Source organism: Planococcus sp. SE5232 (assembly GCF_050686535.1).
GTDB lineage: Bacteria > Bacillota > Bacilli > Bacillales_A > Planococcaceae > Planococcus.
In genome coordinates this window covers 1-55,880 of record NZ_JBOGCP010000008.1, presented here as the reverse complement: position 1 = coordinate 55,880, position 55,880 = coordinate 1, and the positions used below count along the sequence as shown (strand labels likewise).

General features: G+C 44.3%; 66 protein-coding genes, 2 rRNA genes and 2 other annotated features (1 of these 70 running past the window's edge). All 68 genes read right to left on the bottom strand.

Features of this window, described 5'->3' with window-relative positions; translation table 11 throughout:
* Window positions 1–305: the 5' portion of a 30S ribosomal protein S13 gene (rpsM, locus tag ACRC6Q_RS18540; RefSeq protein ID WP_006828952.1), read on the bottom strand. Its footprint begins 61 nt before the window's first position; 305 of the gene's 366 nt are visible here — the first part of the coding sequence; it begins with the start codon at window positions 303–305; its stop codon lies off the left edge, out of view.
* Between the two features lie 24 nt (window positions 306–329).
* The gene (gene rpmJ, locus ACRC6Q_RS18535) at window positions 330–443 is read right to left on the bottom strand and encodes a 50S ribosomal protein L36 (protein WP_006828951.1); all 114 of its coding nucleotides are present in this window, start codon (window positions 441–443) and stop codon (window positions 330–332) included.
* Window positions 444–479: 36 nt separating this feature from the next.
* Complete coding sequence (infA, locus tag ACRC6Q_RS18530) at window positions 480–698, bottom strand: translation initiation factor IF-1 (protein ID WP_006828950.1); 219 nt, start codon at window positions 696–698, stop codon at window positions 480–482.
* Window positions 699–1,097: 399 nt separating this feature from the next.
* Window positions 1,098–1,751, bottom strand: a complete 654-nt coding sequence (locus tag ACRC6Q_RS18525; RefSeq protein ID WP_223643203.1) for an adenylate kinase — start codon at window positions 1,749–1,751, stop codon at window positions 1,098–1,100.
* Window positions 1,752–1,813: 62 nt separating this feature from the next.
* Window positions 1,814–3,109, bottom strand: coding sequence for a preprotein translocase subunit SecY (secY, locus tag ACRC6Q_RS18520; protein ID WP_223643201.1), 1,296 nt, complete (start codon window positions 3,107–3,109; stop codon window positions 1,814–1,816).
* The gene (rplO, locus tag ACRC6Q_RS18515; RefSeq protein WP_008432523.1) at window positions 3,109–3,549 is read right to left on the bottom strand and encodes a 50S ribosomal protein L15; all 441 of its coding nucleotides are present in this window, start codon (window positions 3,547–3,549) and stop codon (window positions 3,109–3,111) included. Before rplO ends, secY begins: the two co-directional genes overlap by 1 nt.
* Before the next feature lie 33 nt (window positions 3,550–3,582).
* The gene (gene rpmD, locus ACRC6Q_RS18510) at window positions 3,583–3,765 is read right to left on the bottom strand and encodes a 50S ribosomal protein L30 (RefSeq protein ID WP_223643199.1); all 183 of its coding nucleotides are present in this window, start codon (window positions 3,763–3,765) and stop codon (window positions 3,583–3,585) included.
* 14 nt (window positions 3,766–3,779) lie between these two features.
* A complete protein-coding gene (gene rpsE, locus ACRC6Q_RS18505; protein ID WP_223643197.1) occupies window positions 3,780–4,280 on the bottom strand; it encodes a 30S ribosomal protein S5 in 501 nt (166 codons plus the stop codon).
* A 20-nt stretch (window positions 4,281–4,300) separates the two neighbouring features.
* Window positions 4,301–4,663 (bottom strand): 50S ribosomal protein L18, encoded by a 363-nt coding sequence (gene rplR, locus ACRC6Q_RS18500; protein ID WP_431467197.1) that lies wholly within the window; start codon window positions 4,661–4,663, stop codon window positions 4,301–4,303.
* Between the two features lie 33 nt (window positions 4,664–4,696).
* Window positions 4,697–5,236 (bottom strand): 50S ribosomal protein L6, encoded by a 540-nt coding sequence (rplF, locus tag ACRC6Q_RS18495; protein ID WP_223643195.1) that lies wholly within the window; start codon window positions 5,234–5,236, stop codon window positions 4,697–4,699.
* Between the two features lie 30 nt (window positions 5,237–5,266).
* Complete coding sequence (rpsH, locus tag ACRC6Q_RS18490) at window positions 5,267–5,665, bottom strand: 30S ribosomal protein S8 (RefSeq protein ID WP_006828942.1); 399 nt, start codon at window positions 5,663–5,665, stop codon at window positions 5,267–5,269.
* 29 nt (window positions 5,666–5,694) lie between these two features.
* Complete coding sequence (gene rpsN / locus ACRC6Q_RS18485) at window positions 5,695–5,880, bottom strand: 30S ribosomal protein S14 (protein WP_006828941.1); 186 nt, start codon at window positions 5,878–5,880, stop codon at window positions 5,695–5,697.
* Window positions 5,881–5,899: 19 nt separating this feature from the next.
* Window positions 5,900–6,439, bottom strand: coding sequence for a 50S ribosomal protein L5 (gene rplE, locus ACRC6Q_RS18480; protein ID WP_223643193.1), 540 nt, complete (start codon window positions 6,437–6,439; stop codon window positions 5,900–5,902).
* A 27-nt stretch (window positions 6,440–6,466) separates the two neighbouring features.
* Window positions 6,467–6,778 carry a 50S ribosomal protein L24 gene (rplX, locus tag ACRC6Q_RS18475; RefSeq protein WP_058386721.1) on the bottom strand — a complete coding sequence of 104 codons (312 nt, stop codon included), beginning with the start codon at window positions 6,776–6,778 and terminating at the stop codon, window positions 6,467–6,469.
* A 35-nt stretch (window positions 6,779–6,813) separates the two neighbouring features.
* Window positions 6,814–7,182 (bottom strand): 50S ribosomal protein L14, encoded by a 369-nt coding sequence (gene rplN, locus ACRC6Q_RS18470; protein WP_006828938.1) that lies wholly within the window; start codon window positions 7,180–7,182, stop codon window positions 6,814–6,816.
* Window positions 7,183–7,229: 47 nt separating this feature from the next.
* A complete protein-coding gene (gene rpsQ, locus ACRC6Q_RS18465) occupies window positions 7,230–7,493 on the bottom strand; it encodes a 30S ribosomal protein S17 (protein ID WP_008432511.1) in 264 nt (87 codons plus the stop codon).
* Between the two features lie 24 nt (window positions 7,494–7,517).
* Window positions 7,518–7,718: a 50S ribosomal protein L29 gene (gene rpmC, locus ACRC6Q_RS18460; protein ID WP_006828936.1), complete on the bottom strand. Its 201-nt coding sequence runs from the start codon at window positions 7,716–7,718 to the stop codon at window positions 7,518–7,520.
* Window positions 7,708–8,142 (bottom strand): 50S ribosomal protein L16, encoded by a 435-nt coding sequence (gene rplP / locus ACRC6Q_RS18455; RefSeq protein WP_223643191.1) that lies wholly within the window; start codon window positions 8,140–8,142, stop codon window positions 7,708–7,710. The genes rpmC and rplP overlap by 11 nt, the downstream gene beginning before the upstream one ends.
* Window position 8,143: 1 nt before the next feature.
* Window positions 8,144–8,800 (bottom strand): 30S ribosomal protein S3, encoded by a 657-nt coding sequence (gene rpsC, locus ACRC6Q_RS18450; RefSeq protein WP_006828934.1) that lies wholly within the window; start codon window positions 8,798–8,800, stop codon window positions 8,144–8,146.
* Between the two features lie 3 nt (window positions 8,801–8,803).
* The gene (gene rplV, locus ACRC6Q_RS18445) at window positions 8,804–9,145 is read right to left on the bottom strand and encodes a 50S ribosomal protein L22 (RefSeq protein ID WP_223643189.1); all 342 of its coding nucleotides are present in this window, start codon (window positions 9,143–9,145) and stop codon (window positions 8,804–8,806) included.
* Between the two features lie 19 nt (window positions 9,146–9,164).
* Entirely contained in the window at window positions 9,165–9,443 is a 279-nt protein-coding gene (rpsS, locus tag ACRC6Q_RS18440; protein WP_006828932.1) for a 30S ribosomal protein S19, read from the bottom strand.
* 60 nt (window positions 9,444–9,503) lie between these two features.
* Window positions 9,504–10,334 (bottom strand): 50S ribosomal protein L2, encoded by an 831-nt coding sequence (rplB, locus tag ACRC6Q_RS18435; protein ID WP_142830547.1) that lies wholly within the window; start codon window positions 10,332–10,334, stop codon window positions 9,504–9,506.
* 45 nt (window positions 10,335–10,379) lie between these two features.
* Window positions 10,380–10,664 (bottom strand): 50S ribosomal protein L23, encoded by a 285-nt coding sequence (rplW, locus tag ACRC6Q_RS18430; protein ID WP_006828930.1) that lies wholly within the window; start codon window positions 10,662–10,664, stop codon window positions 10,380–10,382.
* Window positions 10,664–11,287: a 50S ribosomal protein L4 gene (gene rplD / locus ACRC6Q_RS18425; RefSeq protein ID WP_223643187.1), complete on the bottom strand. Its 624-nt coding sequence runs from the start codon at window positions 11,285–11,287 to the stop codon at window positions 10,664–10,666. Before rplD ends, rplW begins: the two co-directional genes overlap by 1 nt.
* A 28-nt stretch (window positions 11,288–11,315) precedes the next feature.
* A complete protein-coding gene (gene rplC, locus ACRC6Q_RS18420) occupies window positions 11,316–11,945 on the bottom strand; it encodes a 50S ribosomal protein L3 (RefSeq protein ID WP_223643185.1) in 630 nt (209 codons plus the stop codon).
* A 49-nt stretch (window positions 11,946–11,994) separates the two neighbouring features.
* Window positions 11,995–12,303 (bottom strand): 30S ribosomal protein S10, encoded by a 309-nt coding sequence (gene rpsJ / locus ACRC6Q_RS18415; protein WP_006828927.1) that lies wholly within the window; start codon window positions 12,301–12,303, stop codon window positions 11,995–11,997.
* Between the two features lie 254 nt (window positions 12,304–12,557).
* The gene (locus ACRC6Q_RS18410; RefSeq protein WP_431467196.1) at window positions 12,558–13,880 is read right to left on the bottom strand and encodes a Na+/H+ antiporter family protein; all 1,323 of its coding nucleotides are present in this window, start codon (window positions 13,878–13,880) and stop codon (window positions 12,558–12,560) included.
* A 184-nt stretch (window positions 13,881–14,064) separates the two neighbouring features.
* Entirely contained in the window at window positions 14,065–14,655 is a 591-nt protein-coding gene (gene leuD / locus ACRC6Q_RS18405) for a 3-isopropylmalate dehydratase small subunit (RefSeq protein ID WP_223643181.1), read from the bottom strand.
* 25 nt (window positions 14,656–14,680) lie between these two features.
* The gene (gene leuC / locus ACRC6Q_RS18400) at window positions 14,681–16,099 is read right to left on the bottom strand and encodes a 3-isopropylmalate dehydratase large subunit (protein ID WP_298833541.1); all 1,419 of its coding nucleotides are present in this window, start codon (window positions 16,097–16,099) and stop codon (window positions 14,681–14,683) included.
* Window positions 16,100–16,117: 18 nt separating this feature from the next.
* Window positions 16,118–17,218 carry a 3-isopropylmalate dehydrogenase gene (gene leuB, locus ACRC6Q_RS18395; protein WP_223643177.1) on the bottom strand — a complete coding sequence of 367 codons (1,101 nt, stop codon included), beginning with the start codon at window positions 17,216–17,218 and terminating at the stop codon, window positions 16,118–16,120.
* 31 nt (window positions 17,219–17,249) lie between these two features.
* The gene (locus ACRC6Q_RS18390) at window positions 17,250–18,791 is read right to left on the bottom strand and encodes a 2-isopropylmalate synthase (protein ID WP_223643175.1); all 1,542 of its coding nucleotides are present in this window, start codon (window positions 18,789–18,791) and stop codon (window positions 17,250–17,252) included.
* Complete coding sequence (gene ilvC / locus ACRC6Q_RS18385) at window positions 18,778–19,812, bottom strand: ketol-acid reductoisomerase (RefSeq protein WP_223643173.1); 1,035 nt, start codon at window positions 19,810–19,812, stop codon at window positions 18,778–18,780. The genes ACRC6Q_RS18390 and ilvC overlap by 14 nt, the downstream gene beginning before the upstream one ends.
* 28 nt (window positions 19,813–19,840) lie before the next feature.
* Entirely contained in the window at window positions 19,841–20,353 is a 513-nt protein-coding gene (gene ilvN, locus ACRC6Q_RS18380) for an acetolactate synthase small subunit (RefSeq protein ID WP_223643171.1), read from the bottom strand.
* Window positions 20,350–22,077 (bottom strand): biosynthetic-type acetolactate synthase large subunit, encoded by a 1,728-nt coding sequence (gene ilvB, locus ACRC6Q_RS18375; protein WP_223643169.1) that lies wholly within the window; start codon window positions 22,075–22,077, stop codon window positions 20,350–20,352. Before ilvB ends, ilvN begins: the two co-directional genes overlap by 4 nt.
* Window positions 22,078–22,420: 343 nt before the next feature.
* The gene (gene ilvE, locus ACRC6Q_RS18370; RefSeq protein WP_223643166.1) at window positions 22,421–23,320 is read right to left on the bottom strand and encodes a branched-chain-amino-acid transaminase; all 900 of its coding nucleotides are present in this window, start codon (window positions 23,318–23,320) and stop codon (window positions 22,421–22,423) included.
* 326 nt (window positions 23,321–23,646) lie between these two features.
* Window positions 23,647–24,834: an elongation factor Tu gene (gene tuf / locus ACRC6Q_RS18365; protein ID WP_431467195.1), complete on the bottom strand. Its 1,188-nt coding sequence runs from the start codon at window positions 24,832–24,834 to the stop codon at window positions 23,647–23,649.
* Between the two features lie 114 nt (window positions 24,835–24,948).
* Window positions 24,949–27,027: an elongation factor G gene (gene fusA / locus ACRC6Q_RS18360; protein ID WP_223643164.1), complete on the bottom strand. Its 2,079-nt coding sequence runs from the start codon at window positions 27,025–27,027 to the stop codon at window positions 24,949–24,951.
* Between the two features lie 51 nt (window positions 27,028–27,078).
* Window positions 27,079–27,549: a 30S ribosomal protein S7 gene (rpsG, locus tag ACRC6Q_RS18355; RefSeq protein WP_223643162.1), complete on the bottom strand. Its 471-nt coding sequence runs from the start codon at window positions 27,547–27,549 to the stop codon at window positions 27,079–27,081.
* Window positions 27,550–27,593: 44 nt separating this feature from the next.
* Entirely contained in the window at window positions 27,594–28,013 is a 420-nt protein-coding gene (gene rpsL, locus ACRC6Q_RS18350; protein ID WP_049694534.1) for a 30S ribosomal protein S12, read from the bottom strand.
* Window positions 28,014–28,110: 97 nt separating this feature from the next.
* Window positions 28,111–28,359, bottom strand: coding sequence for a ribosomal L7Ae/L30e/S12e/Gadd45 family protein (locus ACRC6Q_RS18345; protein ID WP_223643160.1), 249 nt, complete (start codon window positions 28,357–28,359; stop codon window positions 28,111–28,113).
* Window positions 28,360–28,494: 135 nt separating this feature from the next.
* The gene (gene rpoC, locus ACRC6Q_RS18340; protein WP_223643158.1) at window positions 28,495–32,100 is read right to left on the bottom strand and encodes a DNA-directed RNA polymerase subunit beta'; all 3,606 of its coding nucleotides are present in this window, start codon (window positions 32,098–32,100) and stop codon (window positions 28,495–28,497) included.
* Window positions 32,101–32,207: 107 nt separating this feature from the next.
* Window positions 32,208–35,762: a DNA-directed RNA polymerase subunit beta gene (gene rpoB / locus ACRC6Q_RS18335; RefSeq protein ID WP_223643156.1), complete on the bottom strand. Its 3,555-nt coding sequence runs from the start codon at window positions 35,760–35,762 to the stop codon at window positions 32,208–32,210.
* 216 nt (window positions 35,763–35,978) lie between these two features.
* Window positions 35,979–36,581 carry a class I SAM-dependent methyltransferase gene (locus ACRC6Q_RS18330; protein ID WP_223643154.1) on the bottom strand — a complete coding sequence of 201 codons (603 nt, stop codon included), beginning with the start codon at window positions 36,579–36,581 and terminating at the stop codon, window positions 35,979–35,981.
* A 126-nt stretch (window positions 36,582–36,707) separates the two neighbouring features.
* Entirely contained in the window at window positions 36,708–37,067 is a 360-nt protein-coding gene (rplL, locus tag ACRC6Q_RS18325; protein ID WP_142830507.1) for a 50S ribosomal protein L7/L12, read from the bottom strand.
* Between the two features lie 57 nt (window positions 37,068–37,124).
* Entirely contained in the window at window positions 37,125–37,625 is a 501-nt protein-coding gene (gene rplJ / locus ACRC6Q_RS18320; RefSeq protein WP_223643150.1) for a 50S ribosomal protein L10, read from the bottom strand.
* Window positions 37,626–37,656: 31 nt separating this feature from the next.
* Window positions 37,657–37,805 (bottom strand) — a sequence feature (ribosomal protein L10 leader region).
* A gap of 42 nt (window positions 37,806–37,847) precedes the next feature.
* Window positions 37,848–38,546: a 50S ribosomal protein L1 gene (gene rplA, locus ACRC6Q_RS18315; RefSeq protein WP_223643148.1), complete on the bottom strand. Its 699-nt coding sequence runs from the start codon at window positions 38,544–38,546 to the stop codon at window positions 37,848–37,850.
* 105 nt (window positions 38,547–38,651) lie between these two features.
* Window positions 38,652–39,077 carry a 50S ribosomal protein L11 gene (gene rplK / locus ACRC6Q_RS18310; RefSeq protein ID WP_006828906.1) on the bottom strand — a complete coding sequence of 142 codons (426 nt, stop codon included), beginning with the start codon at window positions 39,075–39,077 and terminating at the stop codon, window positions 38,652–38,654.
* 164 nt (window positions 39,078–39,241) lie between these two features.
* Window positions 39,242–39,775 carry a transcription termination/antitermination protein NusG gene (gene nusG, locus ACRC6Q_RS18305; RefSeq protein WP_142830501.1) on the bottom strand — a complete coding sequence of 178 codons (534 nt, stop codon included), beginning with the start codon at window positions 39,773–39,775 and terminating at the stop codon, window positions 39,242–39,244.
* A gap of 103 nt (window positions 39,776–39,878) precedes the next feature.
* Window positions 39,879–40,064: a preprotein translocase subunit SecE gene (secE, locus tag ACRC6Q_RS18300; protein WP_223643146.1), complete on the bottom strand. Its 186-nt coding sequence runs from the start codon at window positions 40,062–40,064 to the stop codon at window positions 39,879–39,881.
* A 59-nt stretch (window positions 40,065–40,123) separates the two neighbouring features.
* Window positions 40,124–40,270, bottom strand: a complete 147-nt coding sequence (rpmG, locus tag ACRC6Q_RS18295; protein ID WP_223643144.1) for a 50S ribosomal protein L33 — start codon at window positions 40,268–40,270, stop codon at window positions 40,124–40,126.
* A 69-nt stretch (window positions 40,271–40,339) separates the two neighbouring features.
* Window positions 40,340–40,990: an RNA polymerase sporulation sigma factor SigH gene (gene sigH / locus ACRC6Q_RS18290; RefSeq protein ID WP_223643142.1), complete on the bottom strand. Its 651-nt coding sequence runs from the start codon at window positions 40,988–40,990 to the stop codon at window positions 40,340–40,342.
* A 71-nt stretch (window positions 40,991–41,061) separates the two neighbouring features.
* Complete coding sequence (locus ACRC6Q_RS18285; RefSeq protein WP_223643140.1) at window positions 41,062–41,571, bottom strand: NYN domain-containing protein; 510 nt, start codon at window positions 41,569–41,571, stop codon at window positions 41,062–41,064.
* Window positions 41,572–41,575: 4 nt separating this feature from the next.
* The gene (gene rlmB, locus ACRC6Q_RS18280; RefSeq protein WP_223643138.1) at window positions 41,576–42,331 is read right to left on the bottom strand and encodes a 23S rRNA (guanosine(2251)-2'-O)-methyltransferase RlmB; all 756 of its coding nucleotides are present in this window, start codon (window positions 42,329–42,331) and stop codon (window positions 41,576–41,578) included.
* Window positions 42,328–42,747, bottom strand: coding sequence for a Mini-ribonuclease 3 (locus ACRC6Q_RS18275; RefSeq protein WP_223643136.1), 420 nt, complete (start codon window positions 42,745–42,747; stop codon window positions 42,328–42,330). The genes rlmB and ACRC6Q_RS18275 overlap by 4 nt, the downstream gene beginning before the upstream one ends.
* Window positions 42,748–42,752: 5 nt before the next feature.
* On the bottom strand, window positions 42,753–44,153 hold the full coding sequence (gene cysS / locus ACRC6Q_RS18270; RefSeq protein WP_223643134.1) for a cysteine--tRNA ligase: 1,401 nt from the start codon (window positions 44,151–44,153) through the stop codon (window positions 42,753–42,755).
* Complete coding sequence (gene epsC / locus ACRC6Q_RS18265) at window positions 44,150–44,812, bottom strand: serine O-acetyltransferase EpsC (protein ID WP_223643132.1); 663 nt, start codon at window positions 44,810–44,812, stop codon at window positions 44,150–44,152. Before epsC ends, cysS begins: the two co-directional genes overlap by 4 nt.
* A 52-nt stretch (window positions 44,813–44,864) precedes the next feature.
* Window positions 44,865–45,082 (bottom strand) — a binding site (T-box leader).
* 42 nt (window positions 45,083–45,124) lie between these two features.
* On the bottom strand, window positions 45,125–46,588 hold the full coding sequence (gene gltX, locus ACRC6Q_RS18260; protein ID WP_223643129.1) for a glutamate--tRNA ligase: 1,464 nt from the start codon (window positions 46,586–46,588) through the stop codon (window positions 45,125–45,127).
* Between the two features lie 40 nt (window positions 46,589–46,628).
* A complete protein-coding gene (gene ispF, locus ACRC6Q_RS18255) occupies window positions 46,629–47,129 on the bottom strand; it encodes a 2-C-methyl-D-erythritol 2,4-cyclodiphosphate synthase (protein WP_223643127.1) in 501 nt (166 codons plus the stop codon).
* Window positions 47,126–47,821 carry a 2-C-methyl-D-erythritol 4-phosphate cytidylyltransferase gene (gene ispD / locus ACRC6Q_RS18250; RefSeq protein WP_223643125.1) on the bottom strand — a complete coding sequence of 232 codons (696 nt, stop codon included), beginning with the start codon at window positions 47,819–47,821 and terminating at the stop codon, window positions 47,126–47,128. Before ispD ends, ispF begins: the two co-directional genes overlap by 4 nt.
* Window positions 47,822–47,837: 16 nt before the next feature.
* Window positions 47,838–48,932, bottom strand: a complete 1,095-nt coding sequence (locus tag ACRC6Q_RS18245; protein WP_223643123.1) for a PIN/TRAM domain-containing protein — start codon at window positions 48,930–48,932, stop codon at window positions 47,838–47,840.
* Between the two features lie 92 nt (window positions 48,933–49,024).
* Entirely contained in the window at window positions 49,025–50,401 is a 1,377-nt protein-coding gene (radA, locus tag ACRC6Q_RS18240; RefSeq protein ID WP_223643121.1) for a DNA repair protein RadA, read from the bottom strand.
* Window positions 50,402–50,464: 63 nt separating this feature from the next.
* Window positions 50,465–52,927: an ATP-dependent Clp protease ATP-binding subunit gene (locus tag ACRC6Q_RS18235; protein WP_223643118.1), complete on the bottom strand. Its 2,463-nt coding sequence runs from the start codon at window positions 52,925–52,927 to the stop codon at window positions 50,465–50,467.
* The gene (locus ACRC6Q_RS18230) at window positions 52,924–54,015 is read right to left on the bottom strand and encodes a protein arginine kinase (protein ID WP_223643116.1); all 1,092 of its coding nucleotides are present in this window, start codon (window positions 54,013–54,015) and stop codon (window positions 52,924–52,926) included. Before ACRC6Q_RS18230 ends, ACRC6Q_RS18235 begins: the two co-directional genes overlap by 4 nt.
* Complete coding sequence (locus ACRC6Q_RS18225) at window positions 54,005–54,538, bottom strand: UvrB/UvrC motif-containing protein (RefSeq protein WP_431467194.1); 534 nt, start codon at window positions 54,536–54,538, stop codon at window positions 54,005–54,007. Before ACRC6Q_RS18225 ends, ACRC6Q_RS18230 begins: the two co-directional genes overlap by 11 nt.
* 12 nt (window positions 54,539–54,550) lie before the next feature.
* A complete protein-coding gene (locus tag ACRC6Q_RS18220; RefSeq protein WP_223643112.1) occupies window positions 54,551–55,021 on the bottom strand; it encodes a CtsR family transcriptional regulator in 471 nt (156 codons plus the stop codon).
* 159 nt (window positions 55,022–55,180) lie between these two features.
* Window positions 55,181–55,426 (bottom strand): hypothetical protein, encoded by a 246-nt coding sequence (locus ACRC6Q_RS18215; protein ID WP_223643110.1) that lies wholly within the window; start codon window positions 55,424–55,426, stop codon window positions 55,181–55,183.
* A gap of 139 nt (window positions 55,427–55,565) precedes the next feature.
* A 5S ribosomal RNA gene (gene rrf / locus ACRC6Q_RS18210) occupies window positions 55,566–55,681 on the bottom strand.
* A gap of 72 nt (window positions 55,682–55,753) precedes the next feature.
* Window positions 55,754–55,880: ribosomal RNA gene (locus tag ACRC6Q_RS18205) — 23S ribosomal RNA — on the bottom strand; the annotation flags it as partial.

Below are 55,880 nucleotides of genomic sequence, written 5' to 3'. Positions count from 1 at the left end.
GTATTTTGACCGCGGACAGGTAGTCCACGACGATGACGGATTCCTCGGAAGCTAGCAATTTCCATCAAGCGTTTGATGTTCATTGAAACTTCACGGCGAAGGTCACCTTCGATTTTGTATTGATCTAATTGTTCACGGATATTGTTCAACTCGTCTTCTGTAAGATCACGAACGCGTGTCTCTTCAGAGATACCAGCAGCAGAAAGAACTTTCTGTGCAGTTGTTTTACCAACACCGAAAATGTATGTTAATGAAATAACAACGCGTTTGTCGCGCGGAATGTCAACACCAGCAATACGTGCCATGTGTGCGATGCACCTCCTTCAAAATTAGCCTTGTCTTTGTTTGTGTTTCGGATTTTCACAGATTACCATTACTTTACCGTTTCTGCGAATAACTTTACATTTTTCACAGATCGGTTTTACAGATGGTCTCACTTTCATCTAACCCAACCTCCTTATAGTCCGGAGTGCAAAAGATTATTTAAAACGGTATGTGATACGACCGCGTGTTAAATCATAAGGAGAAAGTTCCACTGTCACTTTATCTCCTGGCAGAATGCGGATGAAATGCATGCGAATCTTGCCTGATACGTGCGCAAGAATCGTATGGCCGTTTTCCAATTCCACTTTAAACATCGCGTTAGGCAAAGTCTCAACGACAGTTCCTTCGATTTCAATTACATCGTCTTTCGCCATCGACCCAGTCTCCCTTCTGTATACAAATCAGGTTCTCATCTTCAAACAGTATTTGCTGATTGAATAGTAGTAGTACATTCATTCACAAGAAATGCATGAGTGACATTCGAAAGACATTCTCCGAGTCCCGCAGATATGCGGGCCGGGGTTAATCCGGCAAAGCCAGTCTGTCTCATGTATCCTCGACTGCCCGGACTGCTTTGGATGAGTTCCAAACCCGTTACACAGATGCTTCCACGAAACCCATTATACTCGTTTCAATGCTCAATTGCACTAAAGCGCATTTTGCATCAACTTTCATATCCTGAGCCTTGTTTGCTTTTGCAGCTCTCGAAAATTCATATCTCCGGTGCCCCTTAAAGCCACATGGAGGCAACTAACTGCGCCCGGCGCCGGGGATTAGCCTCGGTCGCCCTTTAGAAGAGCATCAATGTCAGCAAATACTTTTTGAATGTCCTGCTGTCCATCTATATTTTGCAGCACGTTCTTGCTTTCATAGAAATCAAGAAGCGGCTGTGTTTGTTGCATATTTACTTCTAAACGTTTAGTGACGGTTTCAGGCTTATCATCTTCACGCTGGTAGAGTTCTCCGCCATCTTTGTCGCACACACCAGCTATTGCCGGCGGGTTAAACACAGTATGGTAAGCAGTTCCACAAACTTTACAGATCCATCGGCCTGTTAAACGTGCAATTAGTTCGTCTTGTTCAACTTGGATATTTACGACATGCTCGATTCGCTTATCAAGATCGGCCAAAAGAGATTCCAACGCTTCAGCTTGAGGAACCGTGCGTGGAAAGCCATCTAATAAGAAGCCTTCTTCACAGTCCTTTTCGCTTAATCGTTCCCGGACAATGCCGATTGTCACTTCATCAGGCACTAGAGCACCTTGATCCATGAATGATTTTGCTTTCAAGCCCAGTTCCGTTCCGCCTTTAATAGCAGCTCGAAACATATCACCTGTAGAAATATGAGGGATGTCGTACTTCTTAACAATTTCGTCTGCTTGAGTACCTTTTCCGGCACCCGGTAGACCCATTAATACGATATTCATACGTTTTCCCCCTCAGACAATTGGATAAGAGACGCTTTCACGCCCCTTTTAAATCCTACTGATTATTTCATAAAGCCTTTATAATGACGTTTTACAAGCTGAGATTCCAATTGCTTCATCGTTTCAAGTGCTACCCCAACAACAATCAGAAGACTCGTTCCGCCGATTTGCGCCGATTGCGGTAAATTCGCAATGTTGATGAAGAAAATCGGTAGAATGGCAATGACTGCAAGGAAAATGGCACCAACGAATGTCAATCGGTATAACACGCTTGTTAAATAATCCTGTGTATTTTTACCCGGACGGATCCCCGGAATATATGCACCTTGCTTTTTCAGGTTATCCGACACGTTCTCAGGATTAACCTGAATAAATGCGTAGAAGTACGTGAATGCTACGATCAAAGCGACATAAATGATCATGCCGACAGGGCGCGTATAATCGAACGTATTCTGAATCGCTTCTGTAAACGCGTTGGCACCAAAGAAAGAAGCAATGGTTTGCGGCGTTATGATAAACGCTACTGCAAAGATTACCGGGATAACTCCGGCCGCGTTCACTTTCAAAGGTAAGTGTGTTTGCTGCCCGCTTGTTGTCTGGCCACGGCCAGCAACTCGCTTCGCATACTGAATCGGTATTTTACGCAACGCTTGTTGAACGTAAATGACCAAAACTGTAATGGCAACAACAGCTAATGCAAGCAATGCCATAATGGCAATATTGATCGGCAGCTGATCTCCAGCTCCTTGGATCTGCTGTGCATATAATTGGTTGACAGCACCTGGTACTGCAGCGACAATCCCTGCGAAGATGATAATCGAAATACCGTTCCCCACACCTTTTGCCGTAATCTGCTCACCAAGCCACAGTAGAAATGCCGTACCCGCAGTCAATACAATAGCGATGACAACATAAGTTGAAATCGTGTCATTCTGAATTAAAGAACCGCCGTACATTTGGTTAAATCCATAAGACATACCGATTGCTTGAATAAAGGCAAGAACGATTGTGAAATAGCGAGTGAATTGAGCAAGTTTCCGTCTTCCGACTTCACCTTGTTTCGCCCACTCTGCAAATTTCGGTACAACATCCATCTGCAATAATTGCACAATGATTGATGCTGTAATGTATGGCATAATTCCCATCGCTAAAATCGAAAAGTTAGCAAGGGCACCTCCACCGAAAGTATTTAAGAATCCAACCAGACCCATCTGGTCAGTAGCTTGCAAAACCGAAGCGTCAACATTCGGTACTGGAACAAAAGTTCCAATACGGAAAATGATGAGCATCAGTAATGTAAAGAATATTTTATTTCGAATATCAGTCACGCGCATAAAATTAGAGATTGTCTGAAACATTAAACCACCTCGGTTTGTCCGCCGGCAGCTTCAATCGCTTCTTTAGCTGATCCAGAGAATTTGTGAGCTTTTACTGTCAATTTCTTTTCTAGGCTACCATTGCCCAGAATTTTAATTCCAGAACGTTCATTGCTCACAACACCTGTTTCAATTAACAATGCAGGTGTTACTTCTGTGCCTTCGTCGAAACGGTTAAGCACTTCCACGTTCACTACTGCATAATCTTTGCGGTTGATGTTGGTAAATCCACGTTTAGGCAAACGACGGAACAAAGGGTTTTGACCACCTTCGAATCCAGGACGAACACCGCCGCCTGAACGTGCGTTTTGACCTTTATGACCTTTACCTGCTGTTTTACCAGTACCTGAACCGATACCGCGTCCGATACGCTTTCTTGAGCTGCGTGAACCTTCTGCCGGTTTTAATTCATGAAGTTTCATTTGGTTGGCACCTCCTTCTATAGAAATCCGTAATTAAATTTCTTTGATAGTTACTAAGTGAGCGACTTTATCAAGCATACCGCGAACGGCTGCATTGTCTTGGTGCTCAACTGTTTGATGCATTTTGCGCAATCCCAATGATTGAACAGTTTTACGTTGTGTCGGTTTAGAACCGATCACAGATTTTGTGAGGGTAATTTCCAATTTAGTTGCCATGTGATTTTCCCTCCTTATCCTAACAGTTCTGCAACTGATTTACCGCGAAGTTTTGCGACTTCTTCGGCACTCTTCAATTGAGTTAAACCGTTAATAGTTGCACGTACCATGTTGATTGGTGTGCTTGAACCTAGAGATTTAGATAGAATATCCTGTACCCCAGCCAATTCAAGTACCGCACGAACAGGTCCGCCAGCAATTACACCAGTACCTGGAGAAGCAGGTTTGATAAGAATTTGGCCTGCGCCAAAACGACCGATTACTAAGTGTGGAGTAGTACCTTTAACCATTGGTACTTCAATAAGGTTTTTCTTCGCATCTTCAATGGCTTTGCGGATAGCATCTGGAACTTCTTGAGCTTTACCAGTACCAAAACCAACATTACCATTTCTGTCGCCTACAACAACTAATGCGGAGAAACGGAAACGACGTCCACCTTTTACAACTTTAGCTACGCGATTGATTGTAACTACGCGTTCTTCAAGTTCAAGTTTGTTTGAATCAATACGACTCATGAAATGTGTCCCTCCTTTTTTTAGAATTCTAAACCATTTTCACGTGCAGCTTCTGCTAATGCTTTTACGCGTCCATGATATAAATAACCACCGCGGTCAAAAACAACCGATTTCAAGCCGTTTTCAGTAGCGCGTTTTGCGATTGTTTCGCCGACTTTAGCTGCAGCTTCCACGTTGCCAGTTGATTCTACTGAGAAATCCTTCTCCATAGATGATGCACTTGCAAGTGTAACGCCATTCATATCGTCGATCAATTGAGCGTAGATGTATTTATTCGAACGGAATACGTTCAAACGCGGGCGTTGTGCTGTACCCGAAATTTTAGAACGTACGCGTGCATGACGTTTTTTACGAGATGCGTTTTTATCGAGTTTCGTAATCACTGAGGTCACTCCTTTCAGCCTGCCTAAGCAGCATTATTTACCTGTTTTACCTTCTTTGCGGCGAACTACTTCCCCTTCGTAACGAATACCTTTGCCTTTATATGGCTCTGGTGGACGTACTTGGCGGATGTTTGAAGCAAGAGCTCCAACGCGTTCTTTATCGATGCCTTTAACAATGACTTTAGTGTTAGCTGGAACTTCAACTGTTACGCCATCTTCCGGTGTGAATTCAACCGGGTGAGAGTAACCTACGTTAAGCACCAATTTCTGTCCTTGCAATTGAGCACGGTAACCAACACCAACTAGTTCAAGTGAACGTTGGAATCCTTCTGAAACTCCAGTGACCATGTTCGCAAGCAAAGCACGAGACGTACCGTGGTTTGTGCGGTGATCTTTAGAATCTGAAGGACGTGTCAATGTTAGCACGTTTTCTTCTTGTGCGATTGTAATATCTTTGTTAAATACGCGAGTCAACTCGCCTTTAGGTCCTTTAACAGTTACGGTGTTCTTGTCTCCAAGAGTAACGGTAACGTTAGCAGGAACCTCGATTGGTTTTTTACCTACACGTGACATTCTGTTGCACCTCCATTCGTTTGTTGCTTGTTACCAAACGTATGCTATGATTTCTCCGCCGATTTGTTTCGCGCGGGCTTCTTTATCAGTTACCAAACCTTGTGATGTTGAGACTAAAGCGATTCCAAGACCGTTTAGTACACGTGGCACCTCGTTAGTTTTAGCGTATACACGTAATCCTGGTTTTGAAATACGTTTCAATCCAGTAATAACGCGTTCGTTGTTAGCTCCGTATTTAAGGAAAATCCGGATCATGCCTTGTTTATCATCTTCAACATATTCTACGTCACGAACGAAACCTTCACGCTTAAGGATTTCAGCGATGTCTTTTTTCACATTAGAAGCCGGAAGCTCTAATTTCTCGTGACGAACCATGTTTGCGTTACGAATGCGTGTCAGCATATCTGCAATCGGATCTGTCATTGTCATTACTTTTACCTCCTTCCCAAATTAGGGGATTACCAGCTGGCTTTTTTGACGCCAGGAATTTGTCCCACATATGCAAGTTCACGGAAACAAATACGGCAAAGTTTAAATTTGCGTAATACTGAATGCGGACGTCCGCATCGTTCACAGCGTGTGTACTCTTGTACTTTAAACTTTGGCGTGCGTTTTTGTTTTGCGATCATAGATTTTTTAGCCACGTTTACGCCTCCCTCACGTTTACTTTTGGAACGGCATTCCGAATTGTGTTAATAACTCACGAGCTTCTTCATCAGAGTTCGCAGTTGTTACAATTACGATGTCCATACCGCGTACTTTGTTAACTTTATCATAGTCGATTTCAGGGAAGATCAATTGTTCTTTCACGCCAAGTGTGTAGTTACCGCGTCCGTCGAACGATTTGTTCGATACGCCACGGAAGTCACGAACACGTGGAAGTGAGATAGCAATCAATTTATCCAGGAAGTCGTACATACGCTCTCCGCGTAGTGTAACTTTACATCCGATTGGCATACCTTCACGTAGACGGAAGCCAGCGATAGATTTCTTAGCTTTAGTGATGATTGGCTTTTGGCCAGTAATTGTTTGTAGTTCTTCAACCGCGGAGTCAAGTGACTTCGTGTTTTGAACAGCTTCGCCTACACCCATGTTGATGACGATTTTGTTTACTTCAGGTGCCTGCATTACCGATTTATATTCAAACTTGCTCACTAGAGCAGGAGTGATTTCATTGACATATTTTTCTTTTAGGCGGTTCATGTGTGTACCTCCCTTCATTCAGGAATTTTATTTATCTAATTTTTCGCCGGATTTTTTTGCAACACGAACTTTTTTACCATCTTCAACCTTGTATCCAACACGAGTCGGCTCGCCGGATTTAGGGTCAAGTAACATTACGTTAGAAACGTGAATTGCTGCTTCTTGGCTGACAATTCCACCTTGCGGATTTGCCTGGTTCGGTTTTGTATGCTTTTTGATGATGTTGACACCTTCAACAAGCACACGGTCTTTCTTAGGTAAAGCAGTCAAAACAACGCCTGTTTTGCCTTTGTCTTTGCCTGAGATTACCTTAACTGTATCGCCTTTTTTAACATGCATTCTGTCGCACCTCCTTGGTATGGCACATTGATTTATTAAAGAACTTCAGGAGCAAGTGATACGATTTTCATGAAGCTGTTATCGCGAAGTTCGCGGGCAACAGGTCCGAAAATACGAGTTCCGCGTGGACCTTTGTCGTCACGGATAATGACACATGCGTTTTCATCAAATTTGATATAAGTACCGTCTTTACGGCGAGCTCCGCTTTTCGTGCGAACGATGACAGCCTTAACGACTTCACCCTTCTTAACAACGCCACCTGGTGTTGCTTTTTTCACGGTACAAACGATTACGTCTCCGATGTTTGCAGTCTTGCGACCAGAACCACCAAGTACTTTAATCGTTAGTACTTCACGAGCACCCGAGTTGTCTGCAACTTTTAAACGACTTTCCTGTTGGATCACTTAGGTAACCTCCCTCCGGAATTTCTTAGGTTCCGAAATTATTTAAATTAAATGATAACCGCTTTTTCTACAATTTCCAATACGCGGAAACGTTTTGTAGCTGATAACGGACGAGTTTCCATGATGCGAACTACGTCGCCCATTTTCGCTTCGTTTAGCTCATCATGAGCTTTATATTTCTTAGAGTATTTTACACGTTTGCCATAGAATGCATGCTTCTTTTGAGTTTCAACCATTACTGTAACGGTTTTGTCCATTTTGTCAGACACAACACGGCCTGTGTATACTTTGCGTTGGTTACGCTCAGTCATACTTGCAAACCTCCTCTCGATTTATCAGTTATTGCCACTGAGTACTCTTTCGTGAATCACAGTTTTCATACGGGCAATCGCTTTACGTACTTCGCGGATGCGAGCAGTATTTTCTAATTGACCAGTAGCCAATTGGAAGCGAAGGTTGAAAAGCTCTTCTTTCAGTGATTTCACTTTTTGTTCAATCTCAGCAGTGGTTAGGTCACGGATTTCATTAGCTTTCATTCGATTCACCACCAATTTCTTCGCGTTTTACGAACTTCGTTTTGATTGGAAGTTTGTGAGATGCAAGGCGTAATGCTTCGCGTGCCACTTCTTCAGATACTCCACCAAGTTCGAACATGATTTTACCAGTTTTGACAACGGCTACCCAGCCTTCAGGTGAACCTTTACCAGATCCCATACGAACCTCTAGAGGCTTTTTCGTATATGGTTTATGCGGGAATATTTTAATCCAGACTTTACCGCCACGTTTCATGTAACGAGTCATGGAAATACGTGCTGCTTCGATTTGACGGTTAGTGATCCAAGATGATTCTAGTGCTTGGAGACCAAATTCGCCGAATGCGATTTCTTTACCGCCTTTAGCTTCGCCGCGCATCTTGCCTCGGTGCTCTCTACGATATTTAACGCGTTTTGGCAATAACATATTATTTGCCTCCTTCCTCAGATTTCTTCTTAGTTGGAAGGACTTCACCGCGGTAGATCCATACTTTTACGCCAAGCTTACCATATGTTGTGTCTGCTTCAGCATGCGCATAATCGATATCAGCGCGGAGCGTATGGAGCGGAACAGTACCTTCACTGTAGTGTTCAGCACGCGCAATGTCAGCGCCGCCTAGACGTCCAGATACTTGAGTTTTGATTCCTTTAGCGCCAGAACGCATAGTGCGTTGGATCGCTTGTTTTTGTGCACGACGGAAAGATACTCGGTTTTCCAATTGACGTGCAACACTTTCAGCAACCAATCTTGCATCAAGGTCAGCTCTTTTGATTTCAATGATGTTGATGTGTACACGCTTGCCAGTCATAGAGTTAAGCTGTTTGCGAAGTACTTCTACTTCAGATCCACCTTTACCGATTACCATACCCGGTTTCGCGGTGTGAATAGTTACGTTGACACGGTTTGCAGCGCGTTCAATTTCGATTTTAGAAACTGAAGCTTCTTTCAAACGTGCTTCAACATATTCACGGATTTTAATATCTTCGTGAAGAAGCGTCGCATAATCTTTCTCAGCGTACCATTTAGATTCCCAATCACGAATGATTCCGATACGCATCCCAATTGGATGTATTTTTTGTCCCACGAATTACCCCTCCTTCTGGTCAGATACCACTAGTGTGATGTGGCTTGTGCGTTTATTAATTGCGCTTGCGCGTCCCATTGCACGTGGACGGAAACGTTTAAGTGTTGGTCCTTCGTCAACGAATACTTCGCTGATGATCAAGTCATTCAGGTCCATTTCGTAGTTGTGTTCAGCGTTAGCAGCTGCAGATTTCAATAACTTCTCAACAACAATAGATGCTGCTTTCGGAGTGTGGTTCAAAATCGCAACAGCTTCGCCAATTTGCTTGCCTCGAATTAAATCTACAACTAAACGGACTTTACGAGGAGCAATACGTACTGTTCTAGCGACAGCTTTTGCTTGCATAGGGAAATCCTCCTCTCAATTAACGTCTTGTTTTCTTATCGTCTGCACCATGGCTAGCGTATTTGCGTGTTGGTGCGAATTCGCCTAGTTTATGGCCCACCATATCTTCAGTCACATATACAGGGATGTGTTTACGACCATCGTATACTGCGATTGTTTGTCCGATGAATGTCGGGAAAATTGTAGAACGGCGAGACCAAGTTTTGATCACTTGTTTTTTCTCAGAATCCTTTTGTGCTTCAACTTTTTTCATAAGATGATCATCAACAAAAGGTCCTTTTTTCAAGCTGCGGCCCATGTGGGATCCTCCCTTCGTGATTGCACCACGGTTCTTTCAACGAACCGTAGCGGAATCAAATTATTTTTTACGACGACGCACGATAAATTTATCTGACTTGTTCGTTTTCTTACGTGTCTTGTATCCAAGAGTAGGTTTGCCCCAAGGAGACATTGGTGATTTACGTCCGATTGGCGAGCGTCCTTCACCACCACCGTGTGGGTGATCGTTAGGGTTCATTACAGATCCGCGGACTGTTGGGCGATTGCCCTTCCAGCGATTACGTCCTGCTTTACCAATGTTGATCAATTCGTGTTGCTCATTTCCTACTGCACCGATAGTAGCGCGGCAAGTAGCAAGAATCATGCGAACTTCGCCTGATTGCAAACGAACTGTTACGTATTTTCCTTCTTTACCCAATACCTGAGCTGAAGTTCCTGCAGAACGAACTAGTTGTCCGCCGCCGCCTGGCTTCAATTCGATGTTATGGATTGTAGAACCCATTGGGATGTTTGACAACGGCAAAGCGTTACCTGCCTTGATATCTGCTTCAATACCTGACATAAGTTGAGTTCCAACTTCAACTCCTTTAGGAGCGAGGATGTAACGTTTCTCACCATCAGCGTAGTGAATCAAAGCGATGTTTGCAGAACGGTTTGGATCGTACTCGATTGTAGCAACGCGTCCTGGAATGCCATCTTTGTTACGTTTGAAATCGATAACACGGTATTGGCGTTTATGTCCACCACCGTGATGGCGTACAGTTATTTTACCTTGGTTATTACGGCCGCCCTTGCGCTTTACAGGTCGTAAAAGCGATTTTTCAGGTTTGTTCGTTGTGATTTCAGCGAAATCTGAACTCGTCATGTTACGACGACCGTTAGTGGTAGGTTTATATTTTCTTATGCCCACGTTGTTTCCCTCCTTCTTTAATAGTTCTTTAAGAACTTATGGAAATTAAATTTCGAATAGCTCGATGTCTTTAGATTCAGCAGTCAATTTAACAATCGCTTTACGGCGTTTGTTTGTGTATCCTGCATGTTTGCCCATACGTTTGAATTTGCCTTTGTAGTTCATGATGTTGACTTTCTCAACTTTCACGCCAAAGATCTCTTGTACGGCTTGTTTAACTTGGGTTTTATTTGCGCGAGTGTCCACTTCAAAAGTGTACTTTTTCTCTGCCATTACTTCAGATGATTGCTCAGTAATGACCGGACGCTTTATTACATCACGTGCTTCCATTAACTAAGCACCTCCTCAATTTTCTCAATCGCTGCTTTTGTCATGACAATTTTGTCATGTCCAAGCAAGTCTAAAACGTTAATGCCATCTGCTGCTACTACTGTCATTCCGTGAAGGTTACGTGCAGATTTTGCAACGTTCTCATCAAGGTCAGCAGTTACGAACAATGCTTTTTTGCCAATTGAAAGGTCTTGGATCAACTGGTTGAAAGCTTTTGTTTTCGGTGCATCAAATGTCAATCCTTCAAGTACCATCAGGTTTTCTCCGATTACTGCAGATGAAAGTGCAGAACGTAGAGCTAAACGACGGACTTTCTTAGGAAGTTTGTAGCTATAGCTACGTGGAGTTGGACCGAATACGATACCGCCTCCGCGCCATTGTGGTGAACGAATCGACCCTTGACGAGCACGTCCAGTTCCTTTTTGACGCCATGGCTTTTTACCACCACCAGCTACTTCAGAACGGTTTTTTACTTTATGGTTACCTTGACGAAGTGAAGCGCGTTGAGACACTACTGCGTCAAATAACACTGATTCATTTGGCTCGATACCGAAGATATAGTCGTTCAATTCGATGTCGCCCACTTGTGAACCTGTTTGATTTAATAAAGCTACTTTAGGCATTCTTGTTTCCTCCTTTCTCTAAAAATTATTAGTTCGCTTTAATTGCCGTTTTAACACGGATCAATGCTTTGCGAGAACCAGGAACATTACCTTTAATAAGAAGCAGGTTACGTTCAAGATCAACTTTCACGATGGAAAGGTTTTGAATCGTAATTGTCGTGCCACCCATTTGACCAGGTAATTTCTTCTGTTTGAATACGCGGTTAGGAGCAACCGGACCCATTGAACCAGGACGACGGTGGTAACGTGAACCGTGAGACATTGGTCCGCGAGATTGTCCGTGGCGTTTAATAACACCTTGGAAACCTTTACCTTTTGTTGTTCCTGTGACATCTACTACATCGCCTTCTGCGAATACATCTACTTTGACTTCTTGACCAATCTCGTAATCAGCTAAGTTTACATTGCGAAGTTCGCGAATGAAGCGCTTAGGAGCAGTGTTCGCTTTTGCTACGTGTCCTTTAGAAGGTTTGTTCGAAAGCTTTTCGCGCTTGTCTTCAAAACCTAATTGGATTGCTTCGTAGCCGTCAACCTCTACTGTCTTCTTTTGAAGTACTACGTTTGGAGCAGCTTCAATAACAGTTACAGGGATTAAATCACCGTTCTCAGCAAAAACTTGCGTCATACCGATTTTTCTACCTAAGATTCCTTTGGTCATGTTGTCACACCTCCTGTGGTTATTTATGTTTTTCTATTTCGTTTACCGATTAAAGTTTAATTTCAATGTCAACGCCTGACGGTAAATCAAGTTTCATCAACGCATCGACAGTTTGTGGTGTCGGGTTAACGATATCGATTAGACGTTTGTGTGTACGCATTTCAAACTGCTCACGAGCATCTTTGTACTTATGGACAGCACGTAAGATTGTGTAGACCGATCTTTCAGTCGGCAACGGTATCGGACCCGATACGCTTGCACCTGAACGTTTAGCGGTTTCTACAATTTTCTCGGCAGACTGATCAAGAATTCTGTGATCATATGCTTTTAAACGGATACGAATTTTTTGTTTTGCCATTATTTTCCCTCCTTTTCGCCTATTTTTGATAGACATTCTCCACGAAAATTTTCCAATCACTCGCCATGGCAAAGCGGCCGGGTGTATCGGTAACCTCTCGCTTCATCGCAGTCAAAGACCAACATTCACCATTATACAAAAGAAAAAAGAATTCCGCAAGTACTTCCACGAAATTCTTTCTTATTCGCTTTTTTTATTATAACAGGATTTATTAGAACATCAAGTCAGACGATAATAGTCCGAACATTTCGAGCTTATCCAAGCAACATCACGGCTGCCCAGCCGAAAATCACCAACGGGATATTGTAATGAAGGAAGGTCGGAACACACGTATCCCAAATGTGATTGTGCTGTCCATCGACGTTCAATCCGGCAGTCGGCCCCAATGTCGAATCGGACGCCGGCGACCCTGCATCACCCAATGCTCCTGCCGTACCGATCAAAGCGATGATCGCCATGGTGGAGAATTCGAACTCGAGACTCAGCGGGACGAAAATCGCCGCAATGATCGGAATCGTTGCGAACGATGAGCCGATGCCCATCGTCACGAACAGACCGACGATAAGCATGGCTAGAGCTGCAATGCCTTTATTGCCGGCAAACAAGTCCGATACACTTTCAACAAGCGGCTCGATGGCTCCTGTCGCTTGTATGACCGATGCAAAGCCGTTCGCTGTAATCATGACAAAACCGATAAATGCCATCATGCGCATCCCTTCTGTCAAGACATCGTCAGCTTCCCGCCATTTCATTGCTCCAAAAACATAAAGCACAAGAATTCCTGCAAGTGCACCAATGATCATCGAATCTGTCTGGATCTGTGCAACTAGTGCAGCGATCAATGCGACAATCGTCACCAGAACATCTTTGGTTGAAGCCGTCTTTTTCAGAGTTCCTTCTATAGTAGAGGATGTTTTATGGTAATCCCTCGGCTTGCGGTAAGAGATGAACACCGCGATGACCAATCCCACTAACAGGCCCGCGACCGGAATCGCCATCGCTCTCGGAATGTCAGCCATATCAATTGTTAGGCCGGCCAGTTCCATTTGAGTAAAGACGATCTCATGGAAAATCAACCCAAAACCATACGGCAATAAAATATAAGGCGCCGTCAGGCCGAACGTCAGGACCGCAGCGATCAAGCGGCGGTCGATCCGCAGTTCATTTAGAATATGCAAAATTGGTGGAACCAATAAAGGGATGAAAGCGATATGGATCGGAATCAGGTTTTGCGAGAAGATAGCCATTGCCAAAAGCGCAATGATGATGAGAGCTTTCGCCAAATTCTCCCGCGTCGCCTCTCCGTCCTTATTGACCAGCTTCAGGACGCCTGACACGAGCAGCTCCGGTATGCCGGTGCGTGAAATCGCTACGGCAAAGCCGCCGAGCATGGCATAGCTGAGCGCAATCGTCGCGCCTGCACCTAAACCGTCTGTAAATGATGTTAATGTATCCATAAATGATAATCCACCGCTCAACCCACCTGCAAGTGCGCCGATCAATAAAGCGAAGACGACGTTCACGCGCAATAAGCTCAGTACGAGCATGACTAAGACAGCGACAACAACTGCATTCATAAGTAAACTCTCCTTTAGTTTGCTAAAGCGTTAAAGTACACACTTTAAATTAACAAATCACGAATTGCTTGTCAACAACGGATTGATGAATCCTTTAAATACAAAAAAGTCCAAAAAATAAAGACCCTTTACGGTTACGTAAAGGGTCTTCTCATGAAAAACAACTTGTTCAGACATATTCACATTAAGCCTGCCGCTGTTTTTCCTCATAGGCTGCGATGTAGTCATCGTACTGGAACGTCAAGGCAATTTCGTCCCAGCCCTTCAACAGCATTTCCTTCCAGTATGGATCGATATCAAATTCATAGCGTATGCCGTCCTGGCTGTTGACAGTCTGGTCCTCCAAATTGATTTCCAACTTGAATTCCTCGCGCTGTCCCTTATCAATCAAGGCATTGACTTCCTCATCTTTTAAACGAATCGGCAAGATGCCATTTTTCACGCAGTTGTTATAGAAGATGTCTGCATAACTGGGAGCGATGACTACGCGGAATCCGTAATCCAAAATCGCCCACGGGGCATGTTCACGAGAAGAACCGCAGCCGAAATTCTCTTGTGCGACCAGAATCTCGGAGCCGTCGAATCGAGGATCGTTCAAAACAAATTCTTCTATCGGTGTACCATCGGCATGAAAGCGCCAATGATAGAATAGATATTTGCCGAATCCTGTTCGTTCAATACGTTTTAGAAACTCTTTTGAAATGATTTGATCAGTATCTACGTTTTTACGTTCAAGTGGCGTTAGGACACTTGAAATTTTATTGATCGGTTTCATCGATGGGCCTCCTCATTTCCGACTGTCATGCTGATGGTACGGACTCTTTCATGTAATTGCGGACATCTGTCAGATGGCCTTCAATCGCGGCGGCTGCTGCCATTACAGGGCTTACCAGATGCGTCATCGATCCCGCTCCTTGGCGTCCTTCAAAATTCCGGTTGGATGTGGACGCACAACGTTCGCCTGCAGGCACCGAGTCTTCATTCATCGCCAGGCACATGCTGCATCCTGTCTCACGCCATTCAAAGCCGGCTTCAAGAAATACCTGATCCAAGCCTTCTTGTTCAGCTGCACGTTTGACCGTTTCAGATCCAGGAACAACAATTGCAGTCACGGATGGATGCACTTTTCTGCCTTTGACAATTTCACTGGCTGCACGCAAATCGCCAAGACGGGCATTCGTACAAGAGCCGATAAAGACATGCTGGATATCAATCGAAGAAAGTGGTGTCCCCTCTTCCAGGTGCATATAAGCCAAAGCTTGCTTCAACGCATCTTTATCCGACTGTTTATCATAGTCCGCTTCAGATGGAACGCTTTCCGCAATGCCTGATCCCATTGAAGGATTGGTGCCCCATGTAACGAATGGAGAAATCTCATCCGCATGAATCGTCACAGACGCATCATACTGTGCGCCTTCATCTGTTGCAAGAGCCAGCCAACGCGCGGCTTCTTTTTCAAACGCATCACCTTCAGGCACGTTTCTGCGCCCTCTCAAGTATTCCACTGTCTTTTCATCAGGACTGATCAACCCAGCCCGTGCGCCTGCTTCAATCGACATATTGCAGATCGTCATGCGTTCTTCCATCGACAACCCACGGATGGCTTCACCTGTATACTCCATGATGTAGCCAGTTCCCATGTCGATGCCAAATTTCGAAATAATAGCCAGGATAACATCTTTAGAAGAAACACCAAAGCCCAATTTTCCGTCAATCCGAACTTCCATGGTTTTCGGCTTTGATTGCCATAGCGTTTGAGTGGACAAGACGTGCTCCACTTCGCTGGTGCCGATACCAAATGCCAAAGCACCGAAGGCACCGTGCGTTGAGGTATGGCTATCCCCACAGACGATGGTCTTGCCGGGTTGGGTCAAACCTAGTTCTGGTCCGATCACGTGGACGATCCCTTGGTCTGGATGGTTGATGCCCGCAAGCGGAACACCGAACTCGTCGCAATTATCCTGCAAAGTTTTGATCTGTTTTCGCGAAATGGGATCTGTGATCGTCTCCCGGTTCCGTGTTGGAACGTTATGGTCCATCGTAGCGAAGCAAAGATCCGGACGGCGGACTTTCCGTCCATTCAGCCGAAGCCCCTCAAACGCTTGCGGAGATGTCACCTCATGCAATAAATGAAGATCGATATATAGCAGGTCCGGCTTTCCTTGCTCTTCGAAGACGATATGTTGTTCCCAAATTTTTTCTATGATTGTTTTTGCCATGCGAACCGCTCCTTTCACTTACACATAAGAATACATGATGTGTTCTGATACAAATTCTCTTTCCAACTCTTCCACAACTTTCGTTACAAATCGATCGGTTGAAACTACACGTTTTCCGTGCCCAGCCAGGTCTCCCGTGCAATAGCCATCTTCCAAAACGCTCATTACTGCTTTTTCAATCGCAGCAGCTTCCGTATGAAGGCCGAATGAATGCTTCAGCATCATCGCAGCTGACAAGATAGCAGCAGATGGATTCGCTTTGTTTTGTCCAGCGATATCCGGCGCTGATCCATGTACCGGTTCGTAAAGGCCGAAGCCGTCTGAACGGATGCTCGCAGATGGCAGCATGCCAAGTGAACCTGTGATGACCGAAGCTTCATCGCTCAAGATATCACCGAACATATTCTCTGTTACCATGACATCGAAAGCACGTGGATCCGTAATCAGTTTCATCGCTGCCGAATCGACCAACATATGCTCCACTTCGATATCTGGATACGCTTTACGGCGTTCTTCCACGACTTCGCGCCATAATTTGCTGGTTTCCAGTACATTGGCTTTATCGACCGAAGTCACTTTGCCTCTGCGTGTACGGGCGATTTCAAACGCCTGATTAACAATGCGCTCGATTTCCTGTCTCGTATAAACCAATGTATCCACTGCCGATTTCTCTGAGCGGCGTTTCGGTTCTCCGAAATACAAGCCGCTCGTCAATTCGCGGACGATGACCATATCCACTTCTTTTGCTACTTCTTCCTTTAAAGGAGACGAAGCCAGCAAGGACGGTATGGCTTTGACCGGACGGATATTGGCGAACAAATCAAAATGCTTCCGGATGTTCAAAAGCCCTTTTTCAGGACGCAGATGAGCAGGGTTACTGTCCCATTTCGTTCCTCCGACAGCACCGAGGAGAATCGCGTCGCTCGCTTCACAAACCTCAATGGTTTGCTGAGGCAGTGGGTTTTCAAATTGATCAACCGCTGTGCCACCGATTGCCGCGTGCTTTAAATGAAAAGTATGTCCATAACGCATTGCAATGGATTGCAGCACCTTTACCGCTGCATCTGTTACTTCTGGTCCGATTCCGTCTCCTGGCAATACCGCTATTGTTTTTTTCATTTTAAATTCCTCCTCTTTCAATCTGTTCTTTTTACACTGCAGACATCCTGACTTTTTTCCCGACTTGGACGATTTGACGATTGACTGCATTCAAATATGCTTTTGCTGTTGCTTCGAGAACATCCTGTGCAACATCGCGGCCTGTGACTGTCTCGCCGTTATAACTCATATTGATAACCGCTTCCCCTAAGGCATCGCGCCCTTTACCGATGGACGTCACACGGTAATCAAGAATATGGACTTTTCCTTCGACAATTCGTTCTAGCGTGTTGAAGATTGCTTCAACAGAACCGGCTCCAGTAGCTGCTTCGTTGATCAATTCCCCATTTGGGTGATAAGCAGAAGCAGTGGCTGTCGGAATGTTTGCTGTACCATATTGCACCTGTACACTCTCCAGTTTATAAACCGGTGTTTCAGTGTCATGGATTTGTTGATCGGTCAGCAATACGTAAAGATCATCTTCCAGAATTTCTTTCTTGCTGTCGGCTAATTTCTTAAATTCAACAAATGCTTTATTTAACTTCTCATCAGATAAATCAAAGCCCATCTTGATGGCCCGATCTTTAAAGGCGTGGCGTCCCGAATGTTTACCAAGTACCAATTCAGTTGCCGCATCGCCGATCAATTCCGGTGTAATGATTTCATAAGTCAACGGGTTCTTCAGCATGCCATCCTGGTGGATACCGGATTCATGGGCAAACGCATTTTTACCGACGACTGCTTTATTCGGCTGAATCAGGCTTCCTGTCAACTGGCTGACCAGTTGGCTGGTGCGTTTGATTTCATGAAGATTGATGCCCGTTTCGATATTGAAGATTTGCTTGCGGATATGCAAAGCAACCGCAATTTCTTCAAGTGCGACATTTCCGGCACGTTCACCGATGCCATTGATGGTTCCCTCAATTTGAGTAGCGCCATTTTCAATGGCGGCCAATGTATTGGCTGTGGCCATTCCCAAATCATTATGGCAATGTGCTGAGAGCTTCACATTTTCGATGCCCACCACATTTTCTGTCATGTATTTGAACATGGCACCGTACTCATGAGGAGTTGCATAACCAACCGTGTCTGGAAGGTTGATGGTTGTGGCGCCGGCTTCAATGACTTTGCGGATAATATGAGCCAGGAATTCCGGATCTGAACGGGAAGCATCTTCCGCTGACCATTGGACCAACGGGAAGAACTTACGCGCGTATTTTACCGATGCTACTGCCAATTCCACAACCTGCTCCGGTGTTTTGAATAATTTTGTTTCCATATGGATGGGTGATGTCGCTAAAAAGATATGAATATGCGGTTGTTCCGCTCCTTTTAACGCTTCCCATGTCCGATCAATATCACTTTCAATCGAACGGGCCAAACCCGTTACAATTGAATTCTTCACCGTGCCTGCGATTCGCTGCACAGCGTCAAAGTCTCCTGGAGATGAAGCAGGAAACCCTGATTCGATAATCGTCACTCCCAGACGTTCAAGCTGGCGGGCGATTTCGATTTTCTCTGCTGTGTTCAAGTTGATCCCGGCCGACTGTTCCCCGTCTCGTAATGTCGTATCGAAAATATCAATTTGTGACATTGGCAACCACCTCTTTTTGTTTAGCTTTTTTGCCTTCATTAACGAATGGCATCATCGCACGCAATTCACGTCCAACTTGTTCAATTTGATGGGATTCTTCCGCTTTTTCGATTGCAGTGAATTCCGGACGGTTCAATTGGTTTTCAAGCAACCAGCCTTTTGCGAATTTCCCTGTTTGGATATCCGTAAGTACATCTTTCATGCGGGCTTTTGTATCTGCGTCAACAATACGTGGTCCTGAAACAAAATCTCCCCATTGAGCTGTATCGGAAATTGAGTAGCGCATTCCTGACAAGCCGCCTTCATACATAAGGTCAACAATCAATTTCAATTCATGCATACATTCGAAGTATGCAACTTCCGGTTGGTATCCGGCTTCAACAAGCGTTTCGAACCCAGCTTTTACAAGTGAAGTCACACCGCCGCAAAGGACTGCTTGTTCTCCGAATAGATCTGTTTCCGTTTCTTCTTTGAATGTCGTTTCCAAAACGCCTGCACGTGTAGCTCCGATTCCTTTTGCGTAAGCCAGTGCAACTTCTTGAGCTTTCCCTGAAACGTCCTGATGGATTGCGATCAATCCAGGAACTCCAGCACCCGCTTCGTACGTACGGCGAACAAGATGTCCCGGGCCTTTTGGTGCTACTAGGAATACATCCACATCTGCAGGTGCAACGATCTGGTTAAAGTGAACATTAAAACCGTGTGCAAAAACAAGTGATTTACCTGCCGTTAATGCTGGTTTGATTTCTGCGTTGTAGATTTGCGTCTGTTTTTCATCCGGTACTAAGATCATGATGACGTCTGCCGCTTCTGCCGCTTCTTTTACGGTAACGACTTTCATGCCGTCATTTTTAGCCTGATCGAATGATTTACCTGGACGAACTCCAACTACTACATCAAAACCGGATTCTTTTAAGTTTTGAGCATGTGCATGACCTTGAGAACCATAGCCGATCACCGCGATTGTCTTTCCTTTAAGTACCTGTTCGTTTACATCTTGGTTATAATACATTTTTGCCATTTTAATTTCCTCCTCGGGTTTGGGTTTTTTATAGGATGTTCAATTGCGGTGTTTGTGCTTTTTGTGTTTCTCTGACAAAAGCGGATACCCCAGTTCGGGTCAGCTCTTTCACACCATACGGTCTCATCAGATCAATAAATGCTTCAATTTTTTCTGGGTCGCCTGTTACTTGGAATGTTGTTACATTTTTACTCATATCGACCACTGTCGCCCGGAACGGCTCAACGATGCTGAGAACCTCATTTCGGACTGCTGGAGGAACGACCACTTTGACCAGTGCCAGCTCCCTCATCACCATCGCCTTATCGGTAATGTCATTCACTTTGAGTACATCAATTTGTTTTTGCAGCTGCTTTAATAACTGCTCCAATTTGCCTTTATCTTCTACATTCACCACAAAAGTCATTTTTGATATACCAGGTTGCTCTGTATGGCCTACCGAAATGCTTTCGATGTTGAACTGCCGTTTCATCAGCAACCCAGTAACGCGGTTCAACACCCCGCTTTGGTTGATCACTGTCGTTGTAATGACTCGTCTCATTCGCCTTTCACTCCGATCATTTCATCCAAGCCTTTGCCCGGCGCAACCATCGGATAAACACATTCCAACTGCACCACGCGGCAATCGATCAAGGCTGGCTCGTTTGAATTAAATGCTTCTGCGAAAACCGCTTCTGCTTCTTCCATCGTTTCCACTTTATAGCCTTTGATGTCGTAAGCTGCGGCCAGCTTCACAAAATCAGGTTGTACAGGAATTAACGATTGGGAATAACGCCCTTCGTAGAATGTTTCCTGCCATTGTCTGACCATACCGAGGCTTTGGTTGTTCAAGATAACAACCTTCACCGGAAGCCGCAGCTCTTGAAGCAACGATAATTCCTGTAAAGTCATTTGGAATCCTGCATCTCCTACAATAGAGATAACTTGCTCATCCGGTTTTGCCAATTGTGCCCCGATGGCTGCCGGGAAACCAAAGCCCATTGTGCCAAGGCCACCCGATGTCACCCAATTATGCGGGTTGTTGAAGCGATAGTATTGAGCCGCCCACATTTGGTGCTGGCCTACATCCGTTGTTACGACTGCATTGCCTCCGGTCAAGCGGTGTATCAACTCAACCGCTTGTTGAGGGAGAATACCTTCCCGGCCTTTCAAATGATACTGAAGTGGGTATTCCACTTTGTCACCGGATAGCTTCGCTAGCCATTCAGCGGTATCCGGGCTTTCAAACGTTTGATTGAGCAATTGAGACAACGCTTCTTTAGCATCGGCTACAATCGGGATCGCTGTTGGAACGTTTTTGCCGATTTCTGCAGGGTCGATGTCGATATGGATGACTTGTGCGTTTGGAGCAAAGCTAGCAAGATTTCCCGTCAACCGATCATCAAACCGTGCGCCTACGTTCAATAACACATCGCAATCACAAATTGCTGTATTCGCTGTATAAGTTCCGTGCATGCCGGCCATTCCTAGGAATAGTTCATGTTCGCCAGCGATACTGCCCAAACCGAGTAATGTGTTCGTGATTGGAATTTGGTGTCTTTCAGAAAAAGTTTTCAGCTCTTCTGTCGCTTTTGCAGCGAGTATACCAGCTCCAGCTAGGATCAATGGCTTTTTCGCCTGGGATAATAATTGTGCAGCTTTTTGGATCTGAAGGTAATTCGGATTTGTTGTCGGTTGATAACCCGGTAGATACACGGCCTCTTCTTCTTTATTGGACATGAACAATTCGGTTGCAATATTTTTAGGAATGTCGACCAGAACCGGACCAGGACGTCCTGTGGAAGCAATATAGAATGCTTCTTTAATGATTCTCGGAAGATCCGCTACTTTTTTCACTTGATAATTATGCTTTGTAATCGGTTGTGTGATACCGATGATGTCCGCTTCCTGGAAAGCATCAGTTCCAATTACGGAAGTTGCAACTTGGCCTGTGAAGATGACCAGTGGCAAGGAATCCAGCATGGCATCTGCTATGCCGGTCACTAAATTCGTGGCTCCAGGACCCGATGTAGCAAGAACAACTCCGGCTTTCCCCGATACTCTTGCATAGCCTTCAGCGGCATGGATTGCACCTTGTTCGTGTCTAGCCAATACATGGCGTATTGGATTTTTGTGCAAGGCATCGTAAATTGGCAGCACCGCGCCTCCTGGATATCCAAAAATGATGTCTACACCTTGACCTTTTAAAGATTGAATCAGTACGTCTGCACCATTGCCTGTCAGCTTCTGTTTAACTTCTTCTCTAACCTGTACGTTTACTCCCAATCCTTCCGCCTCCTTTTCTAAGTCTCCGGTGGAATAAAACAAAAAAACTTTTCCATCCCTACACAAAGAAACATGTTCTTCGCATAGGGATGAAAAAGTTTCATGGTACCACCCTATTTCACTGCGCAACCGCAGCCTCATGGATAAGTCTTGCTTATCCGCTGATAACGATGATTTCTAACTTGCAAACCACCGGGACTACCTAAACAGCCGAAGCTTTTCAGCAATCCACTCAGAGGGGATGTCGCAAATGGTTGTATTACCGGCTTCCACCTGTACCGGCTCTCTGTGAATACAGTTTCCATCTACTTTAACCTCGTCATTGAGTTGAACTTCTATTTTTTTATACTGCGTTTAAATGATCGCTATACACCTTTACGCCATCGTTCTGAACTAGTTCTCTAAATGATTCTAGTAAGTCATTCGTAACCGGACCTGGCTTTCCTTCGCCGATCACTCGGCCGTCCACTTTAACTACTGCAATTACTTCAGCAGCAGTTCCGGTAAGGAAAACTTCATCTGCTACATACACATCATGTCTTGTAAAAACGCCTTCTTGGATGTCGTAGCCTTTTTCAACAGCTACATCCATAATTGCATTGCGTGTAATTCCTTCCAGTGCTCCTACATAGCCTGGAGGTGTCAATAACTTATTTTTACGAACAATAAAAATGTTGTCCGCTGACCCTTCAGCTACATAACCTTGGTCATTCAGCATAAGCGCTTCAGAAACACCCGCCAAGTGGGCTTCAAGTTTAACTAAAATATTATTCATGTAATTCAATGATTTAACTTTAGGGCTTAACACATCCGAACGGCTTCTGCGTGTAGCCACCGAGACAATTTCAATCCCTGTTTCATACATCGATTTCGGAAACAGCGATAAAGGTTCAGCGATTACAATGACACTCGGATGAGAACAGCTATAAGGATCTAATCCAAGATTTCCGACACCCCGTGAAACGATAAGACGAATATAGGCATCTTTAAATTTATTTTCCCTTAATGTTTGAACGACTATTTTAGTCATTTCTTCAAAAGTATGTGGAATCTCGAGCATCACGGATTTTGCTGAATCGTAAAGCCGCTCTAAATGTTCTTCCAGCCGAAAGACATTACCGTTGTAAGAACGGATTCCTTCAAATACACCATCACCGTATAAAAAACCGTGATCATAAACTGAAATTTTAGCGTCTTCCTTTTTAACGAATTCACCATTTAAATAAATTAATTGTTCGCTCATGATGTCCACTTCTTTCTCGAAAGTTTTATAATATGCAATATATCGAATTCAGTTTGCGTCTTGTAAATTGTTGCTATCATATCGCCTATTTGAAGGCGTGTCAATCAACTTCCTGCTATATTTTTATTAATTTTGAATATTCGTAAACTATGTATCCGTTTTCATTGTTGCTATCACTGGGTTAAGTAGATTTTTTAAAAAGTTTGAATATTTTATGAACAACCCTTTGATTTAGCTGAAATTTCTTTTAATACTTCATTTTAAAGCAAAAAAAGACCTTGTCTCAGTTTAATGAGACAAGGTCTTTAATCAACACTTAGCAGTTATTACTTAGTGATTGTAGCAACAACGCCAGCGCCTACAGTACGTCCACCCTCACGGATAGAGAACTTAGTTCCTTCTTCAAGTGCGATAGGAGAGATTAGAGAAACGATCATTTCGATGTTATCTCCAGGCATAACCATTTCTACACCTTCAGGAAGGTTACAAACGCCAGTTACATCAGTTGTACGGAAGTAGAACTGTGGACGGTAGTTTGTGAAGAATGGAGTGTGACGTCCACCCTCTTCTTTTGAAAGAACGTAAACTTCAGCTTTGAACTCAGTGTGTGGAGTAATTGTGCCTGGTTTAGCCAATACTTGTCCACGTTGTACGTCATCACGAGAAACCCCGCGAAGAAGTGCACCAATGTTGTCGCCAGCTTCTGCATAGTCAAGCAATTTACGGAACATTTCTACACCAGTTACAGTAGTAGATTTTGGCTCTTCAGTAAGACCAATGATATCAACGTTATCACCGATTTTGATTTGTCCGCGTTCAACGCGTCCAGTAGCAACAGTACCACGGCCAGTGATTGAGAATACATCCTCAACAGGCATCATGAATGGCTTGTCAGTATCACGTGGTGGAGTAGGGATATACTCATCAACCGCGTTCATCAATTCAACGATTTTATCTTCCCATTCTGCTTCTCCTTCAAGAGCTTTAAGAGCAGAACCTTTGATGACAGGAATATCGTCGCCAGGGAAGTCATATTCAGAAAGAAGATCACGAACTTCCATTTCAACTAGTTCAAGAAGTTCTTCGTCATCTACCATATCGCATTTGTTCATGAATACTACTAGGTAAGGAACACCAACTTGACGTGAAAGAAGAATGTGCTCACGAGTTTGTGGCATTGGGCCATCAGCAGCAGATACTACTAAGATTCCGCCGTCCATTTGAGCAGCACCAGTGATCATGTTTTTAACATAATCGGCGTGTCCAGGGCAATCTACGTGTGCATAGTGGCGTGATTCAGTTTCATACTCAACGTGTGAAGTATTGATTGTGATACCGCGCTCTTTTTCTTCAGGTGCGTTGTCGATTTGAGCGTAAGAACGAGCTTCCCCGCCTGATTTTTTAGCAAGAACTGTAGCGATTGCTGCAGTCAAAGTTGTTTTACCATGGTCAACGTGACCAATTGTACCAATATTCGCGTGCGTTTTAGAACGATCAAATTTAGCTTTTCCCATTAGAAAAATCCTCCTCAAAATGTAAGTGAATGTTCGTTTGAAGTGCCGGAATAATAGGGCCCTATTATTCCGTGCATACAAACTATTTATACTTTATTAAAGATCAAAATTCAATTATTGACCTTTATTTTTTTTGATGATTTCTTCAGAAATTGATTTCGGTACTTCTTCATAGTGATCGAAATGCATTGAGAACACACCGCGGCCTTGCGTGTTTGAACGCAATGAAGTTGCATAACCGAACATTTCTGCAAGAGGTACCATAGAACGAACTACTTGTGCGTTTCCGCGAGCGTCCATACCTTCTACACGGCCTCGGCGTGACGTAATGTCACCCATGATATCTCCGAGGTATTCCTCAGGGATAACAACCTCGACACGCATAATTGGCTCAAGAAGAACCGGTCTAACTTTAGAAATTGCATTTTTAAGCGCCATAGAAGCAGCAACTTTAAATGCCATCTCATTCGAGTCAACATCATGGTAAGAGCCATCGAACAAGCGTGCTTTGATATCGATCAAAGGATATCCGGCAATAACACCGTTGTCTAGAGAGTCGCGCAGACCCGCTTCAACTGCTGGGATGTATTCACGTGGAACAACACCACCAACGATACCATTTTCAAATTCAAAACCTGCTCCTTCTTCGTTTGGAGAGAACTCAATCCAAACGTGTCCGAATTGTCCGCGTCCACCAGATTGGCGTACGAATTTACCTTCAACTTTAGCAGACTCACGGAATGTCTCACGGTAAGATACCTGAGGTGCACCCACGTTAGCTTCTACGTTGAATTCACGGCGCATACGGTCAACTAGGATATCAAGGTGAAGCTCACCCATACCTGCGATGATCGTTTGGCCAGTTTCCTGGTCAGTATGCGCACGGAAAGTTGGATCTTCTTCTTGCAGTTTTGCAAGGGCTTGACCCATTTTATCTTGATCCGCTTTTGACTTAGGTTCCACAGAAAGTGAGATAACAGGCTCTGGGAATACCATACGTTCAAGAATTACTTGTTGTTTCTCGTCACTTAAAGTATCACCAGTTGATGTATCTTTAAGGCCGATAGCAGCAGCAATATCTCCGCAATATACTTCAGCGATTTCTTCACGGGAGTTTGCGTGCATTTGAAGGATACGTCCTACGCGCTCACGCTTGCCTTTAGAAGAGTTCTGAACATACGAACCAGATTTAAGAGATCCAGAGTACACACGGAAGAAAGTCAATTTCCCAACATATGGATCTGTCATTACTTTAAACGCCAACGCAGAGAATGGCTCGTCCTCGCTAGGTTTACGCAATACTTCTTCATCTGAATCCGGAAGAACACCAGTCATTGGTGGTACATCAAGTGGAGATGGCAGGTAATCAATTACTGCATCAAGCATTAATTGAACCCCTTTATTTTTAAATGCAGTTCCGCAAACCACTGGGTAAAACTCAACATCTAGTGTTCCTTTACGGATACCAGCTTTAAGTTCTTCTACAGTGATTTCTTCCCCACCCAGGTATTTTTCCATTAAGTCTTCATCAAGCTCAGCAACAGCTTCCACTAGTTTAGTGTGCCACTCTTCAGCAAGCTCTTTGTACTCTTCAGGAATTTCACCTTCTGTGATTTCAGTCCCCAAATCGTTTGCATAGAAACGAGCGTTCATTTCAACAAGGTCAATAATTGCTGAAAACTCGTCTTCTGCGCCGATTGGCAATTGGATCGGGTGAGCATTTGCTTGTAGGCGATCATGTAAAGTACCTACAGAGTAAAGGAAATCAGCACCGATTTTATCCATTTTGTTGATGAATACGATACGTGGAACTCCGTATGTTGTAGCTTGGCGCCAAACTGTTTCAGTCTGAGGCTCAACACCTGATTGAGCATCAAGAACTGTAACAGCACCATCAAGTACGCGCAATGAACGTTCAACTTCTACAGTGAAGTCTACGTGTCCTGGAGTATCGATGATGTTAACACGGTGGTTTTTCCATGAAGCAGTTGTAGCAGCAGACGTGATTGTGATACCGCGTTCCTGCTCTTGCTCCATCCAGTCCATTTGAGAAGCACCTTCATGCGTTTCCCCAATTTTGTGGATTCTACCAGTGTAATATAAAATACGCTCCGTAGTAGTCGTTTTACCAGCATCAATGTGTGCCATGATCCCGATATTACGTGTTTTGTCTAAGGAGAACTCTCTAGCCATGTTGTTTTTCTCCTTCCGTTTCGGATTAAGATGTAAACATCTCGAAAGAAATTACCAGCGATAGTGAGCAAACGCTTTGTTTGCTTCCGCCATTTTATGAATATCTTCACGTTTCTTAACAGCTGAACCAGTGTTGTTAGCTGCATCTAAAATTTCATTAGCCAAACGCTCTTCCATTGTTTTCTCTCCACGAAGACGTGAATAGTTTACAAGGTAGCGAAGACCTAAAGTTGTACGGCGTTCAGGACGAACTTCAACCGGTACTTGGTAGTTAGCTCCACCAACACGGCGAGCGCGTACTTCAAGAACTGGCATAACGTTAGTCAATGCTTGTTCGTATACTTCAATCGGATCTTTACCGCTGCGTTCTTTAACTAACTCAAACGCTCCGTATAGGATCTTTTGTGAAGTACCTCTTTTTCCGTCAACCATCATTTTATTAATTAAGCGTGTCACCAATTTTGAATTATAAATTGGATCTGGCAACACGTCACGTTTAGCTACAGGACCTTTACGAGGCATGTATGTTCCTCCTTTCAACGAAATCTCTTCGTTTATTTAACTTATTATTTTTTTACTTTAGGACGTTTAGTTCCGTATTTAGAACGGCTTTGCATACGGCCGTTAACTCCAGCTGTATCAAGTGCTCCACGTACGATATGGTAACGCACACCCGGTAAATCTTTTACGCGTCCGCCGCGAAGAAGAACTACACTGTGCTCTTGAAGGTTGTGACCTTCTCCAGGGATGTAAGCATTAACCTCAATTTGGTTCGTCAAACGCACACGCGCATATTTACGCAATGCGGAGTTTGGTTTTTTAGGTGTCATCGTACCAACACGAGTACATACTCCACGTTTCTGTGGTGATGTCACGTTAGTCTGAGACTTTTTAAAGCTGTTATACCCTTTGTTTAACGCTGGTGAATCTGATTTCGTGCTCTTTGGTTTACGAGGCTTGTTAACTAATTGGTTAATTGTAGGCATCGATTTTTCCTCCTCTCAAAAGGTGTTCTAATACCACATATCCAGGTGGTTCATTTTTGGGTAAAAAACAAAGTCTTTGTGTTTTACACAAAAACTGTTATCCAGTAATAGCCACAGCAGCTGCACCGACATTAATGCCATATGCTTTGCCAAGCTTCAATCGTGAATCTGCAAATTCGATCCGAATACCTTTTTCTAAGGCTAGTTGGATAATCTGTTCGGTCATTCGATCGTCCGCGTCTTTTGCCACTATTATCTCTTGGACAATACCGCTTTTTAATGCTTTTACTGTCTGCTTTGTACCGATGATTATTTGACTTGCCTGTTTTACTTTTTCATTAGACATTTGCATATCCTCCAAAGTGTCAGACCGTTAACCATCAACCCTCAACATATTATCATTCTATGACAATGCTGTCAACTGAATTCTTAAAAAATCCCGGGGAGGTTTCAAAAGCTCCCCGGAACCCATCTATCTATTTTATGACTCTGTTCCGACGATTTCCTGCTTCGCAGCTTTTTCGCTTTGTGCAATTTTAATTTGACGGTAACGTTGCATTCCTGTTCCGGCTGGAACAAGTTTACCGATGATCACATTCTCTTTCAATCCCAGAAGCTCATCACGTTTCCCTTTGATTGCTGCATCTGTTAGGACGCGGGTCGTTTCCTGGAAAGACGCGGCTGATAGGAATGATTCTGTTTCTAGAGAAGCTTTCGTGATACCCAAGATTACAGGACGGCTTGTCGCCGGCAAGTTGCCTTCGAGCACCGCTTTGACATTGGCCTCAGTGAATTGGTGAATATCCAAAAGTGAACCTGGCAGCAATTCAGTATCGCCGGCTTCAATGACACGTACTTTACGGAACATTTGACGGACCATAACTTCTACGTGCTTATCACCGATTTCTACCCCTTGCATACGGTATACTTTCTGAACTTCTTTCAATAGATACACTTGAACAGCCTGAACGTCTTTTACTTGAAGCAATTGTTTCGGATCGATTGAACCATCCGTCAATACTTCACCTCGAACGATGACGTCATCAACTTGAACCTTGATGCGCGCATTATAAGGAGCCAGGTATTTACGTGTTTCAACATCACCTTGAATCGTTACTTCTTTCTGGCCTTCGCGGATTTCATCGATTTCAGTAACTGTACCTGTAATTTCTGAAATTACTGCCTGGCCTTTCGGGTTACGCGATTCGAATATTTCCTGGATACGCGGAAGACCTTGTGTAATATCGTCTCCTGCAACCCCGCCTGTATGGAATGTACGCATCGTAAGCTGAGTTCCTGGTTCACCGATTGATTGAGCTGCAATAATACCTACTGCTTCGCCCACTTCAACTTCGTCTCCAGTTGCCAGGTTAGTGCCGTAACATTTCTTACAAACGCCGTGTTTTGTATTACATGTGAACGCAGAGCGAATCGTTACTTCTTTGATTCCCGCTTCAACAATGAGGCGAGTCAAATCCTGTGTAATCAATTCATCTTTTGCTACAATTATTTCTTTTGTTTCCGGATGGCGGATTGTTTTCTTAGCATGACGGCCAACGATACGCTCATCAAGCTCTTCAATCACTTCTGTGCCTTCCATCAACGCTCCTACCAGCAAGCCTCGGTCAGTGCCACAGTCATTTTCGCGGACGATTGCATCTTGTGCAACATCTACCAAACGACGGGTCAAGTAACCAGAATCGGCTGTTTTAAGTGCTGTATCGGCAAGACCTTTACGCGCACCGTGGGTAGAGATGAAATATTCAAGTACTGTCAATCCTTCACGGAAGGAAGATTTAATCGGAAGTTCGATAATGCGCCCAGCCGGGTTGGCCATCAATCCACGCATACCCGCCAGCTGCGTAAAGTTAGATGCGTTACCACGAGCTCCGGAATCACTCATCATAAAGATTGGATTCAAGTTATCAAGAGACGCCATCAGTTTGCTCTGGATGATGTCTTTTGCATTACTCCAATACGAAATGACACGTGCATATCGCTCTTCTTCTGTAATCAATCCGCGCCGGAATTGTTTCATTACTTTATCTACATTTTCTTGGGCATCGACCAGAATTTCTCCCTTATCCGGAAGAACTACGATATCCGCCACACCAACAGTAATGCCGGCTTGTGTCGAATATTTAAATCCAAGGCTCTTCATGCGGTCAAGCATTTTAGAAGTTTCCGTAATATGGAAACGTTTGAATACTTCTGCGATGATTTCACCAAGAATTTTCTTCTTGAACGGTGTCACAAGTTCCGCTTCTTCAATATGCTTACGAATATCCGTCGTTGTCGCGACGAAATATTTCGATGGTGTTTCCACCTGCAGATTGTAATCAGTCGGTTCGTTGATATATGGGAATGACTTCGGCAGAATTTCATTAAAAATAATTTTACCGACAGTTGTCAATAAAAGCATTTTGTTCTGTTCTTCTGTGAATGTCGGGTTGTTGACGGCTCTAGCTTGGATTGCAATACGTGTATGCAAGTGCACATGGCCTGTTTGATAAGCGATCATCACTTCTTCAGGTCCTGAGAAAGTTGCGCCTTCTCCTGTAGCACCTTTACGCTCAAGTGTTAAGTAATAGTTTCCTAGAACCATATCCTGAGATGGTGTTACAACAGGTTTTCCGTCTTTTGGATTCAAAATGTTTTGAGCTGCAAGCATCAATAATCTAGCTTCTGCCTGAGCCTCAGATGATAGAGGTACGTGAACAGCCATTTGGTCACCATCGAAATCGGCATTGTATGCAGTACATACAAGCGGATGCAGACGAATTGCTTTACCTTCAACTAGTGTCGGTTCAAATGCCTGGATACCCAATCTGTGAAGAGTCGGTGCTCGGTTCAGTAGAACCGGATGCTCCTTGATGACATCTTCCAATACATCCCAAACTTCAGAATGAAGACGTTCGATTTTGCGTTTTGCACTCTTGATGTTATGGGCCAATCCACGTTCAACCAATTCTTTCATAACGAAAGGTTTAAACAATTCAATTGCCATACCTTTCGGCAAACCACATTGATACATTTTCAGGTTAGGTCCAACTACGATAACCGAACGGCCCGAATAATCCACTCGTTTACCAAGAAGGTTCTGACGGAAACGCCCTTGCTTCCCTTTCAGCATATGAGAAAGAGATTTCAATGGACGGTTACCAGGTCCTGTGACCGGACGACCGCGACGGCCGTTATCGATCAATGCATCAACAGCTTCCTGAAGCATGCGTTTCTCGTTTTGAACAATGATACTTGGTGCTCCAAGGTCTAAAAGACGCTTCAAGCGGTTATTCCGGTTGATTACGCGGCGATAGAGATCATTTAAATCAGAAGTCGCAAAGCGGCCCCCGTCTAATTGAACCATCGGGCGAAGTTCGGGTGGAATAACAGGTAGAACATCAAGAATCATCCAATCAGGATTATTCCCTGAGTTACGGAATGACTCAACCACTTCAAGGCGTTTGATCGCACGGGTGCGGCGTTGGCCTTGAGCTGTTTTCAATTCTTCTTTTAAAGAATCCGTTTCGCGTTCAAGGTCGATTTCCTGCAATAGACGCTTGATTGCTTCTGCTCCCATAGCAGCTTGGAATTTTTTCCCAAACTTATCACGGTAAGCGCGGTATTCTTTTTCAGAAAGAAGTTGTTTCTTCTCAAGCGGTGTATCCGCAGGATCGATGACTACATAAGAAGCAAAATAAATAACTTCTTCAAGTGAACGCGGAGACATATCTAAGATAAGTCCCATGCGGCTCGGAATCCCTTTAAAATACCAGATATGAGATACAGGAGCTGCTAGTTCAATGTGGCCCATGCGCTCACGACGAACTTTTGAACGTGTGACTTCAACGCCACAGCGATCGCAGACGACGCCTTTATAACGAACACGCTTGTATTTACCACAATGGCATTCCCAGTCTTTTGTAGGACCGAAAATACGTTCACAGAACAAACCATCTTTTTCAGGTTTCAGTGTACGGTAATTGATTGTTTCTGGCTTTTTGACTTCTCCATAAGACCATGAGCGAATTTTATCGGGTGACGCTAATCCGATTTTCATATACTCAAAATTATTAACATCTATCAAGGAGCCTACCTCCCTTTTGTCTCGAGTTTCTGTACGGCTCTTCCTCGGTAATGGCTAAGTGAATAAATGGAAAACGGCCGGTTAAAGCCGTTCGAATCCAATAGGTATTAATCAATTGTTCCAACCGGTGCTTCTGTATCTGCAATCGGGAGGATGTTCAATGAATCCGCAGGCTGAAGATCTTCTTCTTCATCCAAATCGCGCAACTCAATTTCTTCATCATCAATCGTCAACATCTTAACATCCATGCCTAAACTTTGAAGTTCTTTAATCAAAACTTTAAATGATTCCGGTACGCTTGGTTCCGGTACACTTTCGCCTTTAACAATTGCTTCATAAGTTTTAACACGGCCTACGACATCATCCGACTTAACCGTTAAGATTTCCTGCAATGTATGCGCGGCACCATATGCTTCAAGTGCCCATACTTCCATTTCACCAAAACGCTGTCCGCCGAATTGCGCTTTACCACCCAATGGCTGTTGTGTAACCAGTGAGTAAGGCCCAGTTGAGCGGGCGTGCAATTTATCATCGACCATGTGGGCAAGTTTAATCATGTACATGATACCTACAGACACACGGTTATCGAAGGATTCGCCAGAACGGCCATCATAAAGAATCGTTTTGCCATCGCGCGGCATACCTGACTCTTCCATTGTTTCCAGCACATCTTCTTCATTCGCTCCATCAAATACAGATGAAGCCATATGAATTCCAAGTGAACGGGAAGCCATTCCAAGATGTAATTCAAGTACCTGGCCGATATTCATACGGGATGGTACACCTAGCGGGTTTAACATGATGTCGACCGGTGTGCCGTCTGGCATGAATGGCATATCTTCTTCAGGCAGAATTCTTGAAATAACACCCTTGTTTCCGTGACGTCCAGCCATTTTATCGCCAACAGAGATTTTACGTTTTTGAACGATATATGCACGAACCAGTTGGTTAACACCCGGTGGCAATTCGTCTCCATCTTCACGGTTGAAGATTTTAACATCCAGTACAATACCGCCAGCGCCGTGAGGCACCCGCAATGAAGTATCGCGCACTTCACGTGCTTTTTCACCAAAGATCGCATGAAGAAGACGTTCTTCAGCAGTCAATTCAGTAACGCCTTTAGGTGTTACTTTACCAACCAGAATATCTCCATCTTTCACTTCAGCTCCGACACGGATAATTCCGCGGTCATCCAAGTTACGCAATGCGTCTTCCCCGACGTTCGGGATATCACGCGTAATTTCTTCAGGCCCCAGTTTCGTATCACGTGAATCGGATTCATACTCTTCGATATGGACAGATGTGTAAACATCGTCTTTTACTAAACGTTCACTCATGATGATCGCATCTTCGTAGTTAAAACCATCCCATGTCATGAAGGCTACCAGTACGTTTCTTCCTAATGCCATCTCTCCGCGTTCCATTGAAGGTCCGTCAGCAAGAATATCGCGTTTGGAAACACGGTCTCCAACTTTAACGATCGGGCGTTGGTTATAGCTTGTCCCTTGGTTGGAACGGACGAATTTCTGCAGTCTGTAAGTATCAAGGTCGCCTCGGACTTCGTTGCCATCGACAACTTCGATACGACGGACAGAAATTTCCTTAGCTTCCACATATTCCACAATACCATCATTTTTCGCTACTACAGCTGCCCCAGAATCACGCGCTGCCAAGTGTTCCATTCCGGTTCCTACAAAAGGAGCTTCCGGGTTTAATAACGGAACTGCTTGACGCTGCATGTTCGCTCCCATTAATGCTCGGTTGGAGTCATCATTTTCAAGGAACGGGATACAGGCTGTCGCTACTGAAACGACCTGCTTCGGAGAAACGTCCATGTAGTCGATGCTGCCGCGTTTGTAAACGGTGTTCTCACCGCGGAAACGTGCAACAACGCCTTCTTCAACGAATGAACCATCGTCATTCAACTTCGAATTGGCCTGGGCCACTACATAATTATCTTCTTCATCAGCAGTCAAGTAGTCAATGTGTTCTGTGACCACTCCGGTTTCAGCATCTACACGGCGATAAGGAGTTTCAATGAAACCGAACTTATTCACTTTCGCAAATGTTGAAAGCGTGTTGATCAAGCCAATGTTCGGACCCTCAGGCGTTTCAATCGGACACATACGGCCATAGTGGGAGTAGTGAACGTCACGCACTTCAAAGCCTGCGCGTTCACGCGTTAAACCACCGGGTCCAAGCGCCGATAGACGGCGTTTATGCGTCAATTCAGCTAATGGATTGGTTTGATCCATAAACTGAGAAAGCTGAGAGCTGCCGAAGAACTCTTTAATCGATGCAATAACCGGACGGATATTGATCAATTGCTGAGGAACGATTGCTTGTGTATCGTTGATCGACATACGCTCACGTACCACGCGCTCCATACGGGATAATCCGATACGGAACTGGTTCTGCAGCAATTCACCTACTGAACGGAGACGGCGGTTACCAAGATGATCGATATCGTCCGTGTTTCCGACACCATAAAGAAGGTTAAAGAAGTAACTGATAGAAGAAATAATATCAGCCGGTGTGACATGTTTGATCTTGTCTTCTATATAAGCATTACCGATGACAGTAATTTCTTTTTGGTCTTCATTGTTTGGCGCGTAGATTTTGATCGACTGCAAGGTAACTTCACCTTCCAGGACACCACCTACTTGGGAAACAGTATGGAAACCAACTCCATTTTCCAAGTTTGGAATCAAGCGATCGAGTACACGGCGATCAATCAATGTGCCAGCTTCCACCAAAATTTCGCCTGTTTCAGGATCCGCCAAAGTTTCAGCAATGGTCTGATTGAAGAGACGATTTTTAATATGAAGCTTCTTGTTCATCTTATAACGGCCGACATTTGCTAGGTCATAGCGTTTTGGGTCGAAAAAGCGTGAGTACAATAAGCTCTTCGCACTTTCAACTGTTGGCGGCTCACCAGGGCGTAAGCGTTCGTAGATTTCAAGAAGCGCTTTTTCCGTGCTTTCTGTGTTATCTTTTTCAAGCGTGTTTTGAAGGAATTCGTTATCTCCAAGTAAATCGATAATTTCCTGGTCAGATCCGAAACCAAGCGCTCTCAAAAGAACTGTTACTGGCAGTTTACGTGTGCGGTCAATTCTGACGTACACGACATCCTTCGCATCTGTTTCATATTCCAACCATGCGCCACGGTTTGGAATAACAGTTGCCCCGAAACCTTTTTTACCATTTTTATCTGTCTTGTCGTGAAAATAAACACTTGGCGAACGAACCAATTGGGAAACGATGACGCGTTCTGCGCCGTTGATGACGAAAGTACCCGTTTCTGTCATTAATGGGAAATCTCCCATAAAGACATCCTGTTCTTTCACTTCATCTGTTTCTTTGTTGTGCAGACGTACTTTGACGCGCAAAGGTGCTGCATAAGTAACGTCGCGCTCTTTCGATTCATCGACTGGATACTTCGGTTCCGCGAGACTGTAATCAACAAACTCGAGTGACAGATTTCCTGTGAAATCTTCAATCGGCGAGATATCCCGGAACATTTCGCGAAGCCCTTCTTCAAGGAACCATTCGTAAGATGATGATTGAATTTCAATCAAGTTCGGAAGATCCAGCACTTCACTGATTCTCGAAAAACTTCTGCGTTGACGATGTTGACCGTACTGAACTAGTTGACCTACCAACTTATTCACCCCTCAATAAAACGATTATAGGTCTTTGCGATTTCTACAAAATAGTGTATGATATCGAAAAGACAAAAAGAAAACGAGACTAAAGAGCAGCCCATTTTCGGTTTACACGTGATTAGCTCTGTCGTCATGCCAAGCCCGAAAAAGGGCAAACGACCTCAAAATAATAAATTTTGCATTTCATTATAATAACACAGCCGTTTTGTCAAGTCAAACTTTTCTGGCCTCAAAAATAAAGTAGCCTTTCTTCTTATCGACCACTCTTACTTCACCGAAAAGCTCTTCCAGTTTTGCCTGTGTAGAAGGAGCACCCTGCTTTTTCTGGATAACCACCCACAACGATCCACCATCCGCTAACTTTCCAGCAGCCTCTTCATAAAAACGAAAAATAGTTTCTTTTCCTGCCCGAATCGGCGGGTTTGTTAAAATTGCAGAGAAATCGTCAACTTCAACAGCACCTAAACCATCGCTTTCATAAATCTGGACATTGGAAATATCATTCTTTTCAACATTTGTTTTTGCCAGTTCGATGGCGCGTGTATTAACATCCACCATATGAACTTGTTTTTGAGGAAATGCTTTTGCGACCGCCATTCCGATTGGGCCATAACCGCAGCCAACATCCAGCATCGGTCCATCTAGCTCAGCTTCTTCGAATGTTTCGATCAATAGTCGCGAACCAAAATCAACTTCACTTTTACTGAAAACACCAGTGTCAGTCTGGAAACGGAATTTTTCGCCACGCAACACGTCTGTCCATTCTCGAGGATTGCTTTTTGTTTGGGGATTTTTAGAATAATAATGTTGAGACATGTAAAGCCCTCCTTGCGTTCACCTTATTACAGGCCACTGCCCGCTATGCAAATGAATTTAAAAAGAAGAAAAGCCCGTCGGTTATCCACTGACGAGCTTTCCTTTCATTTTGATAAAGTCATTAAATTACTTAACTTCTACAGATGCGCCAACTTCTTCAAGTTTGCCTTTGATTTCTTCAGCTTCTTCTTTAGTAGCGCCTTCTTTGATTGCTTTAGGAGCTTCGTCTACAAGAGCTTTTGCTTCTTTAAGACCAAGACCAGTTACTTCACGTACTGCTTTGATTACTTTGATTTTTGAATCGCCAGCAGAAGTAAGAACTACGTCGAATTCTGTTTGCTCTTCTTCAGCAGCAGCGCCACCAGCAGCAGCAGCAACTGGAGCAGCAGCAGTTACGCCGAACTCTTCTTCGATTGCTTTTACTAGGTCGTTAAGTTGAAGAACTGTCATTTCTTTGATTGCGTCTAAGATTTGTTCTTGTGTCATTATAGTTTCCTCCTATTGATAGGTAATATTTTTTGTCGTGCTTAGCCGGCTAACTTATTAAGCGCCTTGTTCTTCTTTCTGGTCTGCAACTGCTTTTGTAGTAGCTGCAAAGTTGCGGATTGGAGCTTGTAGTACGCTGAGTAGCATAGAAAGCAAGCCATCGCGTGATGGAAGTTCTGCCAATGCTTTCACATCTTCAGCAGATGCAACCGCACCTTCAATGACACCCGCTTTAATTTCTAGAGCGTCGTTCGTTTTAGCGAAAGTATTGATGATTCTCGCTGGTGCTACTACATCTTCGTTAGAAAATGCAATTGCGTTTGGTCCTGTAAAGTGTTCGTTGATCGCTTCAAGTCCGTGCATTTCTGTCGCACGGCGAGTCATTGAGTTTTTGTAAACTTTAAACTCAACGCCTGCTTCACGAAGCTGTTTACGAAGTTCTGTTAATTGCGCAACGTTCAATCCACGGTAATCAACAACTACAACTGAAGCTGCAGCGCTGAACTTATCAGCGATTGTTTGCACGACAACTTTTTTCGTTTCAACTGCTTTGCTCATTTTGGCACCTCCTATAGATTTTTCATTTATACCGTCCATAAGAAAAGCCTCTGGTCCATTACAGACACAGAGGCATAAAATCAGCATCAAAAAGATGTTATCTGAATTCATCATGTCCTCGGCAGGGATAAATTAAGCGTCTTGCGCCCCTGCTGTCTGCGGTACAAATGGGTATTTCACAACTCCGCTAGTATAGCAGAGTGAAAATACGATGTCAATATCTTATTTAGCAACCACTTTAGTTGGATCTACTTTAACAGCAGGCCCCATTGTAGTAGTAACGTTTAACGATTTGATGTAAGTACCTTTAGCAGAAGCTGGCTTCGCTTTTTGTACTACGTCATAGATTGCTTCCAAGTTTTCAGCAAGTTTGCTGTCATCAAAAGAAACTTTCCCGATTGGCGCATGGATGATACCTGTTTTGTCTGCACGGTATTCCACTTTACCAGCTTTGATTTCCTGAACAGCTTTTGTTACATCAAATGTAACTGTGCCTGTTTTCGGGTTTGGCATTAAGCCTTTTGGCCCTAAAACACGTCCAAGTTTACCAACTTCACCCATCATGTCAGGAGTTGCAACGATCACGTCGAAGTCAAACCATCCTTTTTGGATTTTTTCGATATATTCAGCATCGCCAACGAAATCTGCGCCAGCTGCTTCAGCTTCTTTCAGTTTTTCGCCTTTAGCGAAAACCAATACGCTTTGAGTTTTACCAGTTCCGTTTGGAAGTACTACTGCCCCACGGATTTGCTGGTCGTTCTTACGCGTGTCGATCCCTAGACGGAAAGCCACTTCTACTGTAGCGTCAAAGTTCACTGTGCTTGCTTTTTTCGCAAGTTCGATCGCTTCTTTAGCTTCGTATTGTTTTGAACGGTCGATCAATTTTGCTGCTTCTTGCAGCTTTTTGCCTGTTTTAGCCATTTTAAACGTCCTCCTTGTTGTGGTATAACGGAATGAACCTCCCACGATTAAAGGCTGCGCGGCTCATGATGAACTGCGCAACCCATCCAAAAACAACTGCTAGAATTAGTCTTCGATTGTAATGCCCATACTGCGAGCAGTACCTTCAACCATCAACATTGCAGCTTCTACTGAAGCAGCATTTAGATCTGGCATTTTAGTTTCTGCGATTTCGCGAACTTTGTCGCGTTTCACAGTCGCTACTTTATTGCGGTTCGGTTCGCCTGAACCTGATTCAATACCGGCTGCTACTTTTAAGAGAACAGCTGCGGGTGGAGTTTTCGTAATGAATGTAAATGAACGATCTTCAAATACTGAAATCTCAACTGGAATGATCAGTCCTGCTTGATCTGCCGTACGCGCGTTGAACTCCTTACAGAAGCCCATGATGTTAACACCTGCTTGACCCAATGCTGGACCAACCGGTGGCGCTGGATTAGCTTTTGCTGCAGGGATCTGCAACTTTACAACTTTAACAACTTTTTTAGCCACGAAACACACCTCCTTAAGTCCGTGATGTGGTAATAGGGTTTCCCCTCCCACTCAATATCTGTCTGTCAACGATGTTGATAGAATTAGCTAAATTGTACAGATTGTCCTATGACAGTCTGACCTATGAAATAATACCATTAATAATTCGGAATAGCAAGGGGCATTTATACTTTTTGAACTTGCTCGAAATCCAGTTCCATTTTGGTTTCGCGGCCGAAGATATCAATCGACACTTTAACTTTGCCTTTTGTATCATCGATTTCTTCCACTTTACCTTGGAAGTTGGCGAATGGCCCTTCCATCACTTCAACTGTATCGGCAACCGCAAAGTCAATATCCACCTTGCGTTCTGTCATTCCCATCTGTTTCAGGATGAAATCGACTTCTTCATCCAATAAAGGCGTCGGTTTAGCTCCACCGCCTGATGAACCGATAAATCCTGTAACTCCTGGTGTGTTTCTGACCACATACCAGGATTCGTCTGTCATGATCAATTCGACCAAGACATAACCCGGGAAGGTTTTGCGCATGACTGTACGTTTTTTGCCATCTTTAAAATCCGTTTCCTGTTCTTCAGGAATGATGACGCGGAAAATAAGATCTTCCATACCCATTGTTTCTACACGCTTTTCCAGGTTTGCCTTCACTTTGTTCTCATATCCGGAATACGTGTGGACTACATACCAATTTTTCTCCATAATCGTGCGGACTAAACGTCCATCCCTCCTTTTTTACCAAATGAAAAAACCCGTTCTCATAGAATGACGGGCTATTTTTTATGCGTTATTCTTGTCGAATCGCTTACAGTGCTAAGAACCAACGGAATACTTCCGAGATGCCTGCGTCAATTACCGCGAAGAAGAGAGCCATGAAAATACAAGTAGAAAGAACAACGATCGTATAACGAGTTAGTTCTTTTCGTTTCGGCCAGCTGACTTTCCGCATTTCCGAAACGACATTCTTAAAGAAACTGCCAATGTTACCCATTGTTTAAAAAACCTCCGAATTTCAAAATCACTCTATATCGTCCGGCATTCAGTTAAAATTCATATCGTTTGTTTATGCACGGTATGCCCATTGCAATGAGCACAGAATTTTTTGAGTTCCAAACGTGTGCCGGATTCCACTTTCGCGGGAACCGTATAATTGCGGGATGCACATTTCGAGCAGCTTAGAACAATTTTTTTAGCCATGTTATCACCTTATTCAAGTTTACAGCTTTTTCAAGGTTATCACCTTCAAACAGCCCTGTCAACCGCGCGTCAGGAGCTCGGCATCTCATTGATTTGCAAGTGGCGCTCCAGTTTTCGCTTAACCCGTTGCAGTGCATTGTCAATCGATTTTACGTGGCGTTCGAGCTTTTCTGAAATTTCCTGATAGGATTGGCCATCTAAGTAGAGGGCCAGCACCTCACGCTCAAGTTCACTTAGTACCTCGCCCATCTTTTCTTCCATATACTGAAATTCCTCATTATGAATGATCAGGTCTTCCGGATCGTCCACTCCGTTTCCGGTCAAGACATCCATCAGGGTCCGGTCAGACTCTTCGTCATAAATCGGCTTGTCCAAAGATACATAGGAATTCAACGGAATATGCTTTTGGCGCGTAGCCGTTTTGATGGCGGTGATAATCTGCCGAATGATGCACAATTCTGCAAACGCACGGAATGAAGATAATTTATCGCTCCGGAAATCGCGGATCGCCTTGTACAGCCCGATCATGCCTTCCTGGATAATATCTTCCTTATCAGCGCCGATCAGGAAATACGAACGCGCTTTCATTCGAACAAAAGGCCGGAACTTTGTAATCAAAAAATCCAATGCTTCCGTGTTTCCACTGTGGACTAAACTGACAAGTTCCTCATCTGTCATGTCGGTGAATCGTTGGGGCTGAACTTGATCATGATTTTCCACGGGTGATCCCTCCGATTGCGTGAGCCTCGATATCTTCAGTATACAGGAAGAAAAAAATGAGCGTCAACCGTTCATTTCAAGCCTCTTCGCCATTTTTCGAAAATTTCCGCTACTTCGCCGGACAGCGGAATCTTGGAAATCCCGCGCTGCTCCTGGATTTCTTTTACTTTTTTAGTGATGTTCTCCTGTATTTCAATCATTTCAATTTCGAGTTCGCGCGCTGAAATTCGCAATGCCCCTTTGCCGAAAATAACCCATTGCTCCGTTAAATCCGAAGTGGCTACATAAATCTGGTCCCGGCGATTGTTTAAAATCGCCACCAGTTTTTCAATCCGTTCATCTGCCGTTTCGCTTTCTTTTGTGAAAATGACTTCAACATCGTGGTGCAGATTCTTGGCTTCGATCCCTGGAACGAGATGGGCGTCGAAAATGATGATGACGCGCCACCCCTTATAGCTGCGGTATTCAGCCATCCGCTCTATGAGGCGATCTCTGGCATTCGCCAACTTATCTTTTTTCAGTTCCTGCAGCTCCATCCAGTCACCAATGATATTGTATCCATCAACCAGCAGAATATTCATGGCATTAACCCAGTGGATTGCGCTTTCTATATACTTCGTACATCAATAAGCTTGCTGCGACTGAAGCGTTCAGTGAAGTGACATGGCCGACCATCGGCAATTGGTATAGGAAATCGCATTTGTCACGCAAAATCCGACTCATCCCTTTGCCTTCACTGCCAATGATGACAGCAAGCGGAAGTGAAGCATCCATCTTCCGGTAATCAACCGACTCTTTGGCGTCTGTACCTGCGATCCAAAGACCCCGTTTTTTCAATTCGTCCACCGTTTGCGATAAATTATTGATGCGCACAACCGGCACATGCTCAATCGCGCCTGTTGAGGCCTTCGCCACAACACCCGTCAATCCAACAGCTCGCCGCTTCGGAATAATCAATCCATGAACACCGATTGCATCGGCCGTTCTCATAATGGAGCCTAAATTATGCGGATCTTCAAGTTCATCCAAGATCAGGAAAAAAGGGTCTTCATTTTTTGCCGCTGCAGCCGCGAACAAGTCATCTAAACTTGCATAGTTGTAGGCGGCTACAGCCGCTGCAATGCCTTGGTGATTGGTATCCGTCAGCCCGTCGATTTTTTTCTTCGGCACGGATTGAACGATGACGCCTTTATCTTTTGCCAATTGCAGCAATTCTGTAATGCCTTTTTTCTGGACGCCTTCAGCAATCCAGATTTTATTGATGTCCCGGTCCGCCCGCAATGCTTCCAATACAGGATTCTTTCCGCCAATGATCTCCGGTGCCAACTCTTCTTCCGTCATTTCAATACGCCTCCCAGCTCTTCAACAATCTCAATCGCATAGGAAATGATTTCGTCCACACGCGCTTGCTCTTCTTTTAAATATAGCCAGCCAAGTACCGCTTCAAATGCGGTACTGAAGTTATAGGTCTGCACATCGGTGTTTTTCGGAACAGACCCGGACTTGGCATTGCGCCCCCGCCTCATGATCGCGAGTTCCGCTTCCGTCAGAAACCCTTCTTCTGTTAATCGCTTCAGAACGACCGCCTGCGCTTTAGCAGAAACGAAAGTGGTTGACTGACGGTGCAGGATATTCGGTTTGGCGCGTCCCGAACGCAGCAAATGCTCGCGGATCGCCTGCTCATAAACAGCATCTCCCATGTAGGCAAGAGCCAATGCGTTCAATTGGTCTACGTCATTTTTTCGTAAAACATTCAACTGTATTACCCTCTTTTCCAGCGTGTACCTTGTGCCGTATCTTCCAGAATGATATTTTTTTCTTTAAATAAATCACGGATTTCATCAGCGCGGGCAAAATCACGGTTTTTGCGCGCTTCAATGCGTTCTGCCATCAATGCCTCGACTTCTTCATCCAGCAATTCTTCTTGTTGGCTGAATGGTACACCTAAAACCCCGGCCAATTCATCGAATACGGCAATGAAAGTCTCCAAAACCGTCGTCGCTGTTTGTTTTTCCAACAAATACATATTCGACAAACGCGACAAGTCGAACAGGCTTGAAATGGCATTCGCCGTATTGAAGTCATCATCCATGGTTTCAATGAATGCAGTTTTAATGGCTTCGATTTTATTGATCCAAATATCGGAGTGGTCACCCAGATCTGCCGAAGTGCTTAAGCGATGTTTCAAGTTGGCATAAGCCGTACGCAACCGTTCTAATCCGGCAATGGCATCTTCCACCAATTGCTGCGAGTAATTGATCGGATGGCGGTAATGGACTGACAGCATAAAGAAACGCAGTACCTGTGGATCCATCTCCTTCAATATATCGTTCACCAGCACAAAATTATTCAGCGACTTCGACATTTTTTCATTATCAATGTTAATATACCCATTATGCATCCAATAACGCGCAAAAGGTTTACCGGTTAATGCTTCGGATTGGGCAATTTCGTTTTCATGATGCGGGAAAGTCAGATCCTGTCCGCCTGCATGGATGTCGATCGTATCACCCAAATGCTCACGTGCCATGACCGAGCATTCAATATGCCAGCCTGGACGTCCCTTGCCCCATGGGCTATCCCATGAAATCTCTTTCGGCTTCGCTGCTTTCCAAAGCACGAAATCCAACTCATCTTCTTTTTTGTCTCCAGTTTCAATGCGTGCGCCGATCTTCAATTCATCGACAGACTGGTGGGACAGCTTGCCATATCCTTCAAATTTACGAGTCCGGTAATAGACATCCCCCTGCGACTCATAAGCATAGCCTTTTTCAATCAGCGCTTCAATAAACTCGATGATCTGCACCATATGATCCGTTACGCGCGGATGGACGTCCGCTTCTGCGCAGCCCAGTGCTTTCGTATCTTCAAAATAGGCCGCGATGAAACGCTCCGCAATTTCCGGAACTTCCTGGCCCAACTCATTGGCCGCTTTGATCAATTTATCGTCGACATCTGTAAAGTTCGATACATATTTCACATCATAGCCACGGTATTCCAAATGGCGGCGCACTGTATCATAGACGATGACAGGACGCGCATTGCCGATATGGATGTAGTTATAAACAGTCGGCCCGCAGACATACATTTTCACTTTTCCTTCTTCCAAAGGAATAAACTCTTCTTTTTGCCGTGACAATGAATTAAAAATTTGGATACTCATAAACGTTGCCCTTCTTCCTGCCTAGCTTTTTTTAATTGTTCAACCTCTTGCTGCAATCTGGCAATCTTCATTTCCATGCCATCGCATTTATCCATGACGGGATCCGGCATATTCTGATGGTTCAAATCCGGCTTGACCTTCACGCCATTTTGAATCACCACTTTACCTGGAATCCCGACTACCGTTGAATTCATCGGTACGTTCTTCAACACAACCGACCCCGCTCCGACTTTCGAGTTGGCCCCGATCACGATGGAACCCAAAACTTTGGCGCCGGTCGCAACCAGCACATTGTCTTCCAATGTCGGGTGGCGTTTGCCCCGTTCTTTCCCAGTACCGCCTAGTGTTACACCTTGGTACAACGTCACGTTGTCGCCAATTTCACACGTCTCTCCGATCACAACACCCATTCCATGGTCAATAAAGAAGCGACGCCCAATGACTGCGCCCGGATGAATTTCAATTCCTGTGAAAAAGCGGCTGATCTGCGAAATGAGGCGGGCGATGAAAAACAGTTTGTTCTTAAAGAAAAAATGTGCCAACCGATGTGCCCAGATGGCATGCAGACCGGAATAGGTCAGGATGACTTCTAAATAATTTCTTGCTGCCGGATCCTGTTCGAAAATAACATCAACATCGTCTTTCAATAATTTGAACATTTCTATCGCTCCCTTTCTATTCCAAAATAAAAAGCGTCCCTGTCATGTAAATGACAGAGACGCATAGTTGCGCGGTTCCACTCTGATTAAAAGGATAGTCCATCCTTTTCTCTCGAAGGCCCGTAACGCAGGCAAGACGTCTGGTCTACTTGATTCGACTCAGCACTCGGAGAGGCATTTCGATGCAGCAGCGGCCCAGATCCCTTTCAGCCGGTGGGGATCTTCTCTAGAGAACTTGCTGCATGTACTTCTTCCCGTCAACGTTTTATTAATGGTAAATTCATTTTACACCGTTAGCGCAATAAGTCAATGCTACGCACTTGCATATTGGGAAACGCGGGCAATGGCTTTGTCTTTCCCTAATAGAGAAATGGAGTCCGGCAACTCAGGTCCGTGCATTTGTCCGGTGATGACCACACGGATCGGCATGAACAGGTTTTTGCCTTTATGGCCGGTCGATTTCTGGACTGCCTTGATAGCCGCTTTGATTTCAGCCGGTTCGAAGTTTTCCAGTGAAGCCAATTGCTCTTTGAATGCCGTCATCACTTCAGGCACTTGCTCAGCTGCTAAAATTTCTTTTTCAGCTTCCCCGTAGGACAATTCCTCCGTGAAAAACTGTTCGGAAAGCTCGGTGATTTCTGCACCATAGCTCAGTTGGTCGTGGTATAACGCAATCAGCTTGTTCGCCCATTCCGCTTGTTCCGGTGTCATTTCTTCCGGTAATCTGCCTGCTTTTTGCAAATGAGGAAGCGATAATTTCACCACTTCTTCAAGCGGCAATTGCTTAATGTACTGGTTATTCATCCACATCAATTTCTGTTTATCGAACATTGATGGCGATTTAGACAGACGTTCCACATCAAAAATACGGATCAATTCCTCTTTCGAGAAAATCTCTTCTTCGCCTTCTGGAGACCAGCCAAGAAGCGCAAAGAAATTAAACAAAGCTTCTGGAATATAGCCCAGGTCTTTGTACTGTGAAATAAACTGGATAATCGACTCGTCACGTTTCGATAGTTTTTTGCGGTCTTCGTTGATGATCAACGTCATGTGGCCATAACCCGGATAATCCCAGCCGAACGCATCATAGATCATCATCTGTCTCGGTGTATTCGATAAATGCTCTTCTCCCCGGAACACATGAGAGATCTTCATCAAATGATCATCAATGACAACAGCGAAATTGTATGTTGGAATACCATTGGTTTTGACCATCACCCAATCGCCGACGTCTTTGGATTCGAATGAAATCGGACCACGCACTAAATCATTGAATTCATACGTAACAGCAGCAGGAACTTTCGCCCGAATTGTAAACGACTTGCCTGCCGCTTCTTTTTCAGCAACTTCTTCAGCAGTCAAATTGCGGCAAGTGCCGCTGTATTGAGGCGCAGCGATGCCCGATGCTTTTTGGGCATCGCGTTCTGTTTCAAGTTCTTCAGGTGTACAGAAGCATTTATAGGCAAGGCCTTTTTCGAGCATCTTATCCGAATGCTCTTTATACGTATCCAAACGCTCCATTTGGCGATAAGGACCGTACTCCCCGCCAATATCAATCGATTCATCATGCTCGATGCCCAGCCATTTCAAGTTATCCAGCTGTGACATGATCCCTGTTTCGATATTACGTGCTGTGTCCGTATCTTCGATGCGAACGATGAACTTGCCGTTATTGTGTCGTGCATATAAGTAATTGAATAATGCTGTACGTGCGCCGCCGATGTGCAGATGACCTGTCGGGCTTGGTGCATAACGTACGCGTACTTCTTGTGTCATGTGAGTTCCTCCTAAATTATCGTATCCTTTTGTTATTCTATCACTCTGGGACATCAAGCGAAACTGGGCGCTTATTCAATAGGATCACCGCTAATGCAGCAATCCCTTCTTCACGTCCGGTAAATCCAAGATGCTCTGAAGTTGTCGCTTTAACATTGACCTGTGAAATATCTGCTTCCAATAGGCCTGCAATCGATTCACGCATCTGTTCAATATAAGGGGCCAGTTTCGGCTTTTGGGCAATTACCGTGCAATCAACATTGCCAAGCTCATAGCCCTGCTCTTTGACATATTCCCAAATATGCGTCAATAACTTGCGGGAATCGGCGTCTTTAAACTCCGGATCCGTATCAGGAAAATGCTTGCCGATATCGCCTCCGCCTATTGCACCAAGTGCTGCATCCGTAATCGTATGCAATAGAACATCCGCATCCGAGTGGCCAAGAAGCCCTCTATCATGCTCAATCTCAACTCCCCCCAATATAAAAGGGCGTCCTTCTGCCAACTGGTGTACGTCATAACCTTGTCCGATTCGAATCATTTTTGTTCCTCCTGTAATCGACTTTCCAGAATAGCTTTTCCATAGATCAAGTCATCCGGTGTCGTCATTTTTATATTTTCGTATGTACTTTCAACGATAGCCACGGGATAATTTAAGCGCTCAACGAGCATCGCTTCATCTGTTCCCATAAATCCATCATTGCGGGCTGCCTGCGCTGCCTTCAAAATCAATGAATAGCGAAAAGCCTGCGGCGTCTGGATCGTCCACAACTGATTGCGGTCTACAGTCTCTGAAATGACTCCGTTTTCCGCTTTTTTAATGGTATCTTTGACTGGCACACCAGCAATCGCAGCTCCAGAAGCATTGGCTGTTTCCACAAGACGTGCAATGACTTCCCTATCGATGAAAGGCCGTGCTGCATCATGAACCAAAACAACGCCACAAGGTGGAATCGCTTCAAGACAGGCTCTGACACTATCCTGCCGCTCCGTTCCCCCTGCAGCGTAACCTTGTACTTTTGTGATGTTATAACGTTTTACATATTCTTCGATCAATTGCCGCTCCTGCTCTTTCACTGCCAGCCAAATAGCTTCACAGTTCGGGTCCTTTTGAAAAACTTCCAGGGTATAGAGAAAAATAGGCTTGCCGAAAAGTTCGAGCAATAATTTGTTTTTATCTGCTTTCATCCGTTTCCCGCTGCCGGCAGCAGGCAAGACGACTGTATAATTCATTGGATAACATCCTTTATCAATTTGTTGCAATTTGTTTGCCGTCGCGCGGCTTCGCGAAAATCATCCGGCCTGCAGAAGTCTGCAAAACACTGGTAACAGTGACATTGATCGCCTGGCCGATAAACCCTTTGCCGTCTTCAATCACAATCATTGTCCCATCATCCAAATAGGCCACACCCTGATTTTGTTCTTTGCCGTCTTTGATGACCACTACATGCATGTCTTCTCCTGGGATTACAACTGGTTTCACTGCATTCGCCAAGTCGTTGATATTCAATACTGGAACATTATGAAGTTCACATACCTTATTTAAGTTAAAATCATTAGTCACAACTTGGCCGCCCATTTTTTTCGCAGCGCGCATCAATTTCAGATCGACCTCGCTGACTTCATCAAAATTTTCTTCGGTGATCATAATGGCATCCACCCGTTCACTTTGAAGACGCTTTAGAATATCCAAGCCCCGCCTGCCGCGTGTCCGTTTCAGTGTATCTGAAGAATCCGCAATATGCTGTAGCTCAGACAAAACGAATTGCGGCACCACAAACGTGCCTTCCATAAAACCGGTTGCCGAGATATCGGCAATCCGCCCATCAATAATGACACTGGTATCAAGTAATTTATAAGAAACTTTTTCAACTGGTTCTTCAACTTCCAGCTTTTTCACCGGTGTGAATTTGGAAGGTGTCAACATGGTCAACATCTCTTCGCGTTTTTGGAATCCTACCTGGAACCCCAAATAGCCAAGCATTACTGAAAGTACCAAGGGAGCTATTGTCGCTACCAATGGAATATCAACCGTACTTAAAGCAAATCCAATCAGGAACGCCACTACAAGACCAATGATCATTCCGACTGTACCAAACAACAAATCGGGCGTTGGTGCATGAAGCAATTTCTCTTCCATCCACTTCATGAAGTTGATCAACGAATCTACAAATAATAAAGATAACAGGAAAAAGACAAGAGCACCAACAATTGCTGCTACGTAAGGATTACTGATCCATGGATTGTCGAGAAGGGGAATAAGTTCAAATGCAGATGGCAATAATAAAATTCCGACTGTCGCACCAATAAGCAAAAACATAATTTGAATAATAGGTCTTAACACGCGCTCCACCTCCTTTTTATAATTATACACATTTTAAATCTGAAACGCTTTAATGACCCCTATTTAGAAAGAAAAGGAGGCATGTAGCCTCCTTACTGTGGGAAAATTTCTTTTAATGCATCATTAACACTTTCTACACCGACTACGCGAATCCCTTCCGGATAATCCCAGCCGCCCAAATTCGACGCGGGAACAATGGCCCGTTTGAATCCAAGCTTCGCTGCTTCCTGAACACGCTGCTCGATGCGCGATACGCGTCTGACTTCACCAGTCAAGCCCACTTCTCCGATGATACAGTCATAGACATTCGGCGCCTTGTCTCGGAAACTGGAGACAATGCTTGCAAGCACAGCCAAATCGATTGCAGGTTCATCGAGCTTAACCCCGCCCGCAACTTTAATATAGGCGTCCTGAGCCTGCAACAGCATGCCCACACGTTTTTCCAGCACTGCCATCAACAGCGACACTCGGTTGACATCGATGCCTGTTGCCATGCGCTTTGGATAGTTGAAACTTGATGGTGTCACCAAAGCCTGGATTTCAACCAGGATTGGACGCGTTCCTTCCATTGACGCTACAACAGTCGAGCCCGCTGAACCGCTTGACCGTTCCTGCAGGAATAACTCGGACGGATTCAACACTTCTTTGAGTCCACCTTGAAGCATCTCAAAAATTGCAATTTCATTGGTTGAGCCGAAACGGTTTTTCACGCTGCGTAAAATCCGGTACGTATGATGGCGTTCGCCTTCGAAATACAGAACCGTATCCACCATATGCTCCAAAATACGTGGTCCCGCAATTTGGCCTTCTTTCGTAACATGGCCAACGAGGAAGATCGCAATATTTTTTGTTTTTGCAATCCGCATCAATTCTGCCGTACTTTCCCTGACCTGTGTCACACTGCCGGGTGCAGAAGTCACTTCAGGATGATGAACCGTCTGAATCGAATCGACAATCACAAAATCAGGTGCTACATCCTCGATCGTATGATGAATCAATTCAAGATTCGTTTCTGCATAGATGAACAGCTCTGAAGACGAAGCATCCAGACGTTCCGCCCGCAACTTGGTCTGGCGGATGGATTCTTCTCCGGAAATATATAATACCCGGTTCCCACTATTTGCAAGCATTGCAGAAACTTGCAAAAGCAAAGTGGATTTCCCTATTCCTGGGTCCCCTCCGATCAGAACCAGTGACCCCGGAACAATACCGCCGCCAAGCACCCGGTTCAATTCACTCAATTCTGTTTCTACGCGTGGTTCATCCTGTGTTTCAATCGCATTGATCGGCGTCGCTTTTTGAGGAACTGATGCACTATGCTGAAAAGCACCGCGTGTTCCTTTAGGAGCAGCCATTTCGACTTCTTCAGTCATTGTATTCCACGCTGCACAACCTGGACATTTCCCCATCCATCTAGCCGATTCATAGCCACACGACTGACAAATAAACTTTGTCTTTTTCTTAGCCAAGTGTACCTCTCCTTAAATAGAAAAACCGCTCGCCGGAGAGCAACCCCGGCGAGCGGAATGTTCTTATTGTTTTTCCACTACCGCTTCTTTCGCTTCTTCTGTCTCTTTTGTGCGAACAATGAAGTCATCGTCCTTTACATCGAAGATAATACGTTGGCCCGATAATGCTGTACCTTTTAACAACTCTTCTGACAAACGGTCTTCAACATTTTTTTGAAGAGAACGACGAAGTGGGCGTGCCCCGTACTCTGGGTCATATCCCTCTTTGGCCACTTTTTCAAGCGCTGCGTCAGTCAACTCCAAATCGATATCCTGCTCTTTCAAGCGATCAACCAATTGTTTCGTCATCAAGTTCACAATCTCTCTTAAGTTCTCTTTTTCAAGAGAATGGAAGACGATCATGTCATCTACACGGTTCAAGAATTCTGGGCGGAATGCTTTTTTCAATTCAGCAAGCATTTTGCCCTTCATGTCTTTATAATCCGATTTTGCATCATCTAAATTGAAACCAACATATTTGTTGTATTTCAACTCTTCTGCACCAACGTTTGAAGTCATGATGATGACAGTGTTGCGGAAATCGACTCTGCGGCCTTTTGAATCGGTTAATCGTCCGTCTTCAAGAACCTGCAGGAGAATATTGAATACGTCAGGGTGAGCTTTTTCAATTTCATCAAGCAGCACAACTGAGTATGGTTTTCTGCGAACTTTCTCTGTCAGCTGTCCACCTTCTTCATAACCTACATATCCTGGAGGCGACCCGACCAGACGTGAAGTCGAATGTCTTTCCATATACTCGGACATATCGATACGGATCATCGCTTCTTCATCCCCGAACATGGATTCAGCCAGCGCTCGAGCCAACTCGGTTTTACCAACTCCAGTTGGACCAAGGAAAATGAATGATCCGATTGGACGTTTTGGATCTTTCAACCCTGCACGTGCACGGCGAATGGCTTTTGAAATGGATGTGACAGCCTCATTCTGGCCGATGACACGGTTATGGAGAATGGACTCTAAGTTCAACAATTTATCGGACTCTGTTTGCGCCAGTTTCGAAACCGGAATGCCGGTCCACATGGAAACGACTTTCGCGATATCTTCCACTGTCACTTCAGACTCTTCTTTTCCTTGTTTTTCTTTCCATTCTTTCTTCGTTTTGTCTAATTGGTTCTGCAGCTTCTGTTCTGCATCCCGAAGCGACGCTGCTTTTTCAAATTCCTGGCTTTGCACCGCTTCATTTTTTTCTGAGCGTGCAGCTTCCAGGCGCTCTTCCAACTCTTTCAAATCCGGTGGAGTCGTGTACGAACGAAGTCTTACTTTGGAGCCCGCCTCGTCAATCAAATCAATCGCTTTATCCGGCAAGAAACGATCCGAAATGTAGCGGTCTGACATTTTAGCTGCAGCTTCAATCGCTTCATCCGTAATTTTCACACGGTGATGTGCTTCATAGCGATCACGCAGTCCACGGATAATCTGAATGGACTCGTCCACAGTAGGCTCGTCCACTTGAATCGGTTGGAAACGGCGTTCAAGAGCCGCGTCTTTTTCAATATACTTGCGGTACTCATCCAAAGTCGTAGCACCGATACATTGAAGCTCACCGCGAGACAACGACGGTTTCAGGATATTGGATGCATCAATCGCACCTTCTGCCCCACCTGCCCCAATTAATGTATGAAGCTCATCAATGAAGAGGATAACATTGCCTGCCTGGCGAATTTCGTCCATCACTTTTTTCAAGCGATCTTCGAACTCACCACGGTATTTCGTTCCGGCAACCACTGTACCCATATCCAGTACCATAACGCGTTTGTCGCGCAGGGTTTCCGGAATTTCATTGTTGACAATCTGTTGAGCCAATCCTTCAGCAATCGCTGTTTTACCAACACCAGGTTCCCCGATCAATACAGGGTTGTTTTTTGTTCTGCGGCTTAATACTTCAATCACACGCGTAATTTCATCACTACGGCCAATGACCGGATCCAATCCGCCTTCACGGGCTACCTGCGTCAAATCACGTGCCAAACCATCCAATGTCGGCGTATTTGCCGAAGCATTTGGGCTTGTGCCTGTAGATGCCTGCTCATTGTTGCCTAAAAGCTGCAACACCTGCTGGCGCGCCTTATTCAAGCTGACACCCGCATTTCCTAACACACGCGCTGCAACGCCTTCACCTTCACGGATCAACGCCAACAGCAAATGCTCTGTACCAATATAAGAATGCCCCAATTTACGAGACTCATCAACTGACAATTCAATCACTTTTTTCGCTCTCGGCGTGTAATGGACAATCGGGCCAACATCTTTTTCGCCGACTCCGACAAGCTCCTTCACGCCTTCTTCGATCAACTGTGTATTTACTTCAATCGCTTCCAGAGCTTTAGCGGCAATACCGCCACCTTCGCGAATTAAACCAAGAAGAATATGCTCTGTACCGATTGATTCATGTTTCATACGAATGGCCTCTTCTTGAGCTAACTGAAGAACTTTTTGTGCGCGTTGTGTAAATCGATTAAACATCATGCAAGATCCTCTCCTTCACTATTTATACCTTCTTTATTCAATCGCTCCCGGAACAGCTTCGCCCGGGCAAAATCGCGTTCTTTCGGCTGCAGCGGCTTATCTGCATATTGCTGCAGGAATGCCGGCTGCATAAAAATCATCAATTCATTCAAAATCGACATGTCTACATCTTGGATCATCTTTAAATCAATACCCAATCGAACATCTGACAAACAAGTAGCAGCTTCTTCCGTCGTCAGCAGTCTTGAATGGGTAAGAGTACCAAGAGAACGGTAGACACGATCTTCCAACACCAACGGCGAATTCAGAACAATTGCCTCCCGCGCCTTGCGTTCCTGCTGGATAATCTGTTCCGTCATATTCTCTAGGTCCTGAAGAATTTCGTACTCGGATTTACCAAGCGTCAATTGGTTCGATATTTGATAAACATTCCCTAATGCCTCGCTGCCCTCACCATAGATACCGCGAACCACCATACCGAGCCTTGAAATTGCAGGTATGATTCGCTGAATTTGATGTGACATCGTCAAAGCAGGCAAATGGAGCATGACCGATGCTCTCATCCCTGTACCTACATTAGTGGGACAACTGGTTAAGTAGCCGTATTTTTCGTGAAATGCATACGACAAATTCTTTTCTAATAGAGAGTCTAACTCGTTGGCTAGCTTATAGGCGTTTTGAAGATGAAACCCTGATTGCAGACTTTGAATCCGCAAATGATCCTCTTCATTTACCATAATACTCAGCTCTTCGTTCTCAGACAATAAAACAGAACTGGAATGTTGGCTATTGGCGAGATAAGGACTGATTAGATGCTTTTCCACCAGTACTTCCTTTTGCAATTTAGCAAGTTCTTCTATACTGATATGGCTGAAAGTATAGTTCAATTCATTGCCTTTATCCAGTAATACAGATGAAATCTCTTTATCGACTTTAAGCGCTTCGTCTTCTGTAAAAGAATATGGGAACTTAAAATCATTCAAATTTCTCGCCAGCCGGATTCTAGTACTCATCGCTATGTCGACATTCTCTCCGTCGTTTGCCATCCAGCTGCTTGCTCGAGGTTGGAGAAACCGTTCAACTGCCATCTGGAGCACCTCCCTCGAGCTTAGAACTCAATACTTTTACTTCATCTCTTAATCTTGCAGCTTCTTCAAAGTGTTCTCCTTGAATTGACACCTGCATTTGTTTACGAAGTTCTTCAATTTCTTTTTTTATTTTTAAGGTAGTACCATAGGAAGCAGGTATTTTACCGGTGTGTTCTGTATTCCCATTATGGAAACGTTTGAATATTTCATTGAGCTGTGGTGAAAACGCATCGTAACAAGAAGCGCATCCGAATTTTCCTAGTTGTAAAAATTTAGGGAAAGAGAAACCGCAGGAAGGGCATGTAGCTACTTCCTTTCTAACTGGGTTAATGGATGCCTGCGAATTAGGGAACCAATTTGATAATAGCTGATGAATAGCCAATGGATCCTGTTCAAAAGCAATATTAATACTATGGTTTTCAGCAGCACAGATATGGCACAAATGAAGCTCTATTATCTGTCCTTGTTGCTGTTGTTTAACTACTACTGATGCAGAACGTTCTCCGCACTGGTCGCAAATCATCTTTTCACCCCTTTATGTGTTCGATTGATATTTAATTGTGAAAAGCATCGCTATAAGAATGCGTGCCCGGACTTCATCACGTGTCGGAAGAGGCAAAAGCAGCGTGGCACGATCAACAGCACTTAAAATCAGCTTCGCTTCTCGCCTAGAAATGATCTCTTCATCCAATAGTCTGAAAACGATATCTTCCGCCATTACTTGGGTAGCACCATGTTCCAAACGTTGAATGACTTCTGCGATGACATCTGATTTTTGATGTAGCCTAATTCTTTTGATACGAATATACCCGCCACCCCCGCGTTTACTCTCTACCAAATATCCACGGTCAACAGTAAATCGAGTATTAATGACATAGTTTATTTGAGATGGAACACATTGAAATTTTTCGGCTACTTCACTGCGTTTAATTTCAATATGGTCTCTCTCGCTTAATTCGATAACCTGTTTCAAATAACCTTCAATTACGTCCGAAATATTGCGCATCGCCTTCACCTCTTCGATACATAATATGTCAAAATTGACTTTGACTATATTTGACTTAATTATACACCAAGGTTTTTACAGATATCAAATAGTATGTATCGAAAGCATTGATCAATAAAAAAAAGCCTCAAAGCTAAGATGCTAAAAGACTTTTCAACCTTATTCTTGATCTAATATTCGTTTCACAAAATCCTTAGCATGACTAGATACTGACTCTGTCTTTTCTTCTACATATTTAGTTTTCCACTTAATCCCCTCTTGCCAAATTTCCACCACATCCCCAACAGAGACATTATGGGTAAAATCAACTAAAGGAAAGGTATACTGTTCTTCACTTTCTTCTATACCCTTTAATAAGACTGTTCTTTTATCAATAGCTTCTACTTTATATATACCTGGCTTCATAATTTTCACCTCTCTCTTGCTTTTCCCATTCCAATACATATTCAATCCTAAATTTCATCTAAACCTTTATTGGTTACTACTCTCTTTTTCCCCAAACAAAAAAAGCCGTTACCGGAATCGGTAACGACTTCTTTCCATTGCCCAGCGACGTCCTACTCTCACAGGGGGAGACCCCCAACTACCATCGGCGCAAAAGAGCTTAACTGCCGTGTTCGGGATGGGAACGGGTGTGGCCTCTTTGCCATCATCACTGGACTATTTTTTTGAGCTTGTTCGCTCAAAACTGGATACACGACACCGGAACATGCAAGGATTCCGTACAATTTGTTGGTTAAGTCCTCGATCGATTAGTATTCGTCAGCTGCACGTGTCGCCACGCTTCCACCTCGAACCTATCTACCTCATCGTCTTTGAGGGATCTTACTTGCTTGCGCAATGGGAAATCTCATCTTGA

What these genes read in the sequence shown, in the direction of transcription:
- rpmJ (WP_006828951.1), bottom strand. Translation starts at nt 443, where the DNA reads ATGAAAGTGAGACCATCTGTAAAACCGATCTGTGAAAAATGTAAAGTT.
- infA (WP_006828950.1), bottom strand. Translation starts at nt 698, where the DNA reads ATGGCGAAAGACGATGTAATTGAAATCGAAGGAACTGTCGTTGAGACT.
- ACRC6Q_RS18525 (WP_223643203.1), bottom strand. Translation starts at nt 1,751, where the DNA reads ATGAATATCGTATTAATGGGTCTACCGGGTGCCGGAAAAGGTACTCAA.
- secY (WP_223643201.1), bottom strand. Translation starts at nt 3,109, where the DNA reads ATGTTTCAGACAATCTCTAATTTTATGCGCGTGACTGATATTCGAAAT.
- rplO (WP_008432523.1), bottom strand. Translation starts at nt 3,549, where the DNA reads ATGAAACTTCATGAATTAAAACCGGCAGAAGGTTCACGCAGCTCAAGA.
- rpmD (WP_223643199.1), bottom strand. Translation starts at nt 3,765, where the DNA reads ATGGCAACTAAATTGGAAATTACCCTCACAAAATCTGTGATCGGTTCT.
- rpsE (WP_223643197.1), bottom strand. Translation starts at nt 4,280, where the DNA reads ATGAGTCGTATTGATTCAAACAAACTTGAACTTGAAGAACGCGTAGTT.
- rplF (WP_223643195.1), bottom strand. Translation starts at nt 5,236, where the DNA reads ATGTCACGTGTAGGTAAAAAACCAATCGAGGTTCCTGCTAACGTTACC.
- rpsH (WP_006828942.1), bottom strand. Translation starts at nt 5,665, where the DNA reads ATGACAATGACAGATCCGATTGCAGATATGCTGACACGCATTCGTAAC.
- rplE (WP_223643193.1), bottom strand. Translation starts at nt 6,439, where the DNA reads ATGAACCGCCTAAAAGAAAAATATGTCAATGAAATCACTCCTGCTCTA.
- rplX (WP_058386721.1), bottom strand. Translation starts at nt 6,778, where the DNA reads ATGCATGTTAAAAAAGGCGATACAGTTAAGGTAATCTCAGGCAAAGAC.
- rpsQ (WP_008432511.1), bottom strand. Translation starts at nt 7,493, where the DNA reads ATGACTGAGCGTAACCAACGCAAAGTATACACAGGCCGTGTTGTGTCT.
- rpmC (WP_006828936.1), bottom strand. Translation starts at nt 7,718, where the DNA reads ATGAAAGCTAATGAAATCCGTGACCTAACCACTGCTGAGATTGAACAA.
- rplP (WP_223643191.1), bottom strand. Translation starts at nt 8,142, where the DNA reads ATGTTATTGCCAAAACGCGTTAAATATCGTAGAGAGCACCGAGGCAAG.
- rplV (WP_223643189.1), bottom strand. Translation starts at nt 9,145, where the DNA reads ATGCAAGCAAAAGCTGTCGCTAGAACAGTACGTATTGCTCCTCGTAAA.
- rpsS (WP_006828932.1), bottom strand. Translation starts at nt 9,443, where the DNA reads ATGGGCCGCAGCTTGAAAAAAGGACCTTTTGTTGATGATCATCTTATG.
- rplW (WP_006828930.1), bottom strand. Translation starts at nt 10,664, where the DNA reads ATGGAAGCACGTGATGTAATAAAGCGTCCGGTCATTACTGAGCAATCA.
- rplD (WP_223643187.1), bottom strand. Translation starts at nt 11,287, where the DNA reads ATGCCTAAAGTAGCTTTATTAAATCAAACAGGTTCACAAGTGGGCGAC.
- rplC (WP_223643185.1), bottom strand. Translation starts at nt 11,945, where the DNA reads ATGACCAAAGGAATCTTAGGTAGAAAAATCGGTATGACGCAAGTTTTT.
- rpsJ (WP_006828927.1), bottom strand. Translation starts at nt 12,303, where the DNA reads ATGGCAAAACAAAAAATTCGTATCCGTTTAAAAGCATATGATCACAGA.
- ACRC6Q_RS18410 (WP_431467196.1), bottom strand. Translation starts at nt 13,880, where the DNA reads ATGAATGCAGTTGTTGTCGCTGTCTTAGTCATGCTCGTACTGAGCTTA.
- leuD (WP_223643181.1), bottom strand. Translation starts at nt 14,655, where the DNA reads ATGAAACCGATCAATAAAATTTCAAGTGTCCTAACGCCACTTGAACGT.
- leuC (WP_298833541.1), bottom strand. Translation starts at nt 16,099, where the DNA reads ATGGCAAAAACAATCATAGAAAAAATTTGGGAACAACATATCGTCTTC.
- leuB (WP_223643177.1), bottom strand. Translation starts at nt 17,218, where the DNA reads ATGAAAAAAACAATAGCGGTATTGCCAGGAGACGGAATCGGACCAGAA.
- ACRC6Q_RS18390 (WP_223643175.1), bottom strand. Translation starts at nt 18,791, where the DNA reads ATGTCACAAATTGATATTTTCGATACGACATTACGAGACGGGGAACAG.
- ilvC (WP_223643173.1), bottom strand. Translation starts at nt 19,812, where the DNA reads ATGGCAAAAATGTATTATAACCAAGATGTAAACGAACAGGTACTTAAA.
- ilvN (WP_223643171.1), bottom strand. Translation starts at nt 20,353, where the DNA reads ATGAGACGAGTCATTACAACGACAGTGATCAACCAAAGCGGGGTGTTG.
- ilvE (WP_223643166.1), bottom strand. Translation starts at nt 23,320, where the DNA reads ATGAGCGAACAATTAATTTATTTAAATGGTGAATTCGTTAAAAAGGAA.
- tuf (WP_431467195.1), bottom strand. Translation starts at nt 24,834, where the DNA reads ATGGGAAAAGCTAAATTTGATCGTTCTAAAACGCACGCGAATATTGGT.
- fusA (WP_223643164.1), bottom strand. Translation starts at nt 27,027, where the DNA reads ATGGCTAGAGAGTTCTCCTTAGACAAAACACGTAATATCGGGATCATG.
- rpsG (WP_223643162.1), bottom strand. Translation starts at nt 27,549, where the DNA reads ATGCCTCGTAAAGGTCCTGTAGCTAAACGTGACGTGTTGCCAGATCCA.
- rpsL (WP_049694534.1), bottom strand. Translation starts at nt 28,013, where the DNA reads ATGCCTACAATTAACCAATTAGTTAACAAGCCTCGTAAACCAAAGAGC.
- ACRC6Q_RS18345 (WP_223643160.1), bottom strand. Translation starts at nt 28,359, where the DNA reads ATGTCTAATGAAAAAGTAAAACAGGCAAGTCAAATAATCATCGGTACA.
- ACRC6Q_RS18330 (WP_223643154.1), bottom strand. Translation starts at nt 36,581, where the DNA reads ATGTCTCAACATTATTATTCTAAAAATCCCCAAACAAAAAGCAATCCT.
- rplL (WP_142830507.1), bottom strand. Translation starts at nt 37,067, where the DNA reads ATGACACAAGAACAAATCTTAGACGCAATCAAAGAAATGACAGTTCTT.
- rplJ (WP_223643150.1), bottom strand. Translation starts at nt 37,625, where the DNA reads ATGAGCAAAGCAGTTGAAACGAAAAAAGTTGTCGTGCAAACAATCGCT.
- rplA (WP_223643148.1), bottom strand. Translation starts at nt 38,546, where the DNA reads ATGGCTAAAACAGGCAAAAAGCTGCAAGAAGCAGCAAAATTGATCGAC.
- nusG (WP_142830501.1), bottom strand. Translation starts at nt 39,775, where the DNA reads ATGGAGAAAAATTGGTATGTAGTCCACACGTATTCCGGATATGAGAAC.
- secE (WP_223643146.1), bottom strand. Translation starts at nt 40,064, where the DNA reads ATGGGTAACATTGGCAGTTTCTTTAAGAATGTCGTTTCGGAAATGCGG.
- rpmG (WP_223643144.1), bottom strand. Translation starts at nt 40,270, where the DNA reads ATGGCTAAAAAAATTGTTCTAAGCTGCTCGAAATGTGCATCCCGCAAT.
- ACRC6Q_RS18285 (WP_223643140.1), bottom strand. Translation starts at nt 41,571, where the DNA reads ATGAATATTCTGCTGGTTGATGGATACAATATCATTGGTGACTGGATG.
- rlmB (WP_223643138.1), bottom strand. Translation starts at nt 42,331, where the DNA reads ATGACGGAAGAAGAGTTGGCACCGGAGATCATTGGCGGAAAGAATCCT.
- cysS (WP_223643134.1), bottom strand. Translation starts at nt 44,153, where the DNA reads ATGAGTATCCAAATTTTTAATTCATTGTCACGGCAAAAAGAAGAGTTT.
- epsC (WP_223643132.1), bottom strand. Translation starts at nt 44,812, where the DNA reads ATGTTCAAATTATTGAAAGACGATGTTGATGTTATTTTCGAACAGGAT.
- gltX (WP_223643129.1), bottom strand. Translation starts at nt 46,588, where the DNA reads ATGACACAAGAAGTACGCGTACGTTATGCACCAAGCCCGACAGGTCAT.
- ispF (WP_223643127.1), bottom strand. Translation starts at nt 47,129, where the DNA reads ATGATTCGAATCGGACAAGGTTATGACGTACACCAGTTGGCAGAAGGA.
- ispD (WP_223643125.1), bottom strand. Translation starts at nt 47,821, where the DNA reads ATGAATTATACAGTCGTCTTGCCTGCTGCCGGCAGCGGGAAACGGATG.
- ACRC6Q_RS18235 (WP_223643118.1), bottom strand. Translation starts at nt 52,927, where the DNA reads ATGATGTTTAATCGATTTACACAACGCGCACAAAAAGTTCTTCAGTTA.
- ACRC6Q_RS18230 (WP_223643116.1), bottom strand. Translation starts at nt 54,015, where the DNA reads ATGGCAGTTGAACGGTTTCTCCAACCTCGAGCAAGCAGCTGGATGGCA.
- ACRC6Q_RS18225 (WP_431467194.1), bottom strand. Translation starts at nt 54,538, where the DNA reads ATGATTTGCGACCAGTGCGGAGAACGTTCTGCATCAGTAGTAGTTAAA.
- ACRC6Q_RS18220 (WP_223643112.1), bottom strand. Translation starts at nt 55,021, where the DNA reads ATGCGCAATATTTCGGACGTAATTGAAGGTTATTTGAAACAGGTTATC.
- ACRC6Q_RS18215 (WP_223643110.1), bottom strand. Translation starts at nt 55,426, where the DNA reads ATGAAGCCAGGTATATATAAAGTAGAAGCTATTGATAAAAGAACAGTC.